Annotated in this window: 52 protein-coding genes and 2 pseudogenes (1 of these 54 only partly in view); 21 read left to right on the top strand and 33 right to left on the bottom strand. The window is 72.6% G+C overall.

The window, feature by feature from the left end; translation table 11 throughout:
• From ACIOJE_RS35520 to ACIOJE_RS35500, 5 genes are all read right to left on the bottom strand, one after another.
• Positions 1-819, bottom strand: the 5' portion of a protein-coding gene (locus tag ACIOJE_RS35520) for an LLM class flavin-dependent oxidoreductase (RefSeq protein WP_400782112.1). Its footprint begins 210 nt before the window's first position; 819 of the gene's 1029 nt are visible here — the first part of the coding sequence; the start codon lies at positions 817-819; its stop codon lies off the left edge, out of view.
• Between the two features lie 230 nt (positions 820-1049).
• Positions 1050-1439, bottom strand: a complete 390-nt coding sequence (locus ACIOJE_RS35515) for an SCO5389 family protein (protein ID WP_400782111.1) — start codon at positions 1437-1439, stop codon at positions 1050-1052.
• An 81-nt stretch (positions 1440-1520) separates the two neighbouring features.
• Complete coding sequence (locus ACIOJE_RS35510; RefSeq protein WP_400782109.1) at positions 1521-2855, bottom strand: MFS transporter; 1335 nt, start codon at positions 2853-2855, stop codon at positions 1521-1523.
• Positions 2856-2887: 32 nt separating this feature from the next.
• Complete coding sequence (locus ACIOJE_RS35505) at positions 2888-5287, bottom strand: ricin-type beta-trefoil lectin domain protein (protein WP_280682050.1); 2400 nt, start codon at positions 5285-5287, stop codon at positions 2888-2890.
• Positions 5288-5380: 93 nt separating this feature from the next.
• Positions 5381-7801 (bottom strand): RICIN domain-containing protein, encoded by a 2421-nt coding sequence (locus ACIOJE_RS35500; RefSeq protein WP_400782107.1) that lies wholly within the window; start codon positions 7799-7801, stop codon positions 5381-5383.
• A 681-nt stretch (positions 7802-8482) separates the two neighbouring features.
• Between ACIOJE_RS35500 and ACIOJE_RS35495 the strand changes: the two genes are divergently transcribed.
• From ACIOJE_RS35495 to ACIOJE_RS35480, 4 genes are all read left to right on the top strand, one after another.
• Positions 8483-8647 (top strand): hypothetical protein, encoded by a 165-nt coding sequence (locus ACIOJE_RS35495; protein ID WP_400782105.1) that lies wholly within the window; start codon positions 8483-8485, stop codon positions 8645-8647.
• 18 nt (positions 8648-8665) lie between these two features.
• Complete coding sequence (locus tag ACIOJE_RS35490; protein WP_400782103.1) at positions 8666-9175, top strand: substrate-binding domain-containing protein; 510 nt, start codon at positions 8666-8668, stop codon at positions 9173-9175.
• A gap of 204 nt (positions 9176-9379) precedes the next feature.
• Entirely contained in the window at positions 9380-10798 is a 1419-nt protein-coding gene (locus ACIOJE_RS35485; protein ID WP_280682066.1) for an APC family permease, read from the top strand.
• A gap of 27 nt (positions 10799-10825) precedes the next feature.
• Positions 10826-12463: an amidohydrolase gene (locus tag ACIOJE_RS35480; protein ID WP_280682068.1), complete on the top strand. Its 1638-nt coding sequence runs from the start codon at positions 10826-10828 to the stop codon at positions 12461-12463.
• Positions 12464-12563: 100 nt separating this feature from the next.
• Here the strand turns inward: ACIOJE_RS35480 and ACIOJE_RS35475 are convergent, their stop codons facing one another.
• The 6 genes from ACIOJE_RS35475 to ACIOJE_RS35450 all read right to left on the bottom strand — a co-directional run bounded on the left by ACIOJE_RS35475 (position 12564) and on the right by ACIOJE_RS35450 (position 21394).
• Positions 12564-13283: a TetR/AcrR family transcriptional regulator gene (locus ACIOJE_RS35475; RefSeq protein ID WP_280682070.1), complete on the bottom strand. Its 720-nt coding sequence runs from the start codon at positions 13281-13283 to the stop codon at positions 12564-12566.
• Positions 13284-13324: 41 nt separating this feature from the next.
• Entirely contained in the window at positions 13325-14443 is a 1119-nt protein-coding gene (locus tag ACIOJE_RS35470; protein ID WP_400782099.1) for a PP2C family protein-serine/threonine phosphatase, read from the bottom strand.
• 255 nt (positions 14444-14698) lie between these two features.
• Positions 14699-15847 (bottom strand): substrate-binding domain-containing protein, encoded by a 1149-nt coding sequence (locus ACIOJE_RS35465; protein ID WP_400782096.1) that lies wholly within the window; start codon positions 15845-15847, stop codon positions 14699-14701.
• Complete coding sequence (locus tag ACIOJE_RS35460; protein WP_400782094.1) at positions 15844-16908, bottom strand: ABC transporter permease; 1065 nt, start codon at positions 16906-16908, stop codon at positions 15844-15846. The genes ACIOJE_RS35465 and ACIOJE_RS35460 overlap by 4 nt, the downstream gene beginning before the upstream one ends.
• Positions 16905-18467, bottom strand: a complete 1563-nt coding sequence (locus tag ACIOJE_RS35455) for a sugar ABC transporter ATP-binding protein (RefSeq protein WP_400782091.1) — start codon at positions 18465-18467, stop codon at positions 16905-16907. Before ACIOJE_RS35455 ends, ACIOJE_RS35460 begins: the two co-directional genes overlap by 4 nt.
• 125 nt (positions 18468-18592) lie before the next feature.
• Positions 18593-21394 (bottom strand): SpoIIE family protein phosphatase, encoded by a 2802-nt coding sequence (locus tag ACIOJE_RS35450; protein WP_400782089.1) that lies wholly within the window; start codon positions 21392-21394, stop codon positions 18593-18595.
• A gap of 218 nt (positions 21395-21612) precedes the next feature.
• Between ACIOJE_RS35450 and ACIOJE_RS35445 the strand changes: the two genes are divergently transcribed.
• Positions 21613-22521, top strand: coding sequence for a cyclase family protein (locus ACIOJE_RS35445; protein WP_280682081.1), 909 nt, complete (start codon positions 21613-21615; stop codon positions 22519-22521).
• 75 nt (positions 22522-22596) lie between these two features.
• Here ACIOJE_RS35445 and ACIOJE_RS35440 read toward each other — a convergent pair whose 3' ends face one another.
• A complete protein-coding gene (locus ACIOJE_RS35440) occupies positions 22597-23244 on the bottom strand; it encodes a hypothetical protein (RefSeq protein ID WP_280682083.1) in 648 nt (215 codons plus the stop codon).
• Positions 23245-23700: 456 nt separating this feature from the next.
• On the opposite strand from ACIOJE_RS35440, the gene ACIOJE_RS35435 reads away from it, so the two are divergent.
• Genes ACIOJE_RS35435 through ACIOJE_RS35420 form a run of 4 tightly spaced genes read left to right on the top strand, consistent with a single transcriptional unit; the run spans position 23701 to position 26504 of the window.
• Positions 23701-24225 carry a hypothetical protein gene (locus tag ACIOJE_RS35435; protein ID WP_280682084.1) on the top strand — a complete coding sequence of 175 codons (525 nt, stop codon included), beginning with the start codon at positions 23701-23703 and terminating at the stop codon, positions 24223-24225.
• 2 nt (positions 24226-24227) lie between these two features.
• Positions 24228-24635, top strand: coding sequence for a tail fiber domain-containing protein (locus ACIOJE_RS35430; RefSeq protein WP_400782085.1), 408 nt, complete (start codon positions 24228-24230; stop codon positions 24633-24635).
• Positions 24632-26221, top strand: a complete 1590-nt coding sequence (locus tag ACIOJE_RS35425; protein WP_280682088.1) for a glycosyltransferase — start codon at positions 24632-24634, stop codon at positions 26219-26221. The genes ACIOJE_RS35430 and ACIOJE_RS35425 overlap by 4 nt, the downstream gene beginning before the upstream one ends.
• A gap of 25 nt (positions 26222-26246) precedes the next feature.
• Positions 26247-26504, top strand: coding sequence for a hypothetical protein (locus tag ACIOJE_RS35420; RefSeq protein WP_400782083.1), 258 nt, complete (start codon positions 26247-26249; stop codon positions 26502-26504).
• 64 nt (positions 26505-26568) lie between these two features.
• On the opposite strand, the gene ACIOJE_RS35415 is transcribed toward ACIOJE_RS35420, so the two are convergent.
• Positions 26569-27660 carry an AI-2E family transporter gene (locus tag ACIOJE_RS35415; RefSeq protein WP_400782080.1) on the bottom strand — a complete coding sequence of 364 codons (1092 nt, stop codon included), beginning with the start codon at positions 27658-27660 and terminating at the stop codon, positions 26569-26571.
• A 121-nt stretch (positions 27661-27781) separates the two neighbouring features.
• Positions 27782-27955 carry a CsbD family protein gene (locus ACIOJE_RS35410; protein WP_280682093.1) on the bottom strand — a complete coding sequence of 58 codons (174 nt, stop codon included), beginning with the start codon at positions 27953-27955 and terminating at the stop codon, positions 27782-27784.
• Between the two features lie 272 nt (positions 27956-28227).
• Between ACIOJE_RS35410 and ACIOJE_RS35405 the strand changes: the two genes are divergently transcribed.
• Positions 28228-28719: an ATP-binding protein gene (locus ACIOJE_RS35405; RefSeq protein ID WP_280682094.1), complete on the top strand. Its 492-nt coding sequence runs from the start codon at positions 28228-28230 to the stop codon at positions 28717-28719.
• Between the two features lie 253 nt (positions 28720-28972).
• Here ACIOJE_RS35405 and ACIOJE_RS35400 read toward each other — a convergent pair whose 3' ends face one another.
• Positions 28973-29197: a hypothetical protein gene (locus ACIOJE_RS35400; RefSeq protein WP_280682096.1), complete on the bottom strand. Its 225-nt coding sequence runs from the start codon at positions 29195-29197 to the stop codon at positions 28973-28975.
• A gap of 392 nt (positions 29198-29589) precedes the next feature.
• On the opposite strand from ACIOJE_RS35400, the gene ACIOJE_RS35395 reads away from it, so the two are divergent.
• Complete coding sequence (locus tag ACIOJE_RS35395; protein WP_280682097.1) at positions 29590-29883, top strand: helix-turn-helix domain-containing protein; 294 nt, start codon at positions 29590-29592, stop codon at positions 29881-29883.
• Positions 29884-29930: 47 nt separating this feature from the next.
• On the opposite strand, the gene uppS is transcribed toward ACIOJE_RS35395, so the two are convergent.
• The 3 genes from uppS to ACIOJE_RS35380 form a co-directional block, all read right to left on the bottom strand.
• Positions 29931-30707 carry a polyprenyl diphosphate synthase gene (uppS, locus tag ACIOJE_RS35390; protein WP_400782076.1) on the bottom strand — a complete coding sequence of 259 codons (777 nt, stop codon included), beginning with the start codon at positions 30705-30707 and terminating at the stop codon, positions 29931-29933.
• 106 nt (positions 30708-30813) lie between these two features.
• Positions 30814-31611, bottom strand: coding sequence for a hypothetical protein (locus tag ACIOJE_RS35385; protein WP_400782074.1), 798 nt, complete (start codon positions 31609-31611; stop codon positions 30814-30816).
• Complete coding sequence (locus tag ACIOJE_RS35380) at positions 31608-31907, bottom strand: PadR family transcriptional regulator (protein ID WP_400782072.1); 300 nt, start codon at positions 31905-31907, stop codon at positions 31608-31610. The genes ACIOJE_RS35385 and ACIOJE_RS35380 overlap by 4 nt, the downstream gene beginning before the upstream one ends.
• 85 nt (positions 31908-31992) lie before the next feature.
• Here ACIOJE_RS35380 and ACIOJE_RS35375 point away from each other — a divergent pair, with 85 nt between their 5' ends.
• The 5 genes and pseudogenes from ACIOJE_RS35375 to ACIOJE_RS35355 all read left to right on the top strand — a co-directional run bounded on the left by ACIOJE_RS35375 (position 31993) and on the right by ACIOJE_RS35355 (position 35968).
• A complete protein-coding gene (locus ACIOJE_RS35375; RefSeq protein ID WP_400782070.1) occupies positions 31993-33036 on the top strand; it encodes a hypothetical protein in 1044 nt (347 codons plus the stop codon).
• Between the two features lie 141 nt (positions 33037-33177).
• Positions 33178-33738 (top strand): cysteine hydrolase family protein, encoded by a 561-nt coding sequence (locus tag ACIOJE_RS35370; protein ID WP_400782068.1) that lies wholly within the window; start codon positions 33178-33180, stop codon positions 33736-33738.
• A gap of 250 nt (positions 33739-33988) precedes the next feature.
• On the top strand, positions 33989-34975 hold the full coding sequence (locus ACIOJE_RS35365; protein WP_400782066.1) for an Acg family FMN-binding oxidoreductase: 987 nt from the start codon (positions 33989-33991) through the stop codon (positions 34973-34975).
• 4 nt (positions 34976-34979) lie between these two features.
• Positions 34980-35168, top strand: a pseudogene (locus tag ACIOJE_RS35360) (amino acid permease); the annotation flags it as partial.
• Between the two features lie 185 nt (positions 35169-35353).
• Positions 35354-35968: a TetR/AcrR family transcriptional regulator C-terminal ligand-binding domain-containing protein gene (locus tag ACIOJE_RS35355; RefSeq protein ID WP_400782064.1), complete on the top strand. Its 615-nt coding sequence runs from the start codon at positions 35354-35356 to the stop codon at positions 35966-35968.
• A gap of 19 nt (positions 35969-35987) precedes the next feature.
• Here the strand turns inward: ACIOJE_RS35355 and ACIOJE_RS35350 are convergent, their stop codons facing one another.
• On the bottom strand, positions 35988-36743 hold the full coding sequence (locus tag ACIOJE_RS35350; protein ID WP_280682151.1) for a slipin family protein: 756 nt from the start codon (positions 36741-36743) through the stop codon (positions 35988-35990).
• A gap of 279 nt (positions 36744-37022) precedes the next feature.
• Here ACIOJE_RS35350 and ACIOJE_RS35345 point away from each other — a divergent pair, with 279 nt between their 5' ends.
• Positions 37023-38207, top strand: coding sequence for an MFS transporter (locus ACIOJE_RS35345; RefSeq protein ID WP_400782062.1), 1185 nt, complete (start codon positions 37023-37025; stop codon positions 38205-38207).
• 67 nt (positions 38208-38274) lie between these two features.
• On the opposite strand, the gene ACIOJE_RS35340 is transcribed toward ACIOJE_RS35345, so the two are convergent.
• From ACIOJE_RS35340 to ACIOJE_RS35295, 10 genes are all read right to left on the bottom strand, one after another.
• Positions 38275-39135, bottom strand: coding sequence for an NAD(P)H-binding protein (locus ACIOJE_RS35340; protein ID WP_400782059.1), 861 nt, complete (start codon positions 39133-39135; stop codon positions 38275-38277).
• A gap of 108 nt (positions 39136-39243) precedes the next feature.
• Positions 39244-40326, bottom strand: coding sequence for an integrase core domain-containing protein (locus ACIOJE_RS35335; protein WP_400782056.1), 1083 nt, complete (start codon positions 40324-40326; stop codon positions 39244-39246).
• 71 nt (positions 40327-40397) lie between these two features.
• Positions 40398-41420 carry an aldo/keto reductase gene (locus ACIOJE_RS35330; protein ID WP_400782054.1) on the bottom strand — a complete coding sequence of 341 codons (1023 nt, stop codon included), beginning with the start codon at positions 41418-41420 and terminating at the stop codon, positions 40398-40400.
• 2 nt (positions 41421-41422) lie between these two features.
• Complete coding sequence (locus tag ACIOJE_RS35325) at positions 41423-42397, bottom strand: Gfo/Idh/MocA family oxidoreductase (RefSeq protein WP_400782052.1); 975 nt, start codon at positions 42395-42397, stop codon at positions 41423-41425.
• Position 42398: 1 nt separating this feature from the next.
• Positions 42399-43736: a protocatechuate 4,5-dioxygenase subunit alpha gene (ligA, locus tag ACIOJE_RS35320; RefSeq protein ID WP_400782050.1), complete on the bottom strand. Its 1338-nt coding sequence runs from the start codon at positions 43734-43736 to the stop codon at positions 42399-42401.
• 4 nt (positions 43737-43740) lie between these two features.
• Positions 43741-44661 (bottom strand): amidohydrolase family protein, encoded by a 921-nt coding sequence (locus ACIOJE_RS35315; RefSeq protein ID WP_400782047.1) that lies wholly within the window; start codon positions 44659-44661, stop codon positions 43741-43743.
• On the bottom strand, positions 44658-45350 hold the full coding sequence (gene ligK / locus ACIOJE_RS35310) for a 4-carboxy-4-hydroxy-2-oxoadipate aldolase/oxaloacetate decarboxylase (RefSeq protein ID WP_280679069.1): 693 nt from the start codon (positions 45348-45350) through the stop codon (positions 44658-44660). Before ligK ends, ACIOJE_RS35315 begins: the two co-directional genes overlap by 4 nt.
• Before the next feature lie 16 nt (positions 45351-45366).
• Complete coding sequence (locus ACIOJE_RS35305; protein ID WP_400782045.1) at positions 45367-46410, bottom strand: amidohydrolase family protein; 1044 nt, start codon at positions 46408-46410, stop codon at positions 45367-45369.
• A 39-nt stretch (positions 46411-46449) separates the two neighbouring features.
• Positions 46450-47661, bottom strand: a complete 1212-nt coding sequence (locus tag ACIOJE_RS35300) for a 4-hydroxybenzoate 3-monooxygenase (protein WP_400782042.1) — start codon at positions 47659-47661, stop codon at positions 46450-46452.
• A gap of 112 nt (positions 47662-47773) precedes the next feature.
• On the bottom strand, positions 47774-48559 hold the full coding sequence (locus tag ACIOJE_RS35295; RefSeq protein WP_400782040.1) for an IclR family transcriptional regulator: 786 nt from the start codon (positions 48557-48559) through the stop codon (positions 47774-47776).
• A 75-nt stretch (positions 48560-48634) separates the two neighbouring features.
• Here ACIOJE_RS35295 and ACIOJE_RS35290 point away from each other — a divergent pair, with 75 nt between their 5' ends.
• The gene (locus tag ACIOJE_RS35290; RefSeq protein ID WP_400782038.1) at positions 48635-49336 is read left to right on the top strand and encodes a substrate-binding domain-containing protein; all 702 of its coding nucleotides are present in this window, start codon (positions 48635-48637) and stop codon (positions 49334-49336) included.
• A gap of 339 nt (positions 49337-49675) precedes the next feature.
• Here the strand turns inward: ACIOJE_RS35290 and ACIOJE_RS35285 are convergent, their stop codons facing one another.
• Genes ACIOJE_RS35285 through ACIOJE_RS35270 form a run of 4 tightly spaced genes read right to left on the bottom strand, consistent with a single transcriptional unit; the run spans position 49676 to position 53530 of the window.
• Positions 49676-50134: a MaoC family dehydratase gene (locus ACIOJE_RS35285; protein WP_280679059.1), complete on the bottom strand. Its 459-nt coding sequence runs from the start codon at positions 50132-50134 to the stop codon at positions 49676-49678.
• 46 nt (positions 50135-50180) lie between these two features.
• Positions 50181-51719: a long-chain fatty acid--CoA ligase gene (locus tag ACIOJE_RS35280; RefSeq protein ID WP_400782035.1), complete on the bottom strand. Its 1539-nt coding sequence runs from the start codon at positions 51717-51719 to the stop codon at positions 50181-50183.
• A gap of 10 nt (positions 51720-51729) precedes the next feature.
• Complete coding sequence (locus ACIOJE_RS35275) at positions 51730-52617, bottom strand: amidohydrolase family protein (protein WP_400782032.1); 888 nt, start codon at positions 52615-52617, stop codon at positions 51730-51732.
• A 1-nt stretch (position 52618) separates the two neighbouring features.
• Positions 52619-53530, bottom strand: a complete 912-nt coding sequence (locus ACIOJE_RS35270; protein WP_400782030.1) for an SDR family oxidoreductase — start codon at positions 53528-53530, stop codon at positions 52619-52621.
• A 154-nt stretch (positions 53531-53684) separates the two neighbouring features.
• Between ACIOJE_RS35270 and ACIOJE_RS35265 the strand changes: the two genes are divergently transcribed.
• The 3 genes and pseudogenes from ACIOJE_RS35265 to ACIOJE_RS35255 all read left to right on the top strand — a co-directional run.
• The gene (locus ACIOJE_RS35265) at positions 53685-54116 is read left to right on the top strand and encodes a MarR family winged helix-turn-helix transcriptional regulator (RefSeq protein ID WP_400782027.1); all 432 of its coding nucleotides are present in this window, start codon (positions 53685-53687) and stop codon (positions 54114-54116) included.
• A gap of 135 nt (positions 54117-54251) precedes the next feature.
• A complete protein-coding gene (locus tag ACIOJE_RS35260) occupies positions 54252-54842 on the top strand; it encodes a hypothetical protein (protein ID WP_400782024.1) in 591 nt (196 codons plus the stop codon).
• Positions 54843-54874: 32 nt separating this feature from the next.
• Positions 54875-55303, top strand: a pseudogene (locus ACIOJE_RS35255) (glycoside hydrolase family 1 protein); the annotation flags it as partial.
• Between the last annotated feature and the right edge of the window lie 335 nt (positions 55304-55638).

The following is a 55638-nucleotide window of genomic DNA, read 5'->3' as shown; positions in this document are numbered from 1 at the left end:
CGGGCCCTGCGGGGCGAGGGTGCGTGGGGTGCGGGCGAGGGCGTACGCCTCGTACCTGGCGCGCTGCTCGGGCGTGGCGCTGTCGGTGGGGATGACGACGAGCCCCTGGGAGACGCGGGCGCGCTCGCCGTCGGGGTGGTGGGCGCGGAAGGCGCGGATCTGGGCGCGCTGGATCTCGGCGAAGTCCTCGGACTCCTCGGCCTTGACGACGCTGCTGGTGAGCAGATTGAGCCCGTGTTCGCCGGCCCAGCGGGCGGAGCGCAGGCTGCCGGCGCCGTACCAGAGCCGGGCGGCCAGACCGGGGGAGTGCGGCTGGACCCGACGGGAGTACACCTCGATGCCCTCGGTGCCGGCGAAGTCGGAGGCGGGTTCGCCGCGGACGAGGTCGAGGAGGCGCTCGGCGCGGCGGGGGCTGAAGTCCTCGTGTTCGCCGGTGTCGGGGTAGAGCGCGCCGCGGACCCGGTCGTAGTGGGTGGGCGGGCCGACGCTGAACCCGGCGTTCATGCGGCCGCCGGACAGGACGTCGACGGTGGCGAGGTCCTCGGCGAGGCGCAGCGGGTTCTCCCAGCCGAGCGGGGTGACGGCGGTGCCGAGGTGGATCCGGCCGGTGCGCTGGGAGGCGGCGGCGAGGACGGCGATCGGGGAGGAGATGCCGTACTGGAGGTGGCGGTGGCGGAGCCAGGCGCTGTCGAAGCCGAGCTGCTCGCCGAGGACGATGAGGTCGAGGGTGGATTCGTGGCCCTGGCGGGGGTCGGCCTCGTCGAACAGCCCGATGGTCAGGAAGCCGAGTTTCCGCAGCGGTCGTGGGGTCGGCGGCATGGTGGGTGGCTCCGGGTGGTGTGAGGCGGCCCCCGGGAGGGCCGGGCGGGCCGGGTGGGCGGTGCCCTTCGAACGTACGCAGGTGGTTCGCGACCCCACAAGATCGGCGCGGGATCGGACATCCGCGTGTTACGCGGCGCAATCCCGGTTCACCGTCCTCGGCACCTGCCGTCCGGCCTCGCGCAGTGCGGCGGGCTCCGCCCGGGCGGAGCCCGCCGCGCCGTCGTCGGTCAGCAGCTGCGCAGCTCGGGGCTCTGGTTCCGGATCTGGTTCCGCAGCGAGGTGAACTCGCGGTAGGCGTCGCCGTCCTCGGTGCCGGGGCGGAACGCGCCGACGCGGTGGCAGTTGACGAAGGCGAGCTTGACGCCGAAGTGGCCCTCCAGGCTGCCGCGGATGGCGTTGCTGGCGAGCGCGCGCAGCAGCTGGGCGCGCTCCTCGTCGGTGGGCGTGGTGTTGTCGGTGGTGAACTCGGCCTCGGTGGAGCAGAGTTCGGTGCTGAGGCCGGCGACGACCTGGTAGGCGTAGGGGAGGGAGGTGCGGACGGTGTCGAGGAAGTCGGCCTCGCTGACCTGGCCGTGCTCGGCCTGGGCGAGGAGGGCGGGGGAGACGTCGAGCGACATGGGTGTCCTCTTTCGCGGTGTCTGGTTATCGAAGATGAAAACCATTGCAAGATGGACTGTCTTCGATGCCCGGACACCCTGTCAAGTGCCGTCCCCCGAAGGGCTGACGGGCGGCGCCTCCCGGCGGGCCGTGAGGACGAACAGGGCGATCACCACCGCCAGCGCCGCGAAGACCAGGCCCAGCTCGAACGCGCTGGAGATGCCGTGCACCAGCACCTCCGAGGAGTAGGGCGCCGGAAGCTTCCCGGTCGCCCCGAACTCGGCCGCCTGCTGCGGATCGGCCTGCCGCAGGAACGCGCCGACCTGCCGCCGGGTCTCGTTCCGGCTGGCCGTGCCGTACACCGTGACCAGGATCGACAGGCCCAGCGAGCCGCCCACCTGCTGGGTGGTGTTGAGCGTGCCGGTGGCCGCGCCGGTCTCGTGCGGGGCCACGTGGGAGACGGCGGTCAGCATCACCGGGACGAAGATCGAACCCATCCCGAAGCCGAACAGCAGGGTCGGGCCGAGGACCCCTCCGAGGTAGCCGGTGTCGACGTCGATCCGGGTGGACCGCAGGACCCCGCCCAGCACCAGCAGCGAGCCCGCCACCAGGAAGGGCTTGGGACCGTACCGCAGCTGGTTGCGGGCGGCGAACTGGGCGGCGGTGACGATCGCCACGCTGATCGGCAGGAACGCGAAGCCGGCCCGCAGCGGGCTGAATCCGAGGATGTCCTGGACGAACAGCGTGATGAAGAAGAAGACGCTGAACATCGTCGCGGCGACGCAGAGCATCAGCCCGTAGGCACCGGCGCGGTTGCGGTCGCGGAACAGGTGCAGCGGGGTGATCGGCTGTGGCATCCGTCGCTCGGTGAACAGGAAGGCCGCCAGCAGCACCACGGCGAGGCCGAACGCGGTGAGCGTCACGGAGTCCGTCCAGCCGTGATCGGAGGCCCGGATGAAGCCGAGGACCAGCGAGACCATGCCCGCCGTGGCGGTGAACGCGCCGGCCAGGTCGAAGCGCCCGGGGCGCCGTTCGGACTCGTTGATGTACAGCGGCGCCAGCAGAGCGATCGCCAGGCCGATCGGCACGTTGACGAAGCGCACCCACCGCCAGGACAGCCAGGAGGTCAGCATGCCGCCGGTGAGCAGGCCGACGGCGCCGCCCGCCCCGGCGACGGCGGAGTAGACGCCGAAGGCGCGGTTGCGCGCCGGGCCCTCCTCGAAGTTGGTCGCGATCAGCGCGAGCGCGGTCGGCGAGGCGATGGCCCCGCCCGTGCCCTGCAGCGAGCGGGCCGCCAGCAGCCAGGCGGGGGAGGTGGCCAGGCCGCCGAGCAGCGAGGCGAAGCTGAACAGCAGGACACCGACCTGCGAATTCCGGACACCCCGCGACCGCGGGTGCCCGGCCCCGGGCGGTGGTTGCCGCTCGGGACCGGGCACGGTGCGATGGGTCGGCTCAGGAGCGCCGGGGGCTACGGCAGGGTCCACCGCTGGTTGGTGCCGCCGTTGCAGTCCCAGATCTCCAGCGGGGTGCCGTTGGCGGTGGCCGCCGCCGGGTCGTCGAGGCAGCGGCCGGACTGGGCGCTCTTCAGGGTGCCGTCCGGCTGGGGGAGCCACTGCTGGTTGGCGGCGCCGTTGCAGTCCCACAGCCCGACCGTGGTGCCGTTGACGGTGCCCTGGCCGGTGACGTCGAGGCACTTGCCGTTGTGGGTGAGGGTGCCGTTGGTGCGGGTCCACACCTGCTGGGCGCTGCCGTCGCAGGCCCACAGCTGCACGGCGGCGCCGCTGGTGCCGGCGGTGGGTCGGGCGCAGGTGCCGGGCAGGGCGGAGGCGATCGGGCCGGTGTGGGTGGCGGGAGTGCCGGGGGTGAGGGCGAAGTTGTCGAACTGGTCGGTCTGGTAGCCGGTCACGCCGAGGCCGGCGCGTCCGTTGGTGAAGCTGGCGTCGGTCGTGCTGCCCACGGCGGTGCCGTCGATGCTCGCGGTGAGCGTCGCGTTGTCCAGAGTGAGCGCGACGGTGTGCCAACGGCCGGTGCCGAGGGCGGTGGTGGTGCCGGAGGCGAGGGTGGTGAAGTTCCAGCGGGTGTCGCTCTTGTCGATGGACCAGGCGCCGGTGTCGCTGACCCGCAGGTGGTAGGCGTTCAGGCCGTTGTTGTTGCGGCCCTGCTGGTTGACCCGGCCGAGGAGTTCGACGGTGCTCGACTGCTCGAACAGGGTGTCGGCGGTGACGGTGTAGTTGGACCAGCTGCCGTCGCCCATCATCGTGTACGGGGCGTTGTACGGCTCGTCGGTCCAGTTGATCGGCCTGGTCGGGGCCATCTGGCGCAGGCAGGTGCCGGTGCGGCCGCCGCCGCAGGCGACGGTCTGGAAGGCGCCGTTCATGTCCGCGAAGTACTTCGGCGAGGTGGTCGTCGCGGGCGTCTCGAAGGTGTCCGCGTAGGGCAGCTTCATCGGCGCGGCGGGCGGCGGGGTGGCGGTGCCCTTGCCCTGTCCGGTGGTGGTGGTCACGGTGTAGACCCGGCCGGGCTGCAGGGTGAGGGTGTACGTGCCGTGGGCCGGGGTGACGTCCTGCTGGTGGACGAACCAGTCGGCGGAGTTGGTGGAGTTGAGGTCGGTGGACCAGACGTGGACCTTGCCGGTGGACAGGCCACCGGTGACGGTGAAGCTCGCGGTCTGGGCGGTGGTGGCGTCCATCGTCTCGATGACGGTGCTGTAGTCGCGGTTGTTCGCGCCCTTCAGCGTGACGTAGCTGCCGTTGGTGCGGGCGCCGCCGAGGTAGCCGCTCGCGGAGTCGATGTAGCGCCAACCGGGCTTGGTGAACTGGGTGGTGTGCGCGGTGACCCAGGTGGTCTTGCCGATCGTGTAGTTGCCGGACCAGGGCTGGTTGGCGATCGACATGCCGTCGGTGGAGAAGAACAGGTCGGGGTAGAGCGCGGCGATGACCGGCCAGTTGATGAACGAGGTCATCTTGCCGTCGAGGTAGCCGCGGTTGATCCCGCGCGCCACCGCCGGGGCGCCGCCGTCGGCGTCCTCGGAGCCGTTCTCGCTCGCCCACAGCGGCTTGCCGAGCGCCTGGGCGTTCGCCGGGCTGGGGCAGTTGCTGAAGTCGCTCATGTACCCGCAGGGGTAGTGGACGCCGACGATGTCGACGGCGTTCTTGAATGCCGGGTCGGTGGCCATGGCGTCGGCCACGTCCCAGGTGTCGTCGGCGGCGACGACCTTGGTGGCGCCGTAACCGCGTGCCACGAGCGTGCTCTTCAGGTTCTCGTACCAGGCCTTGTCGAAGCCGCGCTCGTTCCACCCGCCGAGGTAGGAGACGTTCAGGTGGTGTTGGGTGGCGCAGCCCATCCAGTCCATCAGGTAGTTGACGCTGTCCTGGGACCAGAAGTTGCCGCCGCTGCCGGTGTTGCCGATCCAGCCGGGGGCGCCCCAGGACAGGCCGTAGAACGTGATGTCGGGGTTGCGGGCCTTGGCCTGCTCGGCCAGCCACCACTCGTAGCCCTGGTGGCAGTCGACGGTGCCGCGGGTGTGCTCGATGCTGGGTTCGGCGCCGTCGGTGGAGTTGGTGTCGCCGCCGATCTCCAGCTTCAGCGTCTGCAGCGAGGCTCCGTAGCCGGGCTTGAACAGGTAGTCGAGCAGTTGGCTGCGCTGGGGCTCCGGATAGTCCACCAGCAGGCGGGAGTTGCCGCCGCCGCCGGAGATGGCGCCGACGCCGTCGAAGGTGAGGCCCGGCTTGGCGCCGTCGATGGTGACGGCGGTGGGGGTGGCGGCCTGGGCGGCCGACGGCGCGGTCAGGCCGCCCAGCGCGCCGGCGAGGACGAGCGCCGCGCTCAGGGCGGTGCGCCAGGTCGATGACAGGTGTTGACGGCCCATGGGCGTCTCCTGGGTGTGGGGAGGGGTGGCGGTCCGTGCCGGGCGCCCGCAGGCGCCCGGCACGACGTGGGGGCAGGGGCTTCGCCGGTCCCGTTACGAGACGGTCCACTCCTGGTTGGCCCGGCCGGTGCCGCAGGTCCACTGGACGACCTGGGCGCCGTCGGCCGTCGAGGCGCCCGTGACGTCCAGGCACTTGCCGCTGTTGGCCGATACCAGCTGAACGCGGGCCCCGGTGGCCGGGACGGGGGTCCACTGCTGGTTGGCCTTGCCGGTGCCGCAGGTCCACTGGACGACCTGGGCTCCGTCAGCGGTGGACGCGCCCGTGACGTCCAGGCACTTGCCGCTGTTGGCCGACACCAGCTGGACGGTGCCGGTTCCGGCGACCGGGACGAGAGTCCACTGCTGGTTGGCCTTGCCGGTGCCGCAGGTCCACTGGACGACCTGGGCTCCGTCAGCGGTGGACGCGCCCGTGACGTCCAGGCACTTGCCGCTGTTGGCGCTGGTCACGGTGTGGGTGGCCGGTGCGGCCAGCGGCGTCACGGTGGTGTTGGCGAAATCGGCGTGCTGGAAGCCGCCGACTCCCAGGCCGATCTGCCCGACGAGGTGGGAGGCGTCGGCGACCGAGGCGACCTGCGTGTGGTCGATCGACGCGGTGATGTTCTGGCCCTGCACGGCCAGTGTGAGGTTGTGCCAGGTGCCGGCCCCGGCGCCGGGGTAGCTGCCGCTCGCCAGCACGGTGTCGGCTCCGGCGCGGTCCTCGGTGAACAGGCTCCAGGCGCCGGTGTCGTCGATCTTCAGGTGGTAGCCGGAGCGGTCGTGGTCGACGTGGTCGATGCGGCCGAGCAGTTCGGCGGAGGTGCCGGCCTGTTCGAGGACGACGTCGGTGCTCGCCTGGTAGTGCGCCCAGGACGGGTCGCCCAGGAGGGTGAGCGGGGTGTAGTTCATGTCGTCGTGCCACGGGATGGGCGCCCGGGTGATCACCTGGCGCAGGCACATCGGGGTGGTCGCCCCGGTCGGGCAGGGCGCGGTCTCGAAGGCGCCGGCCCAGTCGTGGAAGTAGCGGGCGGTGGCACCGGCGGGGTATCCGCTGAGGTCGGCCCGGTAGGGCAGCGGCATCGCGGTGGACGGGGGTGCCGCGGCGGTGCCCTTGCCCTGGCCGGTGGTGGTGGTCACCGTGTAGACGTAACCGGGCTGCACGGTGAGGGAGTACGAACCGCCCTTCGGCGTCAGGTCCTGGGTGTGGACGAACCACCTCGACGGGTCGGTGGAGTTCATGTCGGTGGCCCAGACGTGCACCGGGCCGGTGGACAGGCCGCCGGCGACCTTGACGTTGACGGTCTGCGCGGCGGTGGCGTCGGTGGACTCGATGACCGTGCTGTAGTCCCGGCCGGACTTGAGCGTGATGTAACTCCCGCTGTGCGGGTCGCCGTTGGCGCCGGCACCGGCGAGGTAGCCGCTGGAGGCGTCCAGGTACTGCCAGCCGGGCTTGGCGAACTGGGTGGTGTGCGCCATCACCCAGATGTCGCGGCCCACCGCGTAGTTGCCGGACCAGGGCTGGTCGGCGGCCATCAGGCCGGCGCCCGCGTAGGGCAGCTCCGAGGGCCAGGAGCTGACCAGCGCCCACTTGATGTCCGAGGTGATCCGGGCGTCGAGGTACTCGCGGTTGACGTTGCGGGCCAGGGCGGCCGGGTCGGCTCCGTAGCTGTCGTTGTCGTCCTCGGAGGCCCACAGCTTCTTGCCCAGCCCGGTCGCGGTGCTGCTGCCCGGACAGGCCGTGTAGACCGGGGTCGAGTGCCAGCAGGTGCCGTGCAGGCCGATGACGCCGACGGCCTTGGCGAAGGCGGGGTCGCTCGCCATGTCCGCGGCGATCGACCAGTGCTCGTCGTCGCTGTCGGAAGCGACCAGGACGGTGTCCTGGTGGCCGTGGCCGTCCAGGTCGGCACGCAGCTTCTCGAACCAGGCCTTGTCGTAACCGCGTTCGTTCCAGCCGCCGAGGTAGCCGACGTTCAGTCCGTGGCTCCGGGCGCACCCGAGCCAGGACTCCAGGTAGGTGATGTTGTCCTGCGACCAGATTCCGCCGTTCAACCAGCCCGGCGCGGCCCACTCCAGGCCGTAGAAGGTGATCCCGGGGTTGCGGGCCTTGGCCTGCTCCATGAGCCACCACTCGTAGCCCCGATTGCAGTCGACCTCGGTGGGGGTGCGCATGTGGGACGGCTCGGGGCCGTCGGAGGAGTTGGCGTCGCCGCCGATCTCCACCTTCAGCGTCTGCAGCGAGGCGCCGTAGCCGGGCTTGAAGAGGTAGTCCAGGACCTGGCTGCGCTGGGGCTCGGGGTAGTCGACCAGCAACCGCGAGGTGGCCCCGCCGCCGCTGATCGCGCCGAGACCGTCGAACGCCCGTCCTGGTGAGGAGCCGTCGAGCGTCACGGACTGGTCGGCCGTCGCAGGGGCCGGTGCCGCAACCGCCGCCGGCGAGGACATGAGGGTGGTTGCGATGCCCAGGGCGAACGTCGCCATCGCGGTGATCCCTCTGCGCAGTGGGTGGGGAGGTTTTCTCATCGACTACTCCTGTCCTGCGGCTCTGGCGGCATGCGTGCGGGGGTGGCAGGACTCGGGCCGCGGACGGTCGGCTGGCCGGGGCAGCGAGCGCTGTCGGGTGCATGCCGGAACACCGGGCAGGAGCGTAGACCCAACGTCCAACATTAATCAACAATTTGGCATTAAATTCAACGTCGTTGAGCAACGGCAGGGTGCTCCGCCGCACGCCCGGCGCGGACCGGCCGTCTGTATGTGCTTCCACCTCGTGCTATTGACGCCGCGCCGACCTTGCCCGAAGCTGTCCGGGGCAACGCCTTACCGGCCGGTAGGAAGTGCTGGGACGGCCCGTCTGGACCGGCCCCGATCAGGGCAATCGCCAGGACGGCACCGAACGTGCAAGGCCGCCTCGTTGCACATCCCCCGGGAGGGGTCCGGGCCGCCATCGAGCGCGTGCGCGACCTTTCGGTCCGTCAACTCTCATGTACAACAGGGACTCTGAATGGACATAACAAGAGGGTCTCGAAACCTCCCGGTTGGGAACATGGGCTTGACTCGGGCCTGGATCCAGGCGCTTCCTGTGCTTCGTCGCGTTTGATTGCGACGCTTTCTGATCGGTTGTGTTGCTTCTAGCTGGTCGGTCCCACACCAGGAGTCCCCACCATGCGCCTCTCCCTCCGCGGCCGCCTGGCCCCGACCGCCGCGTTGAGCCTGGCCACCGTCCTCGGGCTGGCCGCGTGCTCGACCGGACAGGCGTCCTCGAACACTGCCGACGCGCCGGTGGCGCGGGCCTCCGGCAAGATCTCGATCACCTACCTGCAGAAGTAGGGGGACCGGTAGTACTTCGTGGACGAGGCCGCGGGGGCGAAGGCCAGGGCGGCCGAGCTGGGCGCCGATCTGAAGGTCGTGAACCTCGGCAACGACGCGAACAAGACGGTCAGCGAGGTCCAGTCCGCGATCGCGCGGAAGAGCGACGGCCTGATCATCGTGGTGCCGGACCCGGCGGTCGGCCAGCAGGTGGTCCAGACGGCCCGGGACGCCAGGGCTGCGCTGCTCACCGCGGACGACCAGGTCTGCACGAGCGGGCCGTCCCCGGCGCAGTGCGCCGCGTCCGACCTGGTACCCCGGATCGGCTTCTCCGGCCGGCAGATGGGCCGGCAGGTCGGCCAGCGCGCCGCGGAGGAGTTCAAGAAGGCCGGCTGGAACCCGGCGGACACCCGGATCATCTCCGCGTGGAAGCAGGACGTCACCGTCTTCGGGGACCGGGTGAAGGCCGCCAAGGACGCCTTCGACCAGGGCCGTGCCGGGAGCGCTTATGACAACATCATTGACGTGTTAACGCCGCCGCCGGTTTGATGGCTCGCATTCCCCCACACGTGCACTTCCCCACACGTGCACCCCCACAGCCAAGGCGGTGATCTGTTGGCATCGACGGAGAAGGCCACGGGCAGCGGTCCGAGACCGGACGCGAGCAGCGGCCCCGGAGCGGATACGAGCAGCGGCCCCGGAACGGACCCGGGCGGCGGTCCGGGAGCGGACCCGAGCAGCGCCCACGTCACCATGCCCCAGTCCCTCGGCCTGCTGGACGGGGCGGTGATCGCCGCCTCCAGTACGGCCGCCACCAGCAGCATCGGCATCGGCCTGGGGCTGATGGCCGGCATCGTCGGCCTGCACCTGCCGGCGATCATGCTGCTGGCCTTCCTGCCGGTGCTCGCCATCGCCGGCGGGTACGGGCGGCTGAACGCGGTCGACCCGGACGCGGGCAGCAGTTATCGGTGGGTCGGCCGCACGCTCAGTCCCTGGCTGGGCTTCCTCACCGGGTGGGTGAACACCGTGGGGACCGTGGTCTTCATGGCGTACACCACCACCGTCACCGGCTCCTCGATCATCCAGCTGCTCGACCAGGCGCACCTGCGCAGCGTCGCCGGGCTCCGGCTGGACGCGGACTCAACCGCCCAGTGCACGCTGCTCGGCCTGGTCGTCCTGGTGGGCGCGGCACTGGTCGCGGTCCGGGGGCTGGATCTGGCGGCCCGGCTGCAGAAGGCGCTGCTGGTGTTCGAGTACGCGGTGCTGCTCGGCTTCTGCGGGTACGGGCTGTTCGCTGGCGACCAACCGTTCTCGCTGCAGTGGTTCAACCCCTTCGACATCCCGTCCTTCGGCGCGGTGGCGCAGGGCATGGTGCTGGCCGTGTTCTGCTACTGGGGCTTCGAGTCGGTGTTCAGCGTCGGCGAGGAGGTACGGAACCCGCGGGACGCGTCCCGCGGCGGCCTGCTGGCCCTGGTGGTGATGCTGCTGATGTTCCTGCTCGCCGGTACGGCCTTCCAACGGGTGCTGCCGATCGACGAGTTGGCCGACAACGGCGCGCACGGCCTCACCTACTTCGGCGCGAAGCTGGCCCACCAGCCGCTGGCCGCACTGCCGTTGATCGCGCTGATGTTCTCCGCCGTGGCCTCGCTGCAGTCCTCGGTGATCCCGACCGCCCGCGGGCTGTACGCGATGGGGCGCGACCAGGTGCTCGGCCCGGTCTGGACCCGGCTGCACCCCAAGCACTCCACCCCCGCCGTCGGCACGCTGCTGATCACCGGCATCGCGGTGGTCCTGGCCCTGGGGTCGCTCGCCATCCCGACCGTCGGCGACCTGATCTCGGCCTCCGTCAACGCGATCGGCATCGTCGTCGCCCTCTACTACGCGCTGACGGCCGTCGCCGCCGCCGTCCAGTTCCGCCACCTGCTGCGCACCAGCCCGCTGGAGGGGTTGCGCGCGGTGGTCCTCCCGCTGCTGGGCGCGGCGGCGCTGCTCGCGGTCGGCGGCTACCTGGCCTGGAGCTTCTACGACTCCGCCGACCACTTCGAACTGGCCGCCGACAACGGGTGGTTCGAGCTGTCCGTGCCGGTGCTGATGATCGTGAGCGGACTGCCGGCGGCCGCCTGGGCCCGCTGGCGGAGGCGCTCACCGTACTTCCTGCACGACGCGCACTGAGAAAAACCAGGGAACGGAGCACCACCCATGACCAAGGCCGATCTGGTCTTCACCCACGGCCCCGTGCACACCGGCGACGCCGCCCGCACCCGGGCGACCGGCCTGGCCGTGACCGACGGGCGGATCACCGCCGTCGGGCACGACGAGGTCCGGGAGCTGATCGGGCCGGGAACCGAGGTCGTGGACCTCGCCGGCAAGCTGCTGCTGCCGGGCTTCCAGGACGCACACATCCACGCGGTGTACGGCGGAACGGAGTTGGCCGCCTGCGACCTGACCGGGACGATCGGCGTCGCCGACTACCTGGAGCGCGTCCGCGCCTACGCCGAGGCCAATCCCGGGCTGGAGTGGATCACCGGCAGCGGCTGGTCGATGGAGAGCTTCGACGGCGGCCTGCCGACCCGGCAGCTGCTCGACTCCGCCGTCCCCGACCGCCCGGTGTACCTCACCAACCGCGACCACCACGGCGCCTGGGCCAACACCCGGGCCCTGGAACTCGCCGGCCTCACCCGGGACACCCCCGACCCGGCCGACGGGCGGATCGAGCGCGAGGCCGACGGCACCCCGAGCGGCACGCTCCAGGAGGGCGCCACCACCCTGGTCGCCCGGCTGATCCCGCCCGCCACCGCCGCCGACCGGCTGGACGGGCTGCTGCGCGCCCAGCGGCTGCTGCACTCGCTCGGCATCACCGGCTGGCAGGACGCGTTGCTCGGCGAGTTCAACGGCCAGCCGGACCCCTCCGACGCCTACCTGACGGCCGCCCGCTCCGGCGCGCTCACCGCCCGGGTGACCGGCGCGCTCTGGTGGGACCGCGACCGGGGCGCCGAGCAGATCCCCGAACTCGTCGACCGGCGAGCGAAGTCGGGCCACGGACGGTTCCGGGCCGGCTCGGTGAAGATCATGCAGGACGGCATCGCGGAGAACTTCACCGCCGCGATGACCAGCCCCTACCTGGACGGCTGCGGCTGCGCCACCGCCAACTCCGGCCTCAGCTTCGTCGATCCGACCGCGCTGCGCGGGTACGTCACCGAACTGGACGCGCTCGGCTTCCAGGTGCACTTCCACGCGCTCGGCGACCGGGCCGTCCGCGAGGCGCTGGACGCGATCGAGGCCGCCCGCGCCGCGAACGGCCGGCGCGACACCCGCCACCACCTGGCCCACCTCCAGGTGGTCCACCCGGACGACCTGCCGCGCTTCGCGCGACTCGGTGCGGTCGCCAACATCCAGCCGCTGTGGGCCGCCCACGAACCGCAGATGGACGAGCTGACCATCCCCTTCCTCGGCCCCGAGCGCGCCGCCTGGCAGTACCCGTTCGGCGCCCTCCAGCGCGCGGGCGCCACCCTGGCGGCGGGCAGCGACTGGCCGGTGAGCAGCCCGGACCCGCTGGCCGGCCTGCACGTGGCCGTCAACCGGATGGAGCCGGAGGCCACCGACGGCCGGGTCTTCCTGCCCGAGCAGCGGCTCGACCTGGCCTCCGCCATCGCCGCGTACACGGCCGGGACCGCGTACGTGAACGGGCACGACGACGCGGGCACGCTCACCCCCGGACACCTGGCCGACCTCGTCGTCCTCGACCGCGACATCCTCACCGCCCCCGCCGAGGAGATCGCCGACGCCCGGGTGCTGCGCACCTACGTCGGGGGAGAGCTCGTCCACACGGCCGACTGACCGCCGTGCCGCCGCGACCGGGCCGTCTCCACACGGAGGCGGCCCGGTCGGCGTGCACCTCGACGGACCCGGCCGCCGCCGGCCCGACCGTCGACGGGTGTCAGCTGTCCGGGTCGGGGTCCGTCGCCCGCAGACGGGCCTCGGCGGCGTCGAGGAGCAGTTCGAGGGCGTACGGGTAGCCGCTGCGGCGCATGTCGGCGGCGAGCAGGTGGGCGGTGGCGGCGATGCGCGGGTGGGTGGTGGCGTCGAGGCGGGCGTAGGAGGCCTGCCAGACCCGCAGGTCCGCGGCCTGGGCGGCGGCGGGCAGGGCGAGGGCGGCGGCGTCGAGGACCGCGAAGCCGAGGCTCTGGTCGACGAAGGCGTGGTAGACGCGGACGGCCTCGGGATCCGGGAAGCCGGCGGTGCGCAGGACTCCCAGGATGGCCTCGACGGCCGCGATCTCGTGGGCGCGGCCGGTGGTGCGGTGGGCGGCGAGCAGGGCGGCCTGGGGATGGGCCTGGTAGTTGGCGTGGATGCGCAGGCCGATGGCACGCAGGTCCGCCCGCCAGTCGCCGGTGGGCTGCCAACCGTGCTGGGCGCGGCCGACGAGTTCGTCGGCGACGGCGAGCAGCAGGTCGTCCGTGTTGCGGAAGTACCGGTAGACGGCGCTGGGATCGGCGCCGAGGGCGGCACCGAGCCGCCGGACGGTGAGCGCGTCGGCGCCGTGCTGCCCGACCAGCCGCAGCGCCGTGTCGACGATCAGCTCGGTGGAGAGGACGACACCCTGCTTGGTGGGCCGCCGACGCCTCCGCCGGGGCTCGGGGACTACACGATCGCTCATCCGGGCAGACTATGACAACGTCCTTGACGTAGGAAGGGGGATCAGCGCTCCGCCACCCCGTGCGCGCCCTGCTCCTCCTCGTCGGGGAGCCGCTGCGCGACGAGCACGGCGACGTCGTCGTCGAGGGCGGCACCGTTGTAGGCGAGCAGATCCTGGTGCAGGTGGTTCAAGAGCTCGCGTGGCGGTAGCGCGGTCCAGGCGCGAACGCGCTCGGTGAGCGGGTAGAAGGCCCCGGTGCGGTCGCGGGTCTCGGTCACGCCGTCGGTGTACAGCAACAGCTGGTCGCCCGGGCGGAAGGGCTCCACGTCGACGTGGTAGTCGCCGCCGAGCAGCACACCGAGGTTGAGGGGCGGTGACGGATCGCGCGGGGCCAGTTCGGTGACCCGGCTCCGGTCGATGAGCAGTGGAGGGGGGTGACCGCAGTTGACGATGCGGACCACGGGCTCGTCGCCGGGAATCTCGGCGAGCACCGTGGTGATGAAGCGTTCCTCGCTGCCGGGGAGCTGATCGGCTCGGCGGCTCATGCTCCGCTCCAGTCTGCGCGCTATCGCGGGCAGATCGGGCTCGTCGTAGGCGGCCTCGCGGAAGGCGGCCAGCATCGTCGCGGCCGTCTCCACCGCGAGCAGGCCCTTGCCCCGGACATCGCCGATCAGCAGGCGCACACCGTGCGCGGTGTTCATCGCCTCGAAGAGGTCGCCGCCGATCCGGGCCTCCGCGGCCGCCGACAGGTACAGGGTTTCGAGGCTGACGCGGCCCAGGAGGTGGGGCACCGGGCGCAGCAACACGCGTTGCGCCGTCTCGGCCACCGAGCGCACGGTGGCCAGGGTGCGCTCCCGCCGCGTCCGGTGGGCCGCCAGCAGGGCGCCCAGCGCCCCGACCAGCGCCGTGGAGATGTAGGTAAACACGTAGCTGCGCTCCCACAGATAGCCCACGGTGCGGCCCGCACAGCACGGAGTCCCCGCCAGGACGCCTTCGAGGACCACGGCGAACACCGTGACGGCGCCGACGAAGGCGGGACCGTGGGCGTAGGCGGCGACGACGGGCAGGGCGATGAGCAGGAAGCTCACCGGCCACTCCACGGGAGTGATCGGTTCCAGCGCCAGGATGGCCGCGCCGTAGATGGCCGGCAGCCAGCGAATCCAGGCCGGCGGCGCGGGCACCTGCGGCTCCGTGCCGCCCGGCTCCGTTGCACTGTGCCGGTCCGGCCCACCGCGGTGGAGGAGCCTCACCGCTCGCTCCGATGGCGGGCGCCATCCGGTTCGCGATCCGCCTGTACACCCATGCATCAATCATCACGGCGAAGCCGCCACTGCCGCCCGTCGGCGGAGTCGATCACGCGACCGCGCGGCGCTCGGGCCGTCGCGCGACGCGGCGGTCCGACTCCGGTGGGTGGGCTTCGGTCGGCACTGCCCTCGCTACCTGCCCCAGATCGTCCGGTACGCCTGCCGGTAGCCCGGCGGGTCCCAGGAGGTCGCCCCGCCGCTGTTGGCGGCCGTGGTGATGTGGGCCGGGGCGGCGTAGCCGCTGGGGGGCTGGTGGGAGAAGGCGCGGTTGAACTCGTCGATGATCTGCCAGCCCTGCTCGGTGAGGGGTTCGGGGACGGTGGCGGCCTGGAACTGTCTGCTGTTGATGCGCTGGAAGGCCGAGGGGTCGCCGTCGCCCGCGCCGATGTTGTACGGGGCGGCGTTGCCGGGCCGGCCGGCCGCGCGCAGGGCGGGCGCGGCATCGGCGAAGTACAGGTCGTTGATGGCGACGGAGTGCGTCCACTGGCCCTGGAAGCCGGCGAGGAGGGCGGAGACCGCCTGGGGGGTGCGACCGGACGCGTCCGGGATGGGGATGTTCTCGGAGGCCAGCAGCCGCACACCGGGGCAGGTGGCGAGTTCGGCCTTGATCAGTTGGGACTTGGTCCGGGCGAACGAGGTCGAGTCGTCGGTGAAGACGACGACTCCGGCGTTGCCGTTGGACTCCGCGATGACCCAGTGCGCGCTGATCCGCGCGACGTCGCCGACGCTGGTGGTGACGTTGCTGTAGAGCGGGGGGTTCTGGCTCGGCCCGGGGGCCGGGGCCGCGTGCCAGCCGATGAGCGGGATGTGCGCCGCGCCGGCCTGCGCGACCTGCTGCGAGGTCAGGTTCGGGTCGAAGCCGCCGATGACGATGCCCGAGGGTGCGAGGGCGACCGCCTGGCCGAGGGCCGCCTGGATGCCGGCGGGCGTGCCCTGCCCGTCGATCACCCGGACGTTCCAGCCGATGACCGTCGCGGCTTCGGTGACGCCCCTGGCGACGCCCGCGACGCCGGGGTTGGTCATGGTCTCGGCGACGTAGACGACGGTCCTGCCGGGAACGGCCCGGGGGCCGCTGGTGGGGCCGTTCCAGGGGGCGCCGACCTGTTCGGCCTGCCGGACGTCCGCCTCCGCCCTGGCGAGGGTGGCGGGGCAGCCGGCGCCCGACACCCCCGGGGCGGCGGCCCCGGTTCCGGCCGGCAGGCCGCGCTGGCAGCCGGCCAGCGCGGTGGCGGCCGCGGCCAGCACGACGGCCGCCAGCACCGCCGCGGCACCACGGTTCACGGCGTGTCCCGGGAGAGCGCCCGGTCCGTCGGTGGCGGTGCGGGCGGACGGAGGGTCTCGCCGGCGCCGGCGCGCAGCCGGCGGCGTGCCGAGTAGCCCGCCAGACCGACGGCGAGGAGCAGCGTCGCGCCGTTGAACAGCGGCACGGCCCAGAAGTCGGCGCCGAGCTGCCCCATACCGGCCAGGCCGATGGCGAGGACGGCGACGGCGACCACGGTGCCCAGGGGGTTGGCCCGTCCGGGTTTGATCGCGGTGGAGCCGAGCAGCGCGCCGACGAACGCGGGCAGCAGGTATTCCAGGCCGACGCTCGGGTTGCCGATCTGCTGCTGCGCGGCGAGTAGGACCCCCGCGAAGCCGACGACCAGGCCCGATCCGGCGAAGGCGTAGACGCTGTAGCGGCGGACGGGGATGCCGACGAGCTCGGCGGCGCGCGGGTTGGAGCCGATGACGTACAGGTACCGGCCGAGCGGCAGCCGCTCCAGCAGCAGCCACAGGGCGACCGCGAGTGCGAGCACGTAGGACGCGGACACCGGCAGTCCGAGGAAGGTGGAGTCGTAGAGGTCGGTGAAGGCGACCGGCAGGCCGCCCGGGCCGGGGACGATCCGGGCGCCGCCGGTGATCCAGCCGGTGAAGGCGTACAGGATGCTCCCGGTGCCGAGCGTGGCGATGAAGGAGTCGATCCGCCCGAACTCGACGACGACACCGTTGAGGGCCCCGAAGGCGGCTGCGCCCAGGACCACCACCAGGCAGGCGAGCGGCCAGGGCCAGTTGCCGTCGACGACGAGCCGCAGGACCAGGACGTGCGCGAGGCCGAGGCCGTAGCCGATGGACAGGTCGAACTTGCCGGTGGCGATCGGGAGCGTCGCACCGAGCGCGAGGATGGCGGGGATCGACTGGTTGGACAGGATCGAGGAGACGTTGTCGAGGGTGGGGAAGGTGTCCGGCAGCGCGACGGAGAAGGCCAGGAACAGCAGGGCGGCGAGGACTGGCAGGCCGTAGCCGCCGATCAGGTGCCCGTGCCGGCGGCCCCGCGGGGACCGGCGGGAGGGGGTCGCGGTCATCGGCCGGTCGCGGGCCCGTTGCCGTCACCGCCGGTGACGGGAGGCAAGGCCGAGGCGGTGGTGGTGAGTTCCGTGACGGTGAGGCTCGTACCGGTCAGCTCGGCGGTCACGGTCCCGCGGACGAACACCAGGGCGCGGTGGCACACGGTGGCGACCTCCTCGAAGTCGGTGGAGATGAGCAGGACCGCGAGGCCGGCGGCCAGCGCCCGGTCGAGCAGGCGGTAGAGCTCGGCCTTGGCACCGACGTCCACGCTGGCGGTCGGCTCCTCAAGGATCAACAGCCGGCGGTGCAGCCGGAGCCACCGGCCGACCATGATCTTCTGCTGGTTCCCGCCGGACAGCGTGGCGATCCGCGCCTCGCTGTCGCGGGGCCGCACCGAGAACCGTTCGATCAGGGTGGCGGCCTCGGCCCGCTCGCGCCGGGGGCTGATCCAGTGCAGCGCCGATCGGCCGCCCGCCCGGGGGTTGGCCAGGAAGTTCTCGCGGACCGTCAGTTCAGCGGCACAGCCCTCCTCCTGACGGTTGCCGGCGACCAGGCCGACGCCGGAGTCGACGGCGCCGGCCACCGTGTGCGGGGTGTACGGCCGGCCGTCGAGCAGGGCCCGCCCGCCGAGGATCGGACGGGATCCGGCGAGGGCACGACCCAGGTCGAGCTGGCCGGCGCCGGTGAGGCCCACTATGCCGAGGATTTCGCCGGCGCGCAGCTCCAGACTGATCGGTCCGGCGTTCGCGGTGCGCACCCCGTCGAGGCTCAGCACCACCGGGCCCTCGGCGGGGGTGACCGGGACGGCCCGGTGGCCGACCGGTTCGCGGCCCACGATGTCGTGGACCAGGCGCCGGCGGCTGTGGCCGGCGAGCGGGCCGGAGCTGATCAGGCGGCCGTCACGGAGGACGGCGAAGGTGTCGGCGACCTGGTGGACCTCGTCGAGCCGGTGGGTGACGTAGACGATGCCGTGTCCTCGGTCGCGCAGGGTGCGCAGCACGGCGAAGAGCCGGGCGCAGTCCGCGGCGGGGAGGTCGGCGGTCGGCTCGTCCAGGACGATGAGCTCCGCCCGGGTGGCCAGCGCACGGGCGATGGCGACCAGCGAGCGTTCGGCGGGGGCGAGGTCGGCGATCGGCGCGTCGGGGTCGAGGTGCCCGGCGACCAGGGCGAGGGCGTCGGCGCAGCGCTCGCGGGTCCGGCGCCAGGAGATCAGTCCGTGACGGCGCGGGTAGCCGGTGACCAGGGCGATGTTCTCGGCGACCGTCATCCACTCGACGAGGCCGAGGTCCTGGTGGATGAAGGCCATCTGGCGAGCGGCGGCCTCGGTGCCGAGGGGGTGCCCGGCCACCGTCACCGCGCCCTGGTCGGCCTGGTGGATACCGGCGAGTGTCCGGATGAGGGTGGATTTGCCGGCGCCGTTGGGGCCGAGCAGGGCCAGGATGCTGCCGCGGTGGATGTCGAGGTCGATCCCGGCGAGCGCGAGGGTGCCGCCGAAGCGCTTTCCGAGGCCGCGGATGCGGACGAGTGGGGCGCGCTGCGCGGGTGGGGCCACCGAGGGGTCGGGAGCGTCGTGCACGGGTCACCGTCCCTGCCGGCTCGGCCCGGCCGTCGTGGTCTCGGCACGCCACGGTCCCCGGTGGTGTCCGCGAGGAGCGGTGTCCGCGGGGGTTGTGTCCGAGGGGGTCGTGTCCGGAAGGCGGCTCATTCGAGCCCGGGGATGTCGGCGAACCCGCTCTCGAGGAAGTGGCTCTCGAAGAGGTCGGGGATGCCGCTGTCCGCGTCCAGGGCGCATTCGGCCCAGATGACCTTGCCCCGGGCGGTGTGGCGGGTGCCCCAGGCCTGGGTGAGCTGGGCGACGAGGAACAGGCCGCGGCCGCCCTCGTCGGTGGTGGCCGCGTGGCGCAGGTGCGGGGCGGTGCTGCTGCCGTCGGAGACCTCGCAGATCAGGGTGCGGTCGTGGATCAGACGGACCCGGATGGGCTCGGTGCCGTAGCGGATGGCGTTGGTGACCAGCTCGCTGAGCAGCAGTTCGGTGACGAAGGCGACCTCGTCCAGCCCCCAGTCGCTCAGCCGGCGGGCGGCGGCGACGCGGATCTCGGAGACGCGGGCCGGGTCGGCGGGCAGGTCCCAGGTGGCGATCCGGTCGGGGTGGAGGGCGTGGGTGCGGGCGATGAGCAGCGTGACGTCGTCGACCGGATGTTCCGGCACCACGGTCTCCACGACCGCGCGGCAGGTGTCGTCGGGTGAGCGGTTCGGGTGGGCCAGGGCGGCGCGCAGCCGGTCGAGGGCCGCGTCGGGGTCGCGTTGGTGGTCTTCGAGGAGTCCGTCGGAGTACAGGACCAGCTGACTGCCCTCGGGGAGGTGGAACTCGGCGCTTTCGAACGGCAGACCGCCCAGGCCGAGCGGGGGACCGGCGGGGAGGTCGGGGAGGGTGACCGTGCCGTCCGGGTGGACCACCGCGGGTGGCGGGTGGCCGGCGCGGGCCATGGTGCAGCGCTGCGAGGTCGGGTCGTAGACGGCGTACAGGCAGGAGGCGCCGACGATGCCGTCGTTGCCGGTGGCGGGCTCCGGGCCGTCCTCGTCCCGGTCCAGGCGCCCCACGAGGTTGTCCAGGTGGGTGAGGAGCTCGTCGGGCGCGAGGTCGAGTTCGGTGAAGTTGTGCACGGCGGTGCGCAGGCGGCCCATGGTGGCGGCGGCGTGCAGTCCGCGGCCGACGACGTCGCCGACGACCAGGGCGACCCGGGCACCGGAGAGGGGGATGACGTCGAACCAGTCCCCGCGCACCCCGGACTCGGCGGGCAGGTAGAGGTGGGCGACCTCGACGGCGCTCTGCTCGGGCAGGCTGCGCGGGAGCAGGCTGCGCTGGAGGGCCAGGACCACGGCGTGCTCGCGGGTGTAGCGGCGGGCGTTGTCGATGCAGATGGCGGCGCGGGTGGCCAGCTCCTGGGCCAGCGAGCGGTCGTCGTCCCCGTAGGGGGCGGGGTCCTGCGCGCGGTAGAAGCAGGCGATGCCCAGCACGACGCCGCGGGCCAGCAGCGGGACGGCGATGAGGGAGTGGACCTGGTGCGCGAAGAGGCGCTCGGCCGCCTCGGGGCCCTGTGCGATCCAGCCGGGGGCGTTGCGCAGATCGGGTTCCAGCACCGTCTGTCCGCTGGCCAGGCAGCGGCGATGGGGCGTGCTGGGGTTGAGGTCGACCCGTTCGCCGACCGGGTAGAAGGGGCAGTCGGTGCGGATGCCGTGGACCACCGTGCGGTGCAGCTCGTTGCCGGGGTGGGTGGGCTCCTCGCCGCGCAGGACGGTCTCGGGCAGGTCGATGGTGACGTAGTCGGCCAGCCGCGGGACGGCCATCTCGGCGAGTTCCCAGGCGGTGCGGCTCACGTCCAGGGTGGTGCCGATGCGGGTGCTGGCCTCGGACAGCAGCTCCAGGCGGCGGCGGGCCGCGACGGCGTACTGCCCCACGCCCGGCTCGCCCAGCAGCAGCAGCCTGGTGACCGCGCCGCCCGCGGGGGCGGCCGGCGCCGTGGCCGCGCGGTCGGGTGCGTCGCCCGGAGGGTGGCCGAGCGGTGGGACGGCGGAGGTTGCGGCGGGCGCCGGGGGGCCGACCGGCCGGCCGGGGTGGTCGGGGGTGGTGAGCCGGGGCAGTGAGTCGCCGTGCAGGACCGCCTCGATGACGAAGCCCTCCACCCCGGACGGGCTGGTCAGCGGGCGGCTCAACAGGGTGACCTGCCGGCCGTGGGAGAGGGCCACCTCGACCGCGGTGCGCTGGGCCGAGGAGATCAGCTCGGTGGCGATCTGTTCGAGCAGCATCTGGTCGTGCCGGTCCAGCCCGCTTCGGGGCAGCTCGTCCATCCCGACCAGGCGCCCGTCCCCGGCCGCCTCGCCGGTCTGCGCGTGCTGCCTGGAGTCGAGGTACGCGCGCAGCAGGGCGCGCTCCCGCGCCGAACTCTGCGCCAGCAGGCGCCGCTCGATGGCGGTGGCGGCCTTGCGGATCAGGATCTCCAGCTGGGGGTCCGCGTACGTGCGCGGATATCCGAAGCAGAGGACGCCCTCGATCCGTCCGCTGAGGGGGTCGCGGACGGGAGTCGCCGTGCAGGCGTTCGACTGGGCGCGCTCGGCGAAGTGCTCGGCTCCGAAGATGTGGACGAGCCGCCGTTCCGCGAGCGCCAGCCCGATGCCGTTGGTCCCCCCGTACTGCTCGGCGAACACGAAGCCCGGGACGCTCTGGATCGCGGGCAGCTGCCTGACCATGGACGCTTCGCCGAAACGGCGTTGCAGCACCGCTCCGTCCGCGTCGGCCAGGGCCACGTTCATCCGGCTGCCGGCGAACCTGGAGGCCAGCCGGTCCAGCACGGGCCTGGCAGCGCGGACCAGCCGGCCGTCCAGATCGATGTCCGGCCGGTACGGAAGCCCGGACCGGTCCGGTGAGAGCCCCAGTGAGCGGCAGCGCTGCCAGGAGTCCAGGATCAGACTCCGCACGCCGCCCTCGATCGGTTCACCGAGCATGAACCGCTCCCGGACCCGTGTGGGGCCGGTCGGCACCTCACTCGAAGCTGTCATGATCGCCACAGCGCTCACATTCCGTGGAGCTGTACCCTTCGGTGCAATATTAGGACTTTGCCTATAAAGAGGCTTATCGCCGGATTGCGCAGACCTCCGGCACAGTGGCGGCGTGGTGACCGTTACCGCATCATCGGCAGTGCGGGGGACGGCTGAGGAGCGCCATGACCAGTGCCAATGGGCCGGCGATGACCCGCGACGAGTTCGACGCTCTCTTCGAGCGGATCCGGCGCGACCGTCTCCCCGGGCCGGTCGAAGGAAGACGGCGGGTGGCGGCTGCCGGACTCGTACGCACGGGTGAGGTCGTCGCCATGGGGCGGCCGTGGGACCGCGTGCCGGGGCCCGACAACCCCAGGCCGGCGCTGCACCAGATGACCGAGCTGGCGGACGTCATGGCCCCCGAGCCGACCGCGTACCGGGACTTCATCGCCTCCGACTACCACGGCAAGGCGCAGACGCACCTGGACGCGCTCTGCCACATCGCGTACGGCGGACTGCTCTTCGCGGGAGTGCGGGCCCGGGAGGTGGTCTCCTCGCAAGGTGCCGCCTACGGCGCGGTGACCGACCTGCTGCCCGGGCTGGTGGGGCGGGGTGTCCTGCTGGACGTGGCACGCCTGCAGGGCCGCGCCTGGCTGGAGCCGGGCGAGGCGGTCGGCGGCCCGGAGCTGTTGGTCTGTGCCGAGGAACAGGGCAGCCCGTTCCACCCCGGAGACATCGTCCTGGTCCGCACGGGCCACCTCGCCCGACGCGAGCGGCTCGGCGGGTGGGACCCGGACACCCTCAGCGCGGGACTGCATCCGGGCGCGATGCGCGTGCTGAGCGAGTCACGGGCCTCGGCGCTGGGCGGCGACGGCGACAGCGACGTGCGGCCGAGCCCGGTCGAGGGCGTCCACTCGCCGATCCACGTGCTGGCCATCACCGCCCTGGGCCTGCCGCTGATCGACAACCTGGACCTGGAGCCGCTGGCCGAGGCGTGCGCGCGCACCTCGCGATGGGAGTTCCTCTTCGTCGCCGCACCCCTGAACATCCCTGGCGGCACCGGGTCCCCGGTCAATCCGCTCGCGGTGTTCTGAGCGGGGCCGGGAGCCGGTCCGCGCCGTCGTGACGCAGGCGTGAGCGCACCGCCTCCCGTGCTCCGGGCGACACCGTCACCATTCGTCGTAGTCGCGGATCACCCGGAAGCTGCCCACGACGCCGTCGTGACCGAACGCGACCCCGTGGCCGGAACGGGCCGCGACGCCGTTGGTGGAGCTGTGGGGACCCACGGTGGCGACCGGACCGCCGTTGTCACAGGAGAAGCCGCGGTAGACCTCGACGGTCCTCCGGCTGTCGTTGAAGACGCTGAAGCTGCGGGCGCCCAATCCGCTGGCCGCAGTGATGCAGCCCTCGGAGGAGGCGGAGTACGTGCGTTCGTTGAAGTAGATCCTTCCTTCTTCCCGGTGGCCGCGTCCGCCCTCCCCGCGGTCTCGGCCCTCGCGTCCGCCCTCCCCGCGGTCTCGGCCCTCGCGTCCGCCCTCCCCGCGGTCTCGGCCCTCCTCCTTCCCTCCGCCCCCGCCCCCGCCCCCGCCGCCGCCCGCGACGGCCTCGGCCGGGGCGGCTTGCTGGGCAGCCGGTGCCGCCGGGGCAGCTGGTGCGGCCGGTGCCGCCGGGGCGGCCTGCTGGACGGGCGGGGCGGCCTGCTGGACAGGCGGGGACCCCGGCTTGGATTCGTCGATCGAGGCGTAGGTGATACCGGTGGCGGCAAGGACCGCCGCGCCTACTCCGGCAGCGGCCACGGCCAATCTGCGCGTGCGCATGTCACTTCTCTCTGTTTCACGGATGTCGGCCGGATGACCGACCTGCGACGAACGTAAAGACGGCCCTTGGGGTTGTCATGCCGGACATGTCCAAGGTGTGACGCGATGGGTCCAGTCGGGTGGAAACGCCGCGCGTATCGCATACCGATGAGGGATCGGCACCGCACACGGTGTCGTCCGGGTCGAGATCCGTTCTGCGCGGCCGTCCGTCAACGCGCGGATGAAACCGACCACTTGGATGGGCTGGTCAACCGGTCGGCGGGCGCGCCGCCGGTGGTTTCGGACAGGGGGCTCCGGACCGAACGCGGCTCCGAGCAGGAGCCTCACCCGATGAGGTGAACAGTCCGGCGGAGATCCGCTATGTCCCGATTGTCGGAGCGGGTGAGTGGGCCGCTCGGATGGGATGGCGGTGAAGGTCCCGTCACCGAACCACCCCGCCACACCGCCGGAGCAGACATGAAGGTCCCAGGAACCAGGCTCGCCCAACTCGCGGCCGTCGCAGTGAGCACGCTGTCGCTCGGCACCATCACCGCGGCCGCCACGCCCGCCGTGGCGCAGCCCCCGATCTGCGGCGGGACGGACTGCCCCAGCCTGGCGCCCGCCGGCCTGAGTGCCAGCCAGGGCACCCTGAACATCACCTCCATGCAGCTGGAGAACATCACCGCCAGCGCCACCGACGTCCGCACCGGACGACCGCTGGTCGGCGCGCTGATCCGCTTCTACACCTCCGGCGGCCGGCTGCTGGGCTCGGCCTACACCAACTACGGTGGCATGGCCGGCATCACCGCCTCGGAGAACCTCGGCCCCGGCACCATTCAGGAACTGCTGAACGGCTACGACGCCGTCCTGGTCGGCGACGGCGTCTACGTTCCGGCCACGGCGCACGCGGCGATCACCATCGGCACGGACTGCGCCAGCACGCCGCCCCCCAGCGACCGCCGGCTCAAGTGCGCCGTCGTCCCGGTCGACTGGAGCCGCTGACCGTGCGACTCTTCCGACGCTCCGGCACGGCCGGCCGCGCCGCCCGGGGCATCCCGGCAGACCAGGCCGTTCCGGCCGACCGGGCCGCCGCGGACACAGAGGCGGTCGCCCCGGTCGGGGCCGTCAACGGCTACCAGGTCCTGGAGACGGTCACGGCCCTGCCGATCAGCACCTGGCGCTACCTGTGGGAGCCCGAGCAGGTGCGCCACCTCGGGCCGATGGCCCAGGACTGGCACGCCGCCTTCGACTTCCACCACGCGAACACCGGTGTGATCCCGATCGTCGACGCCAACGGTGTGGCCCTGGTCTGCATCCAGGCCCTGAACCGGCGCATCGACGAACTCACCGCCGAGGTCCACCGTCTGCGCGGACTCTCCGACACGCCACGGGAGCAGGTGAGTGGCGAGTGAAGGCCGAGCTGCCCGCCGCGAGGGACGAGACAACGGCCGAGGCCGATGACGCGGGCCTGTCGGCCCTGCGGGAGCTGGTGGCCGCGCCCGCCGGTCGCTTCCGGCAGCGTCCGGCGCCCGGACCGGCCGCTGCGCCCCGCACCCTCACGGTGGGCATGTCGACGTACGACGACTACGACGGCGTGTACTTCACCGTGAGCAGCCTGCTGCTCTACCACCCCGAGGTCATGGACCGGGTCGACTTCCTGGTGGTCGACAACCACCCGACCGGCCCGCACGCCTGGGCGCTGAAGCGGCTGGAGGAGGAGATCCCGCAGCTGCGGTACGTCCCGTACGACCGGCGGGTGGGGACCGCCGCCCGCGACCGGGTCTTCCGCGAGGCCGTCTCGGACTGGGTGCTGTGCGTGGACTCCCACGTCCAACTGCCGGCCGGGGCCCTGGCGGCGCTCCTGGACTACATCGACGAGCACCCCGACAGCGGCGACCTGATCCAGGGGCCGCTGGTGTCCACCGACGGGCGCACGGTCTCCACGCACTGGGAACCCCGCTGGGAACGCTGCATGTTCGGGGTCTGGGGCACCGACCCGCGCGGGATCGACCCGGCCGCGCCACCGTTCGAGATCGGCCTGCAGGGCTTGGGCCTGTTCGCCTGCCGGACGAAGGCGTGGCCCGGTCTGAGCCCCGCCTTCACCGGCCACGGCGGCGAGGAGGGCCACCTGCACGAGAAGTTCCGCCGCGCCGGCCACACCGTCCAGTGCCTGCCCGCCCTGCGCTGGACCCACCGCTTCGACGTGTCCAGGCCCACCCGGCCCCACCACACCTGGACCCAGCGGCTCCGGAACTACCTCGTCGGCTTCGACGAACTCGGCCTGCCCGCCGACGAGGCCCTCGACCACTTCACCGGCCTGCTGGGCGAGGAGACCGTCCAGGAGGTGCTGGCCGGCTACGAGACCGAGAAGCGCAATCCCTTCAGCTCCTTCGACGGCATCACCTGCCTCAACCTCGACGACCGCCCCGACCGCTGGCAGGAGATGGCACGGCGGCTCCGCGCCCTGGGCATCCCGGCCGAGCGGGTCCACCGCCAAGCCGCCACCGCCACCCCGGCCAACCACCACGTCGGCTGCGCGCTCTCCCACCGCCGGGCCGTCGAGCAGGCGCACCGCGACGGCCTCGAATCCCTGCTCGTCCTGGAGGACGACGCCGTCTTCCTCCTCGGCACCACCTGGGTGCTGCGCCGCGCCCTGGCGGAACTCGCCGCGCGGCCGTGGTCGTTGCTCTACCTCGGCGGTTTCGACTGGGGGCGCTCGTTCCCCCGCGCCGAGGGCTGTCACCACCTCGAACCCGTCTCCGGCATCACCACCACCCACGCCATCGCCTACCACCGCAGCGTGTTCGCCCGGCTGCTCGACGAACTCCCCGACACCGTCGAGGGCATGGCCGCCTGGATCCAGCAGCACACCGCCCTCGACCAGTACCTCGGCCGCTGGGACCGGCCCGACTGCTACCGCACCGTTCCCGTGGTCGCCGCCCAGACCGACCAGATTCCGCTGGTGGCAGAGGACTTGCGTGACCAGTTCGCCCTCTGAAGCACTTCGCGCCGGAAGGAGGGCGATGAACGCCCCTCGGGCTCTTCGTGACGGGCTGCGCATCAAGGAGATCGCCGACGGGCGCCTCGCCGTCTACGACGAACGCGCCGAACAGGGCCACCTCCTCGGCCCGCTCAGCGCCGCCGTCTACCGGCTCGCCGATGGCACCCGGACACTCGCCGACCTCGCCGCAGCCGTCACCCGCGCCCACCCGGGCGCCGATCTCGCCACCGTCCGGCTCGCGCTCACCGAACTCGACGCCGCCGGCCTGGTCGGCACCTGACCGGGCGCGCGTCGGCACTGGCCGGGCCCGCACGGACGCGGACCCCCTCCTGGACCTGGTCCGGCTACGGCCGTCCAGAGTCACGGCGGCTGCGCGCTCGCCCGTGCGACTGCGGCCCCGGCCGCTCGGGCGGGCCGTGGTCCCGCAGTTCGGTGATCACCGCCCAGGCCACCGACACCACCGGGACGGCCACCACCGCGCCCAGGACACCGGCCAGGACGGCGCCGCCGGTCACCGACAGAGCGACCGCGACCGGGTGGATCCGGACCGACCAGCTGAGCACGAGCGGGTGCAGCAGGTGGCCCTCGATCTGGCCGATGACCACGATCAGAGCGAGGACGAGCAGCGCGACCACCGGCCCACGGGCGGCCAGGGCGACCAGCGCGGCGACGGCCAAGGCGATGGGGGAGCCGATCAGCGGGACGAGCGACGCGAAGAACTCCAGCACCACCAGCGGCAGGACCAGCGGCACCCGCAGCACGGCGAGTGCGATGCCGACCAGCACGGCGTTGGTCGACGCCACGATCAGCACGCCGCGGGTGTAGCCGGCGAAGGTGCGCCAGGCGGCACGCCCGGCCCGGTCCCAGGTCGGCCGTGCGCCGGCCGGGAGCCGGTGTTCGGCCCAGCACCACATCCGGTCGCCGGAGTGCAGGAAGAACACCGAGCAGAACACCGCGAGCGCCAGTCCGGTCAGCAGCTCGATGACCCGGCTCGCACCGCTGAGCGCGGTGCTGAGGAGCGCCGAGCGGTGGGCGGTGACGAATTCGCCGATCTTGGCCCGCAGGTCGGTGACGGTGCCAGGCCGCAGGTGGAACGGGGCGCCGGACAGCCAGTGGTCGATGCGCCCGAGTCCGCCGCGCGTCTCGGCGCCCAGGCTGCTCCACTCGTCGGCGACGGTCGTGCCGACCAGCGTGAGGACCCCGGCGACGACCGCGATGCCGCAGACGAAGGCGAGCAGGACGGCGACCGGGCGGGGCAGCACCCGCGCCAGCAGGTCGACCAGCGGCCGCAGGACGGAGGTGATGACCAGCGCCAGGAACACCGCGATGACCGGCAGTTCGAGCCGGGTGAGGACGCCGGCGAGCAGGTAGGCGGCCACGCCCAGCAGGACCAGCCGCCAGGCGTACCCGGCGGCGGTCCGGAGTCCGGGCGGCACCCGGTCCGCGCACGCGGCGGGGCGGCACCGGGGCCGTGGCCGGGCCCCCCGGGGCCGCCGGGCGGGTCCGGGCCTCGGGGGTACGCGGTTCACGCGCACGGGATGCCTCTCCGGCGTCGGATCAGGGCTTCCCCGCGTCCTTGATCTTCTCGGCGGCCTGTTTCAGGTCGCTCTTCACCTGCGTGCCCCGGCCCTTGGCCTCGACGGTGCGGTCACCCGTGGCCCGCCCGACGGCCTCCTTGACCTTGCCGCGGGCCTTCTCGGCGGCGTTGCGCAGCTTGTCCTCGGTACCCATGGTGTGCACTCCTCTCGTCGTCGGGGCGATGTCGCCCCGCGCGGCGTCTGCCCGGGAAGCGCGGTCCCATGCCCCGAACCAGAGGATTTCCTTCCGGACCGGCCGACGCCGGCCCGCTGCCCGTGGCGCCGTTGGCCCGACTGCCGTCCGGCGGCGTCGGCGCGCCCGCCACCGTCGCTGTCGTGTCCGGCGTGTAGCCGCGCCGCACCTGGGCAAGCGCCGGGCATGGACGACGAACGGCCGGCCGGAGGGCGCGGTGTGAGGGGCGCGCGATGAGCAGCACGACCGCCGACGGCCCACCCGACCCGGAGCAGACGAGGCGCCTCGTCCTGGACGGCAGCGAGGGCACCGTCCAGCGGGCCCGCGACTTCAGTCGGCGGGCCCTGCTCGACTGGCAGTGGCTGCCCGCCGCCGGGGCCGAACAGCAGGCCGTCGCGGAGGACGTCCTGCTGATGGTCTCGGAACTGGTCACCAACGCCTGCCTGCACGCCCCGGGGGGCCCGCGCGAGCTGCGGCTGTACTGGAACGGAGTCCGCTTGCTGGTGGAGGTGGCGGACACGAGCCCGGTGCCACCGCGGCTGCACCCGCACGCCGATCCGGGGCGGCCGGGCGGACACGGTCTGCGGATCGTGGACCGGCTCGCCCGGGCCTGGGGATCGGTGCCGCAGAACGGCGGCAAGCTCGTCTGGCTGGAGGTGCCGTCCCCGTTGACGCAGCCGAGGGGTCGGGATCACCAGGCGTCCGACCCGTCAGTGGCCACGTGAAGACCTGACTGGTCGTCAATTCGGCAAGCAGGACCGGGTTGTGGTCTTCCCCGGCCGGATGGCGGCGGGCGGTCATGGCGGCGGCGTTCGGGCCGCTGGAGGAGCGGGGGGGCAGGGGTGGCGCACGCGGCGGGCGCAGTAAGGCGGCGCCCAGGACGTCTTCGGCCCGGGCGCCGCCGGTCAGGGTGCATCAGCCGGTCGTCACCGCCAACTGGCTGTCACCGGAGTCGTGTTGCCGGTCGGTGGTCTACGGTCACCGGCCCGCTTCGCACATGGCCTCGCGGACGGTGACGAGGCAGGGGTCGCAGTAGCGGTCCGGGAACGCCGGACCGGCGCCCTCCGGTGCCACCACCACGCGTTGGGACGGTTCGAGGAACCGCCCGCACAGGGACGCCGTCGCGTCGTCCTTCGCCACCACGTGCCACACCACGGCGGGCGGAGAAACCGCCGGGTCGTGCTCAGCCCACATCTCGTACACGGCACAGCCTCCCGGATGGTCGGAGCTCGGTCTCTCCATGCAAACCCGGCGCATTCCGATCGGCCACCGGACCGGACCCGGTGGGATGCCCTCGGGCCGGTCTTCAAACCCCTGTCGCCCGCTCGGAGGACGGGGGTTTGAAGACCGCTCCTGGGCCGCTTCACCCCGTTCGGGAGCGGAACGTTCGAGCGCCGCGTTCGCCCGCAACGGGCCGGCTCGTTCACGGAGGCGGGGACCAGTACACCCATTCGCGTGTCCTGGTGGAGATCGGACGCCAGGGTGCGGGGCGCCGTCGCATCCGGGGTCGGCCGCCCGGGCGTGACCTGTCAGGCATGACGCGAATGATTTGTCATGTTTTGTTCATCGTGAATCGACGGTCGTATCCTGGCTGGATGGACGATGTGGCGGCGACGGCACGGCAGTGGACCTTCTTGACCAACCACGCCCGTGTCCTCGTACAGATCGCTCGGGACCCAGGCATCCGGGTCCGCGACATAGCGGCCAGCTGCCTGCTGACCGAGCGCGCCGTCCAGCGGATCATCGTGGACCTGGAGGAGGCGGGGTACCTCACCCACGAGCGCCAGGGCCGCGCCAACCACTACCACGTGATCGACGGCAAGCAGCTACGCCATCCGGCCGACAGCGGCCCCACCCTTGCCGAACTGCTCGCCGTCCTGCTGCGCTGACCCCGCCCGCCCGCCCGCCCGCCCGCAGCGAGCGGACGGCCGGCGGCTCAGCTGCCGTAGCGCCGCCGGCGGGCGGCGAAGCTGCGGACCGCGCGCAGGAAGTCGATCTCGCGGAACGCGGGCCAGTAGGCCTCGCAGAAGTACAGCTCGGAGTAGGCGCTCTGCCAGAGCAGGAAGTTCGACAGCCGCTGTTCGCCGCTGGTGCGGATCACCAGGTCGGGGTCGGGCTGGCCGGCGGTGTACAGGTGCGGTGCGATGTCGTCGACGGTCAGGGCGTCGGCCAGCCCGGTCAGCGACTCGCCGGCTTCGGCCCGCGCGTGCATCAGCTCGCGCAGGGCGTCGATCACCTCCTGGCGGCCGCCGTAGCCGACCGCCAGGGTGACGTGGGCGCCGGTGCGGCAGGTGCGGGTGGTCTCGACCGCCTCCTTGAGCGCGAGAGCCGTGCTGTCGGGCAGCGCGTCGACCATTCCCGCCAGATGGACCTGCCAGCGGGCGTCCGGCCTGGTGAGCCGTTCGGCCACCACCTGCTCGATCAGCTGCATCAGGAAGGCGACCTCGGCGTCGCCGCGGTGCTGCAGGTTCTCGGTCGAGCAGACGAAGACGGTGATGTGCTTGATGCCTAGCGCCTCGCACCAGGACAACACCTCCTCGACGTGCTCGGCGCCCACCTGGTGGCCGAGGCTGGGGCTGGACAGGCCCATCTGGCGGGCCCAGCGGCGGTTGCCGTCCATGATCAGTCCGACGTGCCTGGGCAGCGGGCCCGCCGAGACCTGGCGGCGCAGGCGGCGGGTGTAGAGGGCGCGGAACAGGTCGGGCATGAGCACCGTCCAAGTGGTCGGGGGCGCCCGCCGGTTGGGGCGGGTCCGAGGTCGCGGTCTCCGGACAGGAAGGGGTTCACGGCCTTTCGGCGGTGGCGGCGACTGTGCGTGCTCAGTCGGTCGACGCCAGGTCGAGCAGATCGCGCAGGTCGCGCAGGGTGCCCGCGCACACCGTCGTGAGGAGCAGGAGGCCGACCCCGACGGTGGCGCCGACCAGGTGGAGGCCGTCGGCGGCCAGGGAGGCGCCGAGGATGGTCGCGCCGCCGGTCGCGCTGGCGGCGGCGAGCGTCCAGACCCCGAGGCGGAGCCTGCCAGGGTGCGGCGGCACGACCGCGTCCGCGCCGACGCCGGTGAAGATCCGGGGGATCTGGATCGCGCCCAGTCCCAGGGCGATCCACCAGCCGGCGAGCACGGCGGTGCGCAGGGTCGGTGGCGAGGCCGTCGCATCGACGCCACCGTGCACCAGGGCGACGACGGTCGCGCCGAGCGCCGTCGGCACCGCGAGGCGCCGAACCGCCCAGCGCAGCAGGGTGGTTGCGGCCCCCAGGGTCGGCCGTGGCCTGGGGGCGACCAGGGCGATGCCGAGCAGCAGCAGCGTGGTGCAGCCGTGCATGATCCCCTTGCGGACGCCGTCGGCGGGAAGCGGGCCGCCCTGCTCGGCCACCAGGTGGCTGAGGAAGCAGGCGGCGAGCGCGACCGTGATGCCCATGGTCGCGACCCGGCGCTGCCGCTGGGCCGGCGAGTCGGCGGGCCAGACCGCCGGGTGCAGCCACATGTCGGCGATGCCCGCGATCAGGTCGGGCCACGACTTCCAGCCCGCGCCGTGGGCCTCCTCCTCCACCAGGGCGCCCCAGCGCTCCCGGAAGGCGTCCGGGTAGAGCCTGACCAGGCTCCTGGCGACGACGCTCACGCGGGGTTCACCCCCAGGCTGCGCAGCCCGGCGTCGGCCACCCGGGCCATCGCCCGGAGCTCGCGTTCCAGCACCTCGCGGCCCAGGGGCGTCAGCCGTACCGGGCGCTGGCGACCCTGCCCGTCGAGCGGCTCGATCAGCTGCTTGGACTCCAGCCTGGCCAGCGCCCCGTACAGGCTGCCGGGCCCCAGGCGCTCACCGGTCAGTTCCTCGATCGCGGTGTTGATCGCGTATCCGTGCAGTGGCCCGTCGGCCAGTGCACAGAGCACCAGCGTCTGGGCATCGTTGGCTTGCATGCCGTCCCTCCTGTTTCTGACGCAGCACCATACTACGTGCCGTGAAGTACGTGCCACGTAGTACGCGGCACGTACTATCGCCGCCATGTGCAAGAAACTGACACATCATCACATCGCCGTCCTGCCCGTCGGGAACCGTGCGCGACCGGTCGCGGCCGCAGCACTGTGGGCCTCCGTCGCGGGCGCCGGTGTCTTCACGGCGTTCGCCTACGTCACCACCCAGGTGCACGCCGTACGGGCGGGCAGCCCCTGGCAGAGCGACCCGTACGACGTGGTCGTGACCTTCACGATGTTCTTCGCGCCGCTGCTCGGCGCGCTCGGTTCGGTGCGGACCCTGCTGTGCCGGCGCGACGAACCGTTGCCGCTGTACCGGATCGAGCAGCTCCTGAGGGTCTCGTTGGTCTGCACCCTGCTCGTCGCGGCCACCGTCGCCGCCGACTGGGCGGCCGTGGCCGCACGCGCGGACCGCGAGCTCTGGAACCACGGCACGCCCTGGCTGATCGCCTCCCTGCTGCCGCTCACCGGGGTGGTCGCCGCCGTCCTGCTGCTGCACCGGCGGGCGGTACGGCTACTGCCGAGGACACCGGGCGAAGGCCGCCGCCGGGCGGACGGGGACTGGCTCGACGACCTCGCCCCCCTGGTCGACGCGCTCACCGCACGCCACCCCCGTGCGGTGCGCACCCTCGCCGCCCGGATCCGCCACAGCAGCACGATCGGCTTCGTCCGCCGCCACTTCACCGCTCTCGCCGCGGCGGTCGGCCTCGCCGCGGGCCTCCTGGTCGCGACCGGGCTGGCGTCCGGCGAGGACTGGCCCGGAGCGCCGCTCTTCGCCATCGAGACCGCCGTGTTCGCGGGCGGCACCTTCGCGTTCCTCATGATCTGCAACGGCGTGCTGCGGCTCGCCATGCCCACCACGGTGTCCGCACCGCGACGAGCGGCCCGGACCGCCGCCACCGCCACGGCGGCGGTCGCGCCCGTCTCACTGGCACTGCGCGACGCCCTGTGGCGCGCCCTGGGGTTCGGCGGCCAGGTCCACTCCCTCGGCCAATGGGCGGCCGTCACCCTTGCGGGCGCCCTGCTGATCGGCGCGATCGCCTTCGCCGTCGCGATGATCGGAATTCGGGAGTGACGGCGCCGGACTCCTTCGCCGGACCTCGGTCGCCGTTGCGGCCGCGGTTCCTGTCGAATGATCAACTGTTCGTGTCTGGTGAACAGTTCATGCATAGGGTGAGCCGGTAGGTCTTTCCGTGGTGAAGAAGGGACGGCAAGCATGACGAACAGTGCGCTCCTCGTGATGGACGTGCAACGGAGCATCGTGGAGATCACCGACGCCGGCTCCGGATACCTGCGACGCGTGCGCAAGGCGATCGACGGTGCCCGGGCGGCGGGCATCCCCGTGATCTACGTGGTCATCGGTTTCCGTCCCGGCCACCCGGACGTCAGCCCGCACCACAGGGCGCTCAACACCATCGTGCAGGCAGGGCTGTTCACGGAGGGCGATCCCGGCACCGGGATCCATCCCGACGTCGCGCCCCGGCAGGAGGACGTCGTGGTCACCAAGCGACGGGCGAGCGCGTTCTCCGGCAGCGACCTCGACCTGGTGCTCAGGGCTCGGGGCATCGACAGCCTGATCCTCACCGGCATCGCGACGAGCGCCGTCGTGCTGTCCACCGTGTGCCAGGCCAACGACCTGGACCTCAGGCTCACCGTCCTCGCGGACGCCTGCCACGACACCGACTCCGAGCTGCACCGGACCCTCACCGAGCGGCTGTTCCCGCTGTGGAGCGACGTCCTCACCGTCGACGACTGGTGCGACGCCGTCGCACCGTAGCCGGCGGTCCGGCCGACGCCCTGCCCGGTCAACCGGCGCTCCGGTGCGTGACCTTGCCCGTGCGCGCCAGCGGCGCGCGCCGGGGTCCGACCGGCCCGGACCGGTGCAGTCGCTCGTTCCGCGCGGCCTACGGCGTCCCGCCCGGCGAACACCGCCGCGCGGTGCAGGGTCGTTCGGCCCTGGTTCGGAGCCGGGGTCCGGGCTGATGCTCGAATCATCAGCGCTCCACGCGGGCAGGGAGTGAACGATCATGACCACCGAAGCGGCCCTCACCACCGCCGACCTGCGCCTGCTGGCCGAGGCCGGCGGGGCGGCGCCCTCGCTGCACAACAGCCAACCCTGGCGTTTCCGCCCGACGGCGGACCGGCTCGGACTGGAGGTCCACGCGGACCGGAGCCGGGCCGTGCCGGCTGCCGACCCGGAGGGGAGGGCGCTGTACGTCTCGATCGGCGCCGCCCTGTTCAACCTGCGGGTGGCCGCCGACCGGCTCGGCCGTGACGCCACCGTCCGACTGCTTCCGGCCGGTGCCGGCGCGCAGCCGTGCGCCGTGCTCGACCTCTCCGCACCGGCCCGCACACCGCGGCCCTTCGGAGCGGACCTCTACCCGGCCATCGCCCGCCGCCACTCCAGTCGGCAGCCGTTCACCAACCGGGACGTCCCCGAGCGGCTCGTCGCCGACCTCATGCTGGCGGCCCGGGACGAAGACGTCACGCTGACCCTGCTGGAGGAGCACGGCGTACGCCGCGTCCTCGACCTCACCTCCGAGGCCGAGGCCCGGATCGCCGCCGACGTCACCCGCGAGGCCGAGACCCGCCGCTGGCTGCGCCTGGAACCGTCCTACGACGGCATCCCGCTCGCCGCCCTGGGCTCGCACGACCGGGACGCCCGCATCCCGATGCGGGGCTTCGCCGGACACCCGCCCCGGTACGCCACCCCGGCCGAGCGCTTCGAGGCGCTGCCCCAGCTCGCCACCCTCACCACCCACTCCGACGGTCAGGCGGACTGGCTGCGCACCGGACAGGCGCTGGAACGGGTGTGGCTGCTCGCCACCGTCCACGGCCTGCAGGCCTGCGTCCTGCACCAGGCCGTGGAGATCCCCGACATCCGCTGGCGCCTGCGCGACCCCGCCGACGGCCCGGCCCACGTCCAGCTGGTCCTGCGCGTGGGCTACGGCCCGCCCGGTACGGCCAGCCCGCGCCGCCCGGTCGAGGACGTCCTCGACCCGTCGGCGGGGTAGGCCGATCGCCAACGCCTCGGCCTGGACGCTGACGAGGGCGGAGGGCCGCCCGCCCCGGGTGGTCCCCGTGGTCGGCCTGGCCGGCTGCCTGGTGCTGGCGTTCGCCCTGCCGCTGTCCTCGGTGGTCTCCGGCGCCGCCGTCCTGGCGGCCGGCGCCGTCGCCCACGCGGCGCGTCGGGCCGCCGCCTCGTAGCGGCGACCGGCTCAGGTCGGGCCGAGTCATGGCGAACCCGAGGAGGGGCGAGCGATTGGGAGCGGACGGGTTCGTTCACTAACATCGACAGCGGGCCCGGGACACAGGGAACACGGTCGTTCATCGCGGACAGCCGATGAACGGGCGCGAACCGCCGAGAGCGGAACCCAGGAAGGTGCGCAGCCATGCCCGCTGAAACCGCAGCCGCGTGCGGCCCGGCGGCGGCCGCCCCGCTCCGGCGGCGCGGCGAGGCGCTGGAGAGCGCGATCTTCGAGGCCGCCCTCCAGCAGCTCACCGTCGGCGGCTACGCCCGGCTCACCATGGAAGGCGTCGCCGCCGCCGCACAGACCGGCAAGGCCGCGCTGTACCGCCGCTGGTCCTCCAAGGAGGAACTGGTGAAGGACGCGCTGCGCGCGTGCCTGCCGCCGGTCGGCCCGGCCCCCGACACCGGCGGCCTGCGCGGGGACCTGCTGGAGGTGGTGGCCAGGCTGCGTGCGGCGATGCTGAGCGAGCCCGGCGCCGCCGTCCGGTCGATCATGGGCGAGCTGGACCAGCGGCAGGCCCACGCCTTCCTGGCGATCGTGCTGGAGCGGGTGGTGGAGCCCACCACCGCGCTGATCGCCGAGGTCCTCGCCCGCGGTGCCGCCCGGGGCGAGGTCCGCCCCGGCTCCGTCACCCCGCTGGTCACCGACGTCGTCCCGGCGCTGATGCTGTACCGGATCAAGACGTGCGGCGGCGCCCCGGTGCAGCTTCACCCGGCGGACATCGTCGACGAGGTGCTGCTGCCGATCGTGCGTTAGACGTGCACCTCGCGGGACTTCAGCAGGGCGTCGGCGGCGTAGGTGCCGGCGGGGCGCCGGCCTCGGCGGCCCGGGCGGCGGAGGCCTCGAAGAAGCGCAGCAGCTCCACCGGGAACGGCAGCACCAGCGTCGAGTTCCGCTCCGCCGCGACCTCGACCACGGTCTGCAGCAGCCGCAGCTGCATCGCCGCCGGGGTCTCGGACATCTTGACGGCGGCCTCGGCGAGCTTGGCGGCGGCCTGGAACTCGCCGTCCGCGGTGATGATCCGGGCCCGGCGCTCGCGGTCGGCCTCGGCCTGACGGGCCATCGAGCGCTTCATCGAGTCGGGCAGGCTGACGTCCTTGATCTCCACCCGGTCGATGTGCACGCCCCACCCGGCGGCCGGGCTCTCCAGCATCAGCTCCAGCCCTTGGTGCAGGTTCTCCCGGCCGGAGAGCAGGTCGTCCAGCTCGCTCTTGCCGATGACCGAGCGCAGGGAGGTCTGGGCGACCTGCAGCATGGCGAAGGAGTAGTTCTGGACGTCCACCGTGGCCTTGATCGGCTCGACGACGCGGAAGTACAGCACCGCGTCGACGCTGACGGAGACGTTGTCCTTGGTGATGCCCTCCTGGGCGGGCACCGGCATGGTGATCACCTGGACGTTGACCTTGCGCATCCGGTCGACCACCGGCACCAGCAGGGTGATCCCCGGCTGACGGACCTGCCCGCGCACCCGGCCGAGCCGGAACACCACGCCGCGCTCGTACTGCTGCACCACCCGCACGCCGGTGACCATCCAGAACAGCGCCAGCGCGACGAGAATGACGACTATGGCCACGTTCGACCGACCTTCCCCGTTGCGGCGCAGCCGGGCCGGGTCCGGAGTGGGCCCCGTCGCTCGGGTGCGAGCCGCGCAGGACAGTATGCGCCCTGGCCGCGACGATCGACAGCCGCGTGCGCCGGGATCCTGACGGACCGTCGGCGCAGGTCGACCGGCCGGGTGGCGGCCGGGTGGCGGGCGGCGGCGTGGAGCGGGGCCTTACCGGTGATCCACCCGGGCCGATACCGTCATCGCGTGACCACGTCGCTCGACTCCTCCGCCCGGCAAGCCGACCCGGCTCGGCCGCGGCTGGTGACGCGCGCCCTGCTGCTGCGCTTCGTCTCCATCGTCGGCGCCTCGATCGGCTTCAACCTGCTGCTGTCCGTCGTCCCGCTGTACGCCCAGGAGTCGGGCGGGGGCGAGCACGCCGCGGGCCTCGCCACCGGCGCGCTGATGCTGGCCACCGTGATCGGCGAGCTCGCCACCCCCGCCCTCGCCGCCCGCCTCGGCTACCGCCCGGTGCTGGCCGCCGGGTTGGTGCTGCTCGGCGCCCCCGCGCTGGTGCTGACGGCCACCGGGAGCATGGCGGCGGTGGTGGCGGTCTGCCTGCTGCGCGGGCTCGGGTTCGCGATCACCATCGTCGCGGGCGGGGCGCTGACGGCCACGCTGATCCCGCCCGAGCGGCGCGGCGAGGGGCTCGCGCTGGTCGGCGTGGTGTCCGGCCTGCCGTCCCTGATCGGCCTGCCGTTCGGCGTCTGGCTGGCCCAACACGTCGGCTATGGCCTGGTGTTCACGATCGGCGCGGTGGCGCCGCTGGCCGCGGTCGCCTCCGTGCCCGCACTGCCGAACGGGGCGCGGGCCGGTGGACCGTCGGTCGGCATCCGGCAGGGCCTGCGCAGCGGCGGCCTGCTGCGGCCCGCCGTCGTGTTCGCCTCCACGGCGCTGGCCGCCGGGATCATCGTCACCTTCCTGCCGCTCGCCGTACCGTCGCCGGGCGTGGTCGCGGTGGCGCTGCTGGTGCAGCCCGGCGCGTCCACCGTGGCCCGCTGGCTGGCGGGGCGCCACGGGGACCGGCGCGGCTCCGCCGGGCTCGTGCTGCCGGCCGTACTGGCCTCGGCGGCCGGGGTGCTGCTGCTCGCCCGCACCGCCGACCCGGTCGCCGTCGTCGCCGGCGCGGCGCTGTTCGGCCTCGGCTTCGGCGCCGCCCAGAACGCCACCCTGATGCTGATGTACGCGCGGGTGCCCGCGGCCGGGTTCGGCACCGTCACCGCGCTGTGGAACGTCGCTTATGACGGTGCGATGGGCGTCGGTGCCGTCGCCTTCGGCGCGGTCGCCGGCGGAGCGGGCTACCCGTGGGCCTTCGTCCTCACCGCGGCCGTGACGCTGGTCGCGCTCGTCCCGGCCTGGCGGGACCGCGGCACGGCGTCGGCGGACGCCTGACGCCGGTGGTGCGCCCGTGGTGCGCCTGCCGGGGCCGGGGCGGCGCACCACGGGCGTCAGACCGTGCTCAGCCGCCGAAGACGGCCGCGTGCTCGGCGGCGAACTCGGTGAAGGAGCGCGCCGGGCGGCCGGTGAGCTTCTCCACGTCCGAGCTGACCTCGGCGGCGTGCCCGGCCGCGTACAGCCCGTACAGCTCGATCATGCCCTCGGCCCGCCACCGGTCCCAGCCCGCGTCGAGCATCCCGGCCAGGGCCGTCTCGGGCGCGATCGCGGTGTACGCCACCGGGCGGCCCGCGACGGCGGCGAGCTGCTCGGCGACCGCGTCGAGCGGCAGCGCCGCCGGGCCGGTCAGGGTGTAGACCGCGCCCTCGTGGCCCTCGGTGGCCAGCACCTCGACGGCCGCCGCCGCCACGTCCCGGGCGTCCACGTAGGACACCGCGCCCTCGCCGCCGGGCACCGCGAGGGTGCCGGTCCTGACGCTCTCGGCCGCGCCCAGGAAGTTCTGGTAGAAGCCGTTCGGCGCGACCACCGTCCACGGCAGCCCGGAGTCCCGCAGGTGGTCCAGGCCGCTGACGTGCGCGCCGACGAACCGGACGCCCTCCGGCCGGTGCTCGACGCCCGCCGCCGCGTGCAGCACGATCCGCGGCCGCCGGCCGGTGCGGACGGCCGCGTCGATCACGTTCCGCTCGTGGGCGGCCATCTCCGGGTGGACGGCGACCAGCAGGTAGACGACGTCGGCCCCGGCCAGGGCGGCGTCCAGCGAGGCCGGGTCCGAGAAGTCGGCGGCCACCCGCTCGACCGCGTCGTCCCACTCCGCAGGGCCCGGCGAACCGGCCCGCACCAGCGCCCGCACCGCCTCGCCGCGTTCACGCAGCCCCACGACGACCTTCGACCCGACCGTACCGGTGGCACCCGTCACAACGATCACGGATGGCTCTCCTCCCCGTTGGCGACACCGACCTGGCTCGGCGGAACACTCTGCCAACCGCGATCGCGTGCCATGATGGGGTGGGGCTCGGAAAGTCATCGCTGCTGGTCAAGCCGTGTATCGGTACTCGTTGATGACGCCGCCGAGGATGCGGGTACGCAGGAGTTTTCGGCCCTCGAGGTCGTGTGCGGTGGGTTGCTCGTGGGCGCCGGGCGGTAGCTGGTTGCGTGCGCGGTGGGGGCGGTGTGCGTTGTAGTGCTGCTGGTAGGCGGTCAGGACCTGCCGGGCGTGGGCCTCGTTCATGATGAGGACATGATCGAGGGCCTCACGCCGGATGCTCCCGATCACTCGCTCGCAGTGGGCGTTCGTCCGGGGAGTTCGCGGCGCACTCTTGAGGATCTCCATCTCCTCGGCCTCAAAGACGGCGTCGAAGGACTGGCCGTACTTGCCGTCCCGGTCGCGCATCAGGAAGCGTAGGGACTCCGCGTGGGAGCCGAGGTCGGCTGCCAGGGTCCGGGCCTGCTGTGCTGCCCGGTCTCGGGTTGGGTGGGCGGTGACGCCGGTGATGTGCAGGCGTCGGGTGCCGTGTTCGAGGAACGCCAGCGCGTACAGCCGCTGGCCGAGCACGGTGTCCAGATGGAGGAAGTCCGCCGCGAGTATGCCCTCGGCCTGGTTCGTGAGGAACTCGCGCCAGGTCAGGCCGGTGCGACGCGGGGCTGGGTCGATGCCGGCGGCATGGAGGATCTCCCACACCGTGGAGGCGGCGATCGGGTGCCCGAGACGGGCCAGCTCGCCCTGGATCCGCTTGTGGCCCCACCTCGCGTTCTCCCGAGCCAGTCGTAGCACAAGGTTCTTGAGCGCGGCTCTGGTCGGCGGTCGCCCGGTGCGGGCGCGCCGTGTGCTGTAGTCCGACTTCGCCGCGATGAGTCGGCGGTGCCAAGCCAGCAGCGTGCCGGGAGTGACCGGGAAGGCTGCCCGCCAACGGTGACGGGGTATCAGGCTGGAGAGCGCTGCCAGCCAGAACCGATCCGCGGACTCGTAGCGGAGCGGGCCGGATATCTGGCGGCGCGGCACAGCGTTCTCGTGCCGGAGCGCGAGCAGCTCCGCGTCTTTGGCGGTGTCGCGGCGCAGCAGCACCCCGGGTACGGACAACAGCTTGCGGGCCACCTTGTAAAGCAGCGAAACGATCACGCGGACATGGTGCCAGCCGAGGTCGCTCTATCGCTGCCACCTGCGGCGATGACTTTTCCGGGCCCGACACGTCAGCCGGCCGGGCCGCAGGGTTCCGTGTCGATCTCGGCGAGGGTGGCCTCGTTGTAGCGCGGGCCGTGGACGGTCGCGGAGTTGAGCACCGCGCCCGCCGCGTCCAGTGCCTCGCCCGCCACCCGGAGGTCGAGCACCGCCAGGTTCTCCCGCAGGTGGGCGACGGACCGTGTCCCGGGGATGGCAACCACGTGCGGTGCCCGCGACAGGACCCAGGCGAGCGCCAGCTGCGAGAGGGTGCGTCCGGCGTCCCGGGCGATCTCGTCGAGCCGGCGTCGGAGTGTCAGATTGGCCGGGTAGTGGCGGGCGTCGAAGCGGGGCATGGCTCGGCGGATGTCGCCGGCGGGGAGCCCCGCCGGGTCCGGCGGCGCAGCGGTGAGGAAGCCGCGGGCGAGCGGGCTGAAGGCGACCAGGGCGACGCCCAGCTCCCTCGTCGCCGCCAGGGTGCCCTGTTCGGGGTTGCGCGACCAGAGGCTGTATTCGTTCTGCAGGGCGGCGATCGGGTGGACGGCGTGGGCCCGGCGCAGCGTGGCGACGGACACCTCGGAGAGTCCGAGCGCCCGTACCTTCCCTGCCGTGACCAAATCGGTCATCGCGCCGATGCTCTCTTCGACGGGGACCTGCCGGTCGACCCGGTGGAGGTAGTAGAGGTCGATGGTGTCGGTGCGCAGCCGGGCCAGCGCCTGGTCGGCGGTGCGGCGGACGGTGTCGGGACGGCCGTCGATGACGCGTCGGCCGTCGACGCCGGTCATGCCGCACTTGCTGGCGAGCACGATGCGGTCACGGTGGTCGGCGAGGACGCGGCCGAGGAGTTCCTCGTTGGCACCGAAGCCGTAGAGGGCGGCGGTGTCGAAGAGGGTGACGCCCTCGTCCAGGGCCGTACGGAGCAGGTGTTCGGCCGCCTCCGGTGTGGGCGGGACGCCGTAGGCGTGGCTGAGGTTCATGCAGCCCAGGCCGATCGCCGGGACCTCGAAGGGCCCGATCCGGCGCAGCGTCCGGCCCGGGCCCGCCGTCGTCGACACGGTCACGAGGTCCGGGCGGCGTCGAGCTGCCGCTCGAGGTCGGCCAGTGTCCGGTAGCAGTTCAGCACCTGGGTGACGGAGGAGTTCGGTTCGCGGCCCTCGCGGATGGCGGCGACGAACTCGCGGTCCTGCAGTTCGATGCCGTCGGTGGAGACGTCGACGCCGCTGACGTCGATCGGCTCGTCCTTGCCCGTGAGCAGGTCGTCGTAGCGGGCGAGGTAGGTGCCGGTGTCGCCGATGTAGCGGAAGAAGGTGCCGAGCGGCCCGTCGTTGTTGAACGACAGCGACAGGGTGCAGATGGCGCCGTTCGCCGCGCGCAGCTGGATCGACATGTCCATCGCGATGCCGAGGCCGGGGTGGACCGGTCCCTGGATGGCGTTGGCCTGCACGATCGGCGACCCGGTCTGGTACGCGAACAGGTCGACGGTGTGCGCGGCGTGGTGCCACAGCAGGTGGTCGGTCCAGGAGCGGGCCTGGCCGAGGGCGTTGAGGTTGGTGCGGCGGAAGAAGTACGTCTGAACGTCCATCTGCTGGATGCGGTACTCGCCGGCCTGGATCCGCTGCCGGATCCACTGGTGGCTGGGGTTGAAGCGCCGGGTGTGGCCCACCATCGTGACCAGTCCGGTGAGCTGCTGTGCGGCCAGGCACGCCTCGGCGTCGGGCAGCGCGTCGGCGAGCGGGATCTCGACCTGGACGTGCTTGCCCGCCTCCAGGCAGGCGAGGGTCTGGGCGGCGTGCATCGGGGTGGGCGTGGCCAGGATGACGGCGTCGACGTCGTCCATCGCCAGTACCTCGTCCAGGCTTGCGGAGGCGCGGCCGATGCCCTGCTCGGCGGCGAACTTCCGGGCGCTGTCGAGGCTGCTGCTGACGACGGCGGTCACTTCGACGCCGTCGATCCGCCGCAGCGCGGCGGCGTGCTTGGCGCCGAAGGCGCCGCCTCCGGCGAGGGCGATCCGGACGGTCTGCTGGTCGGTCATGTCATTCCTCCGTGCCGGGCGTTTCGGCCCGCGGGTGGTTCTCCAGGATCAGGTGGCCGACGGCGGTGTTGGACGCCGGCACGTGGTAGAAGCGGTGCTTGGTCTCGACCGTTCCGCCACCGTCGATGTCGCTCATCGCCCCGCGGGCGATCAGCCACATGACGAGCTCGATGCCTTCCGAGCCGGCCTGTTCGACGTAGTCCAGGTGCGGCAGTTGCGCGAGGCCGGCCGGGTCGTCGACCAGGCGGTCGAGGAAGGCGTTGTCCCAGTCGCGGTTGATCAGGCCCGCGCGGGGGCCCTGCAGTTGGTGGCTCATGCCGCCGGTTCCCCACACCTGGACCGTCAGCGGCCGGTCGTAGGACTCGACGGCCCGGCGCAGTGCCCGGCCGAGCTCGAAGCACCGGGCGCCCGAGGGCACGGGGTACTGCACCACGTTGACGTGGAACGGGATCACCTTGCACGGCCACTGTTCGACGTCGCCGAACATCAGCGACAGCGGGACGGTCAGGCCGTGATCGACGGTCATCTCGTTGACCAGGGTGAGGTCGAAGTCGTCCCGGATGAGCGAGTGCGCGATGTGCGCGGCCAGGTCGGGGTCGCCCTCGATGCCGGGGACGGGCCGGGGGCCGTAGCCCTCGTCGGCGGTGGCGTAGGCCGCGCCGGTGCCGAGCACGAAGGTCGGGATCAGCGACAGGTCGAAGGCGCTGGCGTGGTCGTTGTAGACCAGGAAGATCACGTCGGGGAGGTTCTCCCGCTGCCACTGCCTGGAGTACTCGTAGCCGTCGAAGACCGGCTTCCAGTAGGGCTCTTCGGTCTTGTGGTGGTCCATCGCCGCGCCGATCGCCGGCACGTGCGAGGTGAAGACCGCGCCGGTGACGACGGCGTGCTCGGCCGGTGGCGCCGAGTCGGCGTACGCCGCTTCGAGGACGGCGTGGTCGATCCGGTTGCCCTCGACGGAGCGGCCGCCGCCGACCATCATGTCGCGGTACTCCTGCTCGGTCATGCCGGTCATCGAGCCCGCCATCTGCTGGAACGAAAGCCCCAGCGTGGCACCCCACTTGGCGAGGAAGTAGATGTTGCCGCCCTCACGCATCGCGGCGTTGAGGTCACGGTCGAGCAGGGCCTGCTTCTGCTCCTCGCGCAGCGGCCACGCATCGAGGTAGGCGCGTTCGTCGGCGAGGTAGCTCGCGCGGTTCTCCGCGGTCATCAGCGACATGCAGAACTGGTTGAGGTGGTACCCCTTGGCGGACTGCTCGGCGTCGAAGACGGTCGTCCCCGGGACCAGCTTGTAGGTCTTGTCCAGCGCCATGCCGGTCTCCAATCGTGCGGTGCGGGTCATTCGGTCAGTCGGCGTCCGGCCAGTAGAGGCGCATCGGGTTGGCGACCAGGAGCTTGTGCCGCAGCTCCGGCGTGGGCGCGATGTGCGGGACGAAGTCGACGAGCAGGCCGTCGTCGGGCATGTGGTCGGTGAGGTTGGGGTGTGGCCAGTCGGTGCCCCACAGCACCCGGTCGGGGAACTCCTCGACCACGCGGCGGGCGAACGGGACGACGTCGCGGTACGCCCGCTGTTCGCCGTCGAGGGCGGGCGGGCCGTCCGCCGACAGCCGTTCCGGGCAGGTGACCTTGCACCAGATGTCGGGCCGGGCGCGCAGGAGGTCGAGGAAGGCCTCGAAGTCGGGGCCGTGCGGGTCCGCGGTGACGTCGGGGCGGCCCATGTGGTCGACGACCAGCGGCACCGGGACGGAGAGCAGGAAGTCGCGCAGCTCGGCGAGGTCGGCGGCCTCGAAGTAGGCGACGACGTGCCAGCCGTACGGTGCGATCCGTTCGACGACGTCGAGCAGGTCCTGCCGCGGCGCCGCGTCGACGAGTCGCTTGACGAAGTTGAACCGGACACCGCGGACGCCGGCCTCGTGCAGCTCGCGCAGTTCCGCGTCCGGGATTCCGGGCCGCACGGTGGCCACTCCCCGGGCCAGGCCGCCGGAGGCGCGCAGGGCGTCGACCATGGCCCGGTTGTCGGCACCGTGGCAGGTCGCCTGCACCACGACGTTCCGGGTGAATCCCAACTGGTCGCGCAGTGCGAAGAGTTGGTCTTTGGATGCGTCGCAGGGAGTGTACTTGCGCTCGGGGGCGTACGGGAACTCGGCGCCGGGGCCGAAGACGTGGCAGTGGGTATCGACGGCGCCCGCGGGCAGTTCGAACCGCGGGCGGCTCGGGTCGGCGTACCAGTCCAGCCAGCCGGGGGTCTTCTCGAAGGGCGTGGTCATCGGTCCTCGTATCGCAGTCCGAGCTCGGCCAGCGGGCCGCGCATGCCATAGATGTCCAGGCCGAGTTCGCCGGTCCGGAACCGGGCGCGCTTGCCCTCCTCGGCGGCCTCCCGCGTCGCCGAGGCCTCGGCGACCTCGGCTGCCCGCTCGCGCGGCACCACGACGACGCCGTCGCCGTCGGCCACCACGACGTCGCCGGGCCGCACCAGGGCGTTGGCGCAGATCACCGGCACGTTGACCGAGCCGAGGGTGGCCTTCACCGTGCCCTTGGCGTTGACGGCCCGGGCGAAGACGGGGAAGTCCATCCGCTCCAGGTCGGCCGTGTCACGCACGCCGCCGTCGATGACCAGGCCGCGGGCTCCCCGGGCGCGGAAGGAGGTGGCGAGCAGCTCGCCGAAGAAGCCGTCCTCGCTCTCGGTGGTGCAGGCGGCGACCACGACGTCGCCCTCGCGGATCTGTTCGGCGGCGACGTGCAGCATCCAGTTGTCGCCGGGCTGCAGCAGAACGGTCACCGCCGTCCCGCACAGGCGGGCGCTCGGGTAGACCGGGCGCAGGTAGGGGCGCATCAGCCCGACCCGGCCCATCGCCTCGTGGATCGTCGCCACGCCGAACGCCGACAGCGCGGCGACGGCCTCGGGGTCGGCGCGGGTGATCGACGTGCGGACGACCCCGATCTCGGTGTGTTCCATGGTTCTTCTCCTGGGGTCAGCGATCGGCGGCGGCGAGGCGGCCGGCCGCGGCGAGGCGGGCGGCGAGCCGGGGGTGGACGCGCAGGGCATTGCCGGAGCGGACCGCGGTCCGCTCCTCGCCGGAGAGGTACGGGGTGGCGTCGACGTACCTCCGGGTGTCGTCGAAGTGGTGCCCGGTGTCCGGGTCGACGCCGCGGACGGCGCCGATCATCTCGCTGGCGAAGAGGATCGCCCGGCTGGGGATCACCCGGGTGAGCAGGTCGATGCCCGGCTGGTGGTAGACGCAGGTGTCGAAGAGGACGTTGTCCAGCAGCTCCTCCGGGTCCGGCCGGCCGAGCGCCATCGCCAGGCCCCGGAACCGGCCCCAGTGGTACGGCACCGCGCCGCCGCCGTGCGGGACGACGAACCGCAGCGTCGGGAAGTCGGCGAACAGGTCGCCCTGGACCAGCTGCATGAACGCCGTGGTGTCGGCGTTGAGGTAGTGGGCGCCGGTGGTGTGGAAGGCCGGGTTGCACGAGGTGCTGACGTGGATCATGGCGGGGACGTCGTACTCGACCATCGCCTCGTAGAGCGGGTACCAGCTGCGGTCGGTCAGCGGCGGCGCGGTCCAGTGCCCGCCCGAGGGGTCGGGGTTGAGGTTGACGCTGACCGCGCCGAGTTCCTCGACCGCGCGGCGCAGCTCGGGCAGGCAGGTGGCGGGGTCGACGCCCGGCGACTGCGGCAGCATCGCGCCCATCGCGAAGCGGTCGGGGTAGAGCCGGCTGACCCGGTGGACCAGGTCGTTGCAGATCCGCGCCCACACCGAGGAGACCTCGAAGTCGCCGATGTGGTGGGCCATGAAGCTGGCCCGCGGGGAGAAGACGGTCAGGTCGATGCCGCGCTCGTCCATCAGCCGCAACTGGTTGCCCTCGATCGCGCCGCGCAGGTCGTCGTCGGTGATGACCAGCTCGTCGGGGTCGGGCGCGTCGCCGGGGGTGCCGGCCGCCGCTACCTGCCGGTCCCGCCAGGCGGCCAACTGCGGTGGGGCGGTGGTGAAGTGGCCGTGGCAGTCGATGATCACGGGGGGCCTCCTGGTGGTCGTGCGGAGTCGTGGGCCGGGTCAGGCCCGGGTGCTGGTGGGCCAGCCGGTGTACTGCTCGGCGAGGTACCTGCGGCCGGCCCGGGTGCCCGCCACGTTGTCGAGCTCGCCGAGTCGGCGGCGCAGGTCGAAGGAGGTGTCGCCGGGCTCGGTGTGCAGCAGCCGGGTCATCCAGGAGGAGAAGTTCTGGGCCCGCCAGATCCGCTGGAGGGCGCGCGGCTGGTAGTCGTCGAGCGCGGTGTCGCCCTCGCCGCCGAGGGCCCGCAGCAGGACGTCGGCGAGGACCTTCACGTCGTGCAGCGCGAGGTTGAGTCCGCGGGCGCCGGTCGGCGGCACGGTGTGCGCGGCGTCGCCGGCGAGGGTCAGCGAGCCCCAGCGCATCGGCTCCTGGACGAAGGAGCGGAACCGCAGCACCGTCTTCTCCAGCACCGGCCCCTCGGTGAGGCGGAAGCCGTCCTGCCCGGCCACCCGGGCCTGGAGGGTCTCCCAGATCCGGTCGTCGCTCCAGGCGTCGACCAACTCGTCGGGGGCGCACTGGAAGTACATCCGCTGCACCGTGTCGGTGCGTTGGCTGATCAGCGCGAAGCCGTGCTCGGAGTGGGCGTAGACCAGCTCGGGCGCGCTCGTCGGGGCCTCGGCCATGATGCCGAACCAGGCGAACGGGTACTCCTTGCCGTGGCGCACCCGCCGGTCCTCGGGCACCAGGTCGCGGCACATGCTGCGCGAACCGTCGGCGCCGACCACGTACCGGGCCCGGATCTCGCGCCGGCTCCCGTCGGGCAGGGTGCAGCGGACCCGGGGGGCGTCGGTGGTGATGTCGAGGACCTCGGTGTCCTCGATCCCGAACAGGACCGTGCCGCCGTCGCGCTCCCGGGCGTCGGCCAGGTCGGTGAACACGTCGGTCTGCGGGTAGAGCCAGGTGGACGCGCCCACCAGCTCCTTGAAGTCGATGCGGTGCGGCCGTCCGCCGAAGCGCAGTTCGATGCCCTCGTGCTCGTGGCCCTCGCGCACGACGCGGTCGGACACGCCGGTCTCGACCAGGTCCCGGGCGACGTCGGCCTCGAGGATGCCGGCCCGATGGGTGGTGGCGATTTCCTGCCGGGTGCGGGTGTCGACGACGACCGTGTCGACCCCGGCGCGGCCGAGCAGGTGGGCCAGCATGAGGCCGGCCGGACCGGCTCCGACGACGGCGACGGGTACCGAGGTGACGGTGTCGGCGGTGGCCTCGGCCATGGGATCTCCTGAGCGGCTGCGCGGGTTCGGAACACCCCGAACGCTGGCATCCGCGACCTCCGCCGGTCAGCACCACTTCCGCCAGGCGGAAGTCCTCTCTGGAATCGCCGACTCAGACCGTCGCGCGGGCCCGTCGGCCGAGTTCGTCGGAGATGCCGTGCACGGCCCGCAGCAGCGGCTCCCGCAGGCCGCGGGCGCGGCTCGCGCTGCTCGCGCTGCTCGCGCTGCTCGCCGCGATGACGATCCCGAGCGCGGCGCCGACCGGGCCGGTCCGGCCGATCCGCACGGGTGCGGCCACCGCGACGGTGCTCTCCGAGAGCTGGCGGTCGCTCACGAAGACCTGCTCGCGACGGATCCGGTCCAGCTGGGCGCGCAGGGTCTTCGGGTCGGTGACGGTGTGCGGGGTCCAGGCCCGCAGCGGCGCGTCCAGCACGGCCTCCTGGATGTCGCCCGGCGCGTGCGCCAGCAGCACCCGGCCCATCCCGGTGGAGCCGGTCGGGAAACGCGAGCCGACCATGGTCACCAGCTCCACCGAGCGGTGCCCGGCGATCCGCTCGACGAAGACCAGCTCGGTGCCCTCGCGCACCGCGAGCTGGATGTTCTCGTGCGTCGCCTCGTACAGGTCCTGCATGAACGGCAGCGCCACGTCGCGCAGAATCTGGCTGCGCGGGCAGCCCGAGGCGATCTCCCAGAGCCGCAGCCCGACGTGCCAGGAGCCGTCCTCGCCGCGCTCCAGGGCGCCCCAGGCAGCCAGCTCGGCGACAACCCGGTGCGCGGTGCTCAGGGCGAGGCCCGTACGCTGTGCGATCTCCGACAGGGTCTGCGACCGGCAGTCGCGGCCGAACGTCGAGAGGACTTCGAGAACTTTTCCAGCCGCCGTGCTCCGGGTTGCGCTCACGCGGTCAGTGTCGCAGACAGGCATTGAGCCGCCCGTTCACCCGCCGTGGCAGCGGCCGCCCACAAGGAGAACGACGTGTCCCGAGAGATCACCGGTCTGTCCTCGATGGCGACCAGGCAGCTCCTGGCCGAGCTGTCCGACCATCTCCGACACTCCTACGGCGCGCAGGTGCGGTTCGAGTCGGCCGGCGGGGTCGAGGTCGCACGGCGGGTGCGCGAAGGAGCCGAGGGCGACCTGCTGGTGCTCGCCGAGAACGCGATGGCGGGGCTGGAGGGGGCGGGGCTGCTGGTCGGCGGCACGCTGCGTCCGTTGTGGGTCTCGCAGGTGGTCGCCGCTGTGCCCGAGGGGGCGCCGCTGCCCGCCCTCGCCTCGGAGTCCGACTTGCGGGCAGCCCTGCTGGCCGCACGGCGGATCGCGTACTCCACCGGCCCCAGCGGTACGGCGCTGGTCGAGCTGACGGCCCGGCTGGGTCTCGCCGCGGAGCTCGCACCGCGGCTCGTCCAGGCGCCTCCGGGGGTCCCGGCCGGCAGCCTGCTCGCCTCCGGCGGGGTCGAGCTGGCCTTCCAGCAGCACAGTGAGCTGATGGATCTGCCCGGCGTGGTCGTGGTCGGGCCGCTGCCCGGCGACACCGCGATCAGCACGACCTTCAGCGGGGGCGTGCTGGCCGCGTCAACCGAACCGGTCCGAGCGGCCGGGGTGCTCGACCTGTTCGAGGCCGAGGAGCTGTGGGCGACCGCGCGGGCCAAGGGCATGCGGGCCGTCCGGGACTTCGGCTGAAGCCTCCTCGGTTCCGGCCGGGGCGGACACCGCGCACGCCGGGAGATTCGGGCGCTCGGGGGCGCCGCGGCACCTCCCGGCCGCAATGGCGCGACCGGCAGCCTCCCTTCCGGCCCGGGCGTGCGTCATGGCGGACCAGGTGCGCCCCGAGCATCGGCGTCACCCTCCGGCGGCCGGTGTGGTCTGCCGCAGCCGACGCGACCTGACAGGACCGGCCATCGCGGATCAGCGGGCGATCCGGTGGTAGCCGGTGAGGAAGGAATGACGAAAGGGCCCTTCGGCCCGGGACGGACTCCGTGGTCCGTCCCGGGCCGAAGGGCCTTCGTGCCAGGGGACCGGTCAGGCGTAGTGGCGGTAGACGGCCTGGGCCACGCAGGCCGGCTTCTCGCTGCCCTGGACCTCGACGGTGAAGGCCAGCGGCATCTGCACGCCGTTGCCCTTGACCTCCTCCACCGCGCCCACGGCTCCGTGCAGCCGGATCTTCGCGCCGACCGGGACGGGGCTGGGGAAACGAACCTTCTCCAGGCCGTAGTTGACGCTCATGGAGATGCCGGTGATGTCCAGCAGCTCGCCGAAGAGCGGGATGATGAGCGAGAGGGTGAGGTAGCCGTGGGCGATCGGGCCGCCGAACGGGCCGTCCTTGGCCTTCTCCGGGTCGGTGTGGATCCACTGGTGGTCGTCGGTGGCGTCGGCGAAGGTGTTCACCCGGTCCTGGGTGATCTCGCGCCACTCGGTGCGGCCGAGGTCGGCGCCGCCGAGGGCCTTGAGTCCGTCGATGCCGTGGGCGGTGGTGGGCATGGAAAGTCCTTTTCCGTTGTGGACACGTGGTGTGACGGTGCGTCTGTCAGGACGCGGAGGGGTTCCCGGACGCATGCAGCTCGCGGACGGCGGCCTTGACGATCTTTCCGGTGGCCGTGCGGGGCAGGGTCTGCGCGAGCACCACCGACTTGGGGATCTTGTACTTGGCGAGCCGGCCCCACAGGTGGCCGAGGATGTCGTGCTCGTTGGCGCGAGCGCCGGCCCGCAGGACCACGACGGCGCGGCCGACCTCGCCCCAGACCGGGTCGGGCACGCCGATGACGGCGCACTCCTCGACGGCGGGGTGGGCGAGGATCGCGTCCTCGACCTCGGCCGGGTAGACGTTCTCGCCGCCCGACACGAACATGTCCTTCACCCGGTCGACGATGTAGGCGTAGCCGTCCGCATCGGTGCGGGCGACGTCGCCCGTCCGCAGCCAGTCGCCGTCGGTGAACGCGGCCGCGGTCTCCTCCGGCCGGCCCCAGTAGCCGGTCATCACGTTGGGGCCCTGGACCAGGACCTCGCCGCGCTCCCCCGGCCCGGCGTCGCTGCCGTCGGGCCGGACGACGCGCGTGTCGGTGAAGAAGTGCGGCACCCCGGTGGAGCCGGCCTTGGCAGAGGCCTGCTCCTCGTCCAGGAAGAGGACGCCGGGCGACGCCTCGGTCATGCCGTAGCCCTGGCTGAAGGCCAGGCCGCGGTCGAGGTAGGCGGCGATGGTGCGGGTCGGCACCGGTGCGCCGCCGCAGTTGAGAGTACGCAGGCTGGAGAGGTCGGTGGTGGCCCAGCGGGGCCGGGCGGCCATCGCGTCGTACATCGTCGGGACGCCGAACATGTAGGTGACGCGCAGCAGTTCGATCGTCTCCAGCACCCGCTCGGGGTCGAAGGCCCCGTGCAGGACCACCCGGCCACCCTTGAGCAGGGTGGGCAGACAGGTCATGTTGAGGCCCCCGGTGTGGAACAGCGGCGCCACGACCAGGGTCACCTCGTCGCCGGCCAGGTCGGTGTCGACGAGGACGTTGACGCTGTTCCAGGTGATGTTCCCGTGCGAGAGCACCGCGCCCTTCGGACGGCCGGTGGTCCCCGAGGTGTACATGATCATGCAGGGGTCGTCCGGGGCGACGGCGAGATCCAGCGGCTCACCGGAGACGCCGGCGATCAGCTCCTCGTAGCCGGAGACGTCCTGGCCGGGTCCGTCGAGCGCGATCCGGTGCCGGACCCCGGCCTCCTCGGCCGCGGCCCGGGCGGCCCCGGCCTGCTCCGGCGCGTGGACGAGGACGGTGCTGCCCGAGTCGGCCAGGTTGTACGCCAGTTCCGGGGCGGCGAGGCGGGTGTTGAGCGGGACGAAGACGGCACCCAGGACTCCGGCGGCGAACAGGGTCTCCAGGAAGGCCGGGTGGTTGGGCCCCAGGTACGCGATCCGGTCGCCCCGCTCCACGCCCGACACCCGCAGGCCGTGGGCGAGTTGCAGGACGCGCTGGTGCAGCTCACGGTAGGTCCGGCTGCTGCCCTCGTGGACGACCGCGACCCGGTCGGGTGTCTTGCGGGCCCGGCGGGCGGGCCACGAGCCGATGCCTTGGTTCAGCACGGGTGCTCCTTCAGTCCGTGCGCAGCCCGAGCAGTCGGGCGGCGTTCTCCTTGAGGATCTTCGGCCGGACCTCGGGCTTGATGTCGAGTCGGGCGAAGTCCGCCAGCCACCGGTCGGGGGTGATGACGGGGTAGTCGGAGCCGAACAGGACCTTGTCCTTGAGCAGCGTGTTGGCGTAGCGCACCAGCTGCGGCGGGAAGTACTTGGGCGACCAGCCGGACAGGTCGATGTACACGTGCGGCTTGTGGGTGGCCACCGCCAGCGCCTCGTCCTGCCAGGGGAAGGACGGGTGGGCGAGGACGATCCGCAGCTCCGGGAAGTCCACCGCGACGTCGTCGACCAGCATCGGGTTCGAGTACTTCAGCCGGATGCCGCCGCCGCCCGGGACGCCGGCGCCGATGCCGGTCTGGCCGGTGTGGAACAGGGCGGGCACGCCGAGCTCCTCGATCGCCTCGTACAGCGGGTAGGCCAGCCGGTCGTTCGGGGAGAACGCCTGGATGCTGGGGTGGAACTTGAAGCCGCGGACGCCGTAGTCCGTGACCAGGCGCCGGGCCTCCCGCACCCCCGCACGGCCCTTGTGCGGGTCGATGCTCGCGAACGGGATCAGCGCGTCGGGGTGGGCGGCGCAGCTCTCCGCGATCTCCTTGTTGGAGATCCGCGGATGGCCGGTGGCGTGTTCGGCGTCGACGGTGAAGACCACGGCGGCCATCCGGCGTTCGCGGTAGTGCTCGGCCATCTCGTCGATGGTGGGCTGCCGGTGGCCGTGCGCCTTGAAGTACGCCTCGGAGGCCCCGAACAGCTCGGGGCTCAGTGCGCCGTGGCCGTCCGTGGAGATCTCGGCGTGGGTGTGCACGTCGATGGCGGTGAGCCGGTCGAGGTCGAGTGCGAGGTCGACCATGTCAGGCCTCCGGGGCCTTGGGCGCGGGGATGCCGTAGGTCTCGGGTTCGGCGCCGACGCCGCCCTGCCACTGCGCGGCGATGGCGTCGGCGCTCCAGCCGCCGTCGGCGAGGGCGACAGCCTTCTCCCGGGGGTGCGCCCACAGGGCGAGGCGGTCGCCGCCGATGCCGATGGCCTGGCCGGTGACGTCCTTGGAGTCGTCGGAGGCGAGGAAGGTGATCAGGGCGGCGACGTCCTCGACGGTGCCGAGTCCCTCCTCCTTTCGCAGCCAGTCGGGCAGCGGGTTGCCGGTGCGCTCGGCCTCCTCGATCACCGGGGCGAAGGCCGGGATGGTCCTGGTCATCTCGGTGGCGGCGACCGGGACGACGGCGTTGACGGTGATGTCGGCGCGGGAGAGTTCCATCGCCCAGGTGCGGGCCATCGCGACGATGCCGGCCTTGGCGGCGGCGTAGTTGGTCTGGCCGAAGTTGCCGCGCTGGCCGGCCGGCGAGGAGATCAGGACGAGCCGGCCGCCGGTGCCCTGCTCGCGCATGCGGATCGCGGCGGCGCGGGCGCAGGTGAAGGTGCCGCGCAGATGAACGCGGACGACGTCGTCGAAGTCCTCGTCGGTCATCTTCCACAGCACCCGGTCGCGCAGGATACCGGCGTTGCTGACCAGCACGTCCAGGCTGCCGAACTCCGTCACGGCGGTGTCGACCAGCAGCTGGGCGGCCTCGCTGTCGCTGACCGCGGCGACGGCGCCGGTGGCGCGGCCACCGGCGGCGGTGATGGTGGCGACGGCGGCATCCACGGTTGCCCGGTCGACGTCGTTGACGACGACGGCCGCGCCGGCCGCGGCGAGGGCCTGTGCGTACGCGAGTCCGAGACCGCGGCCGCTGCCGGTGACGACGGCGACCTTGCCCTGGAGATCCATGAGGGTGCACCTCTCGTGGGAGTGATGGGAGGGGATGGCGCCAGGATCGACAGGAATCCTGATGAATGGCAGTCTCGTCAATCATCAGGATTCCTGTCAATGCCCTAGGCTTGGCCACGCCGCCGCACCGACGGCGCTCGGCGAAGGGAACGAGATGGACCGACCCGCAGTGACCGGCACCTCGCTGCTGTACCTGGTCAAGAGGACGGAGCTGGCGGTGCGCGCACGGCTCGACGAGTTGCTCAAGCCCGCCGGCATCACCGCGCTGCAGTACACGGCGCTCACGGTGCTGGAGCGGCACGACGGCATCTCGGCTGCCCAGCTGGCCCGCGACTCCTTCGTCACCGCCCAGTCGATGGCCGACATGATCCGCACCCTGGAGGGACGCGGCCTGATCCGTCGCGAGCCCAACCCCGGCAACCGCCGCGAACGCCTCGTGCTGCTCGCCGAGCCGGGCCGCCACCTGCTCGCCGAGTACGCCGCCTCGGCCCGGGAACTGGAGGCGCGCATGGTCGCCGGACTCACCGCCGAGGAGGCCGACCGCTTCCGCGAGTCCCTGAACACCGCCTGGCGCGCCCTCTCGTGAACCGGGGCGCACGCACATCCGACTGACGACCGTTCACGGAAGCCGCGGCTGCCCGGACGAGCAGTGCGGACTCCCGGCTCGCTCAGTTCGACCGCAGCGCGGGGGCGCTGCTACGGGGACGGTCGCCGACTGCTTGTGGCGCCGGACGACCTGCAGTGGGCCGACGCCGCCGCCCTGCTGCTGTTCGGGCGCCTGGCCCGGCGTGCCCGGCACGAGCCGCTGCTGCTCATCGGCACCTACCGGGACGTCGAACTGCCCGACGGCCACCCGCTGCCGGATGTCGAGGTGGTGGTGCTCGGCGGTCTGGACGTGACGGACGTCGGAACGCTGCTGGCCCGGTACGGGCCGCCGGCGGCGGCCGAGACCGCCGCCCTGGTGCACCGCCGGACCGGCGGCAACCCGTTCTTCGTCCAGCAGGTCGCCCGGCTGCTCGCGGCGCGGGAGAGCAGGCCACCCACCCCGAGGGCCGGGGAGGCTGGGTCTGACAGGCAACCAGTCAGGGGACTCGCCAGGGACCACACGTTGCAACACGGCCGTCCCGGAGGCATCTTCCGGCGAGCGGACAGCGCGGGCTGTCTACCGGCTGACGTGCAGCGATGGCTATCGCCGGGCGACTGGGGGTCAAGTGGGCTTGGGGTCATTGCGGTCTGTCACATCCGGATGGCGGTGGATTGTCCTCTGGGATGGATCGTCCTCTGGCGCCGTGGCGTGACGTCAGTAACATGATTTCCCCTCACGTTTCTCGTCAGGAGGCTGCCATGCCGGACCGTTTCGACCTGCCGGCGGACTTCCGCTGGGGTGCCGCCACCGCCGCGTACCAGATCGAGGGGGCGGTGGGGGAGGACGGCCGCGGACCGTCCGTCTGGGACACCTTCGCCGCCCGGCCCGGCGCCGTCCGCGACGGCCACACCGGGGCGGTGGCCTGCGACCACTACCACCGGTACCCCGAGGACATCGAGCTGATGAAGGGCCTCGGGCTGGACGGCTACCGCTTCTCCGTCGCCTGGTCCCGCATCCTGCCCACGGGCGCGGGCGCCGTCAACGAGGCTGGCCTCGCCTTCTACGACCGCCTGGTGGACGCGCTGCTGGAGGCGGGCATCACCCCGCTGCCCACGGTCTTCCACTGGGACCTCCCGCAGGGTCTGGAGGACAACGGCGGCTGGCTCAACCGCGACACGGCAATGGCGGAGGAGGTAGCCGTCGACGGTTCCGTACTTGTCGGCGTATCACTCGATGCTGAGCCTGGTGCGGGAGGGCAGCGGGACGTCGCGGTAGTCACCCTCCTTTCGGTGTTTGAGCGGCGCGTATTCCTTGGTGGTCTTGTTGACCTGCTCCGTGACGCGGTAGACGTCGTCGGTGACGATGTTGTTGAGGTTGACGGCGAGCGCCTCGCCATTGCGTAGGCCGGAACCACTCATGAGGTCGGTGACGACGAGGAAGGCGTCGTCGCCGGCGGTGCGTATCTCCTGCACCTGGGTGGGGGAGGGGACGACGGCGCGGTTGGGGTCGTACTGGGGCGGCT

It is taken from the genome of Kitasatospora sp. NPDC087861 (assembly GCF_044742585.1).
Taxonomy (GTDB): domain Bacteria; phylum Actinomycetota; class Actinomycetes; order Streptomycetales; family Streptomycetaceae; genus Kitasatospora.
The sequence above is the reverse complement of the archived record's forward strand: the minus strand, read 5'-3'. Positions and strand labels throughout refer to the sequence as shown.

Excerpts from the sequence above, each read along its gene's own strand:
- ACIOJE_RS35315 (WP_400782047.1), bottom strand. The coding sequence starts at position 44,661 with ATGACCACGCCCTTCGAGAAGACCCCCGGCTGGCTGGACTGGTACGCC.
- ACIOJE_RS35440 (WP_280682083.1), bottom strand. The coding sequence starts at position 23,244 with ATGCGCACGCGCAGATTGGCCGTGGCCGCTGCCGGAGTAGGCGCGGCG.
- ligA (WP_400782050.1), bottom strand. The coding sequence starts at position 43,736 with ATGACCCGCACCGCACGATTGGAGACCGGCATGGCGCTGGACAAGACC.
- ACIOJE_RS35420 (WP_400782083.1), top strand. The coding sequence starts at position 26,247 with ATGAACGCCCCTCGGGCTCTTCGTGACGGGCTGCGCATCAAGGAGATC.
- ligK (WP_280679069.1), bottom strand. The coding sequence starts at position 45,350 with ATGGAACACACCGAGATCGGGGTCGTCCGCACGTCGATCACCCGCGCC.
- ACIOJE_RS35475 (WP_280682070.1), bottom strand. The coding sequence starts at position 13,283 with ATGAGCGATCGTGTAGTCCCCGAGCCCCGGCGGAGGCGTCGGCGGCCC.
- ACIOJE_RS35505 (WP_280682050.1), bottom strand. The coding sequence starts at position 5,287 with ATGGGCCGTCAACACCTGTCATCGACCTGGCGCACCGCCCTGAGCGCG.
- ACIOJE_RS35265 (WP_400782027.1), top strand. The coding sequence starts at position 53,685 with ATGGACCGACCCGCAGTGACCGGCACCTCGCTGCTGTACCTGGTCAAG.
- ACIOJE_RS35515 (WP_400782111.1), bottom strand. The coding sequence starts at position 1,439 with ATGTCGCTCGACGTCTCCCCCGCCCTCCTCGCCCAGGCCGAGCACGGC.
- ACIOJE_RS35325 (WP_400782052.1), bottom strand. The coding sequence starts at position 42,397 with ATGACCGACCAGCAGACCGTCCGGATCGCCCTCGCCGGAGGCGGCGCC.
- ACIOJE_RS35275 (WP_400782032.1), bottom strand. The coding sequence starts at position 52,617 with ATGGTCGACCTCGCACTCGACCTCGACCGGCTCACCGCCATCGACGTG.
- ACIOJE_RS35375 (WP_400782070.1), top strand. The coding sequence starts at position 31,993 with ATGTGCAAGAAACTGACACATCATCACATCGCCGTCCTGCCCGTCGGG.
- ACIOJE_RS35445 (WP_280682081.1), top strand. The coding sequence starts at position 21,613 with ATGACCAGTGCCAATGGGCCGGCGATGACCCGCGACGAGTTCGACGCT.
- ACIOJE_RS35270 (WP_400782030.1), bottom strand. The coding sequence starts at position 53,530 with ATGGATCTCCAGGGCAAGGTCGCCGTCGTCACCGGCAGCGGCCGCGGT.
- ACIOJE_RS35350 (WP_280682151.1), bottom strand. The coding sequence starts at position 36,743 with ATGGTCACCGGCGTGCGGGTGGTGCAGCAGTACGAGCGCGGCGTGGTG.
- ACIOJE_RS35500 (WP_400782107.1), bottom strand. The coding sequence starts at position 7,801 with ATGGCGACGTTCGCCCTGGGCATCGCAACCACCCTCATGTCCTCGCCG.
- ACIOJE_RS35485 (WP_280682066.1), top strand. The coding sequence starts at position 9,380 with ATGCCCCAGTCCCTCGGCCTGCTGGACGGGGCGGTGATCGCCGCCTCC.
- ACIOJE_RS35285 (WP_280679059.1), bottom strand. The coding sequence starts at position 50,134 with ATGCCCACCACCGCCCACGGCATCGACGGACTCAAGGCCCTCGGCGGC.
- ACIOJE_RS35300 (WP_400782042.1), bottom strand. The coding sequence starts at position 47,661 with ATGGCCGAGGCCACCGCCGACACCGTCACCTCGGTACCCGTCGCCGTC.
- ACIOJE_RS35450 (WP_400782089.1), bottom strand. The coding sequence starts at position 21,394 with ATGCTCGGTGAACCGATCGAGGGCGGCGTGCGGAGTCTGATCCTGGAC.
- ACIOJE_RS35480 (WP_280682068.1), top strand. The coding sequence starts at position 10,826 with ATGACCAAGGCCGATCTGGTCTTCACCCACGGCCCCGTGCACACCGGC.
- ACIOJE_RS35495 (WP_400782105.1), top strand. The coding sequence starts at position 8,483 with ATGCGCCTCTCCCTCCGCGGCCGCCTGGCCCCGACCGCCGCGTTGAGC.
- ACIOJE_RS35410 (WP_280682093.1), bottom strand. The coding sequence starts at position 27,955 with ATGGGTACCGAGGACAAGCTGCGCAACGCCGCCGAGAAGGCCCGCGGC.
- ACIOJE_RS35460 (WP_400782094.1), bottom strand. The coding sequence starts at position 16,908 with ATGACCGCGACCCCCTCCCGCCGGTCCCCGCGGGGCCGCCGGCACGGG.
- ACIOJE_RS35365 (WP_400782066.1), top strand. The coding sequence starts at position 33,989 with ATGACCACCGAAGCGGCCCTCACCACCGCCGACCTGCGCCTGCTGGCC.
- ACIOJE_RS35380 (WP_400782072.1), bottom strand. The coding sequence starts at position 31,907 with ATGCAAGCCAACGATGCCCAGACGCTGGTGCTCTGTGCACTGGCCGAC.
- ACIOJE_RS35355 (WP_400782064.1), top strand. The coding sequence starts at position 35,354 with ATGCCCGCTGAAACCGCAGCCGCGTGCGGCCCGGCGGCGGCCGCCCCG.
- ACIOJE_RS35395 (WP_280682097.1), top strand. The coding sequence starts at position 29,590 with ATGGACGATGTGGCGGCGACGGCACGGCAGTGGACCTTCTTGACCAAC.
- ACIOJE_RS35370 (WP_400782068.1), top strand. The coding sequence starts at position 33,178 with ATGACGAACAGTGCGCTCCTCGTGATGGACGTGCAACGGAGCATCGTG.
- ACIOJE_RS35405 (WP_280682094.1), top strand. The coding sequence starts at position 28,228 with ATGAGCAGCACGACCGCCGACGGCCCACCCGACCCGGAGCAGACGAGG.
- ACIOJE_RS35435 (WP_280682084.1), top strand. The coding sequence starts at position 23,701 with ATGAAGGTCCCAGGAACCAGGCTCGCCCAACTCGCGGCCGTCGCAGTG.